This is a genomic window from Variovorax sp. Soil_C_19 (genome assembly GCF_057657255.1).
This window is the reverse complement of sequence record NZ_JBDGIV010000022.1, coordinates 1-52,903: the sequence shown is the minus strand read 5'-3', so window position 1 is coordinate 52,903 and position 52,903 is coordinate 1. Positions and strand designations below refer to the sequence as shown.

Annotated in this window: 64 protein-coding genes (1 of these 64 cut by a window edge); 16 read left to right on the top strand and 48 right to left on the bottom strand. The window is 68.0% G+C overall.

Going from position 1 to position 52,903, the window contains the following annotated elements:
- The 3 genes in view from AC3A6R_RS25775 to AC3A6R_RS25765 are tightly spaced (at most 47 nt apart) and all read right to left on the bottom strand, a layout consistent with a single transcriptional unit that may run on beyond the window.
- On the bottom strand, positions 1-913 hold the 5' portion of the coding sequence (locus tag AC3A6R_RS25775; RefSeq protein WP_487865980.1) for a YheT family hydrolase. Its footprint begins 101 nt before the window's first position; 913 of the gene's 1,014 nt are visible here — the first part of the coding sequence; the start codon lies at positions 911-913; its stop codon lies off the left edge, out of view.
- Between the two features lie 12 nt (positions 914-925).
- Entirely contained in the window at positions 926-1,378 is a 453-nt protein-coding gene (locus AC3A6R_RS25770; RefSeq protein ID WP_487862501.1) for a YybH family protein, read from the bottom strand.
- 47 nt (positions 1,379-1,425) lie between these two features.
- A complete protein-coding gene (locus AC3A6R_RS25765; RefSeq protein WP_487865979.1) occupies positions 1,426-2,193 on the bottom strand; it encodes a Rossmann-fold NAD(P)-binding domain-containing protein in 768 nt (255 codons plus the stop codon).
- A 47-nt stretch (positions 2,194-2,240) separates the two neighbouring features.
- Between AC3A6R_RS25765 and AC3A6R_RS25760 the strand changes: the two genes are divergently transcribed.
- The 3 genes from AC3A6R_RS25760 to AC3A6R_RS25750 are packed head-to-tail and all read left to right on the top strand — an operon-like array spanning position 2,241 to position 4,336.
- On the top strand, positions 2,241-2,840 hold the full coding sequence (locus AC3A6R_RS25760; RefSeq protein WP_487862552.1) for a LemA family protein: 600 nt from the start codon (positions 2,241-2,243) through the stop codon (positions 2,838-2,840).
- Between the two features lie 12 nt (positions 2,841-2,852).
- On the top strand, positions 2,853-3,788 hold the full coding sequence (locus AC3A6R_RS25755) for a TPM domain-containing protein (protein ID WP_487865978.1): 936 nt from the start codon (positions 2,853-2,855) through the stop codon (positions 3,786-3,788).
- Between the two features lie 2 nt (positions 3,789-3,790).
- Positions 3,791-4,336 (top strand): TPM domain-containing protein, encoded by a 546-nt coding sequence (locus AC3A6R_RS25750; RefSeq protein ID WP_487862498.1) that lies wholly within the window; start codon positions 3,791-3,793, stop codon positions 4,334-4,336.
- Positions 4,337-4,381: 45 nt separating this feature from the next.
- On the opposite strand, the gene pdeM is transcribed toward AC3A6R_RS25750, so the two are convergent.
- On the bottom strand, positions 4,382-5,074 hold the full coding sequence (gene pdeM, locus AC3A6R_RS25745; protein WP_487862497.1) for a ligase-associated DNA damage response endonuclease PdeM: 693 nt from the start codon (positions 5,072-5,074) through the stop codon (positions 4,382-4,384).
- A gap of 29 nt (positions 5,075-5,103) precedes the next feature.
- On the opposite strand from pdeM, the gene trxC reads away from it, so the two are divergent.
- Positions 5,104-5,553: a thioredoxin TrxC gene (gene trxC / locus AC3A6R_RS25740; RefSeq protein ID WP_487862496.1), complete on the top strand. Its 450-nt coding sequence runs from the start codon at positions 5,104-5,106 to the stop codon at positions 5,551-5,553.
- A 14-nt stretch (positions 5,554-5,567) separates the two neighbouring features.
- Here trxC and AC3A6R_RS25735 read toward each other — a convergent pair whose 3' ends face one another.
- The 17 genes from AC3A6R_RS25735 to AC3A6R_RS25655 form a co-directional block, all read right to left on the bottom strand.
- Positions 5,568-8,339, bottom strand: a complete 2,772-nt coding sequence (locus tag AC3A6R_RS25735; protein WP_487865977.1) for a ligase-associated DNA damage response DEXH box helicase — start codon at positions 8,337-8,339, stop codon at positions 5,568-5,570.
- A complete protein-coding gene (locus tag AC3A6R_RS25730; RefSeq protein WP_487865976.1) occupies positions 8,336-9,991 on the bottom strand; it encodes an ATP-dependent DNA ligase in 1,656 nt (551 codons plus the stop codon). Before AC3A6R_RS25730 ends, AC3A6R_RS25735 begins: the two co-directional genes overlap by 4 nt.
- Entirely contained in the window at positions 9,988-11,055 is a 1,068-nt protein-coding gene (locus tag AC3A6R_RS25725; protein ID WP_487865975.1) for a ligase-associated DNA damage response exonuclease, read from the bottom strand. Before AC3A6R_RS25725 ends, AC3A6R_RS25730 begins: the two co-directional genes overlap by 4 nt.
- Before the next feature lie 95 nt (positions 11,056-11,150).
- A complete protein-coding gene (locus AC3A6R_RS25720) occupies positions 11,151-12,314 on the bottom strand; it encodes a Gfo/Idh/MocA family protein (protein WP_487862492.1) in 1,164 nt (387 codons plus the stop codon).
- A 173-nt stretch (positions 12,315-12,487) separates the two neighbouring features.
- Positions 12,488-13,450, bottom strand: coding sequence for a substrate-binding domain-containing protein (locus tag AC3A6R_RS25715; protein WP_487865974.1), 963 nt, complete (start codon positions 13,448-13,450; stop codon positions 12,488-12,490).
- A gap of 58 nt (positions 13,451-13,508) precedes the next feature.
- Positions 13,509-14,534 (bottom strand): ABC transporter permease, encoded by a 1,026-nt coding sequence (locus tag AC3A6R_RS25710; RefSeq protein ID WP_487865973.1) that lies wholly within the window; start codon positions 14,532-14,534, stop codon positions 13,509-13,511.
- Entirely contained in the window at positions 14,497-16,035 is a 1,539-nt protein-coding gene (locus AC3A6R_RS25705) for a sugar ABC transporter ATP-binding protein (RefSeq protein WP_487865972.1), read from the bottom strand. Before AC3A6R_RS25705 ends, AC3A6R_RS25710 begins: the two co-directional genes overlap by 38 nt.
- On the bottom strand, positions 16,032-17,201 hold the full coding sequence (locus tag AC3A6R_RS25700; RefSeq protein WP_487862551.1) for an ROK family protein: 1,170 nt from the start codon (positions 17,199-17,201) through the stop codon (positions 16,032-16,034). The genes AC3A6R_RS25705 and AC3A6R_RS25700 overlap by 4 nt, the downstream gene beginning before the upstream one ends.
- A 213-nt stretch (positions 17,202-17,414) precedes the next feature.
- On the bottom strand, positions 17,415-17,834 hold the full coding sequence (locus tag AC3A6R_RS25695) for a F0F1 ATP synthase subunit epsilon (protein WP_487862488.1): 420 nt from the start codon (positions 17,832-17,834) through the stop codon (positions 17,415-17,417).
- 18 nt (positions 17,835-17,852) lie between these two features.
- Positions 17,853-19,253 carry a F0F1 ATP synthase subunit beta gene (gene atpD, locus AC3A6R_RS25690; protein WP_487862487.1) on the bottom strand — a complete coding sequence of 467 codons (1,401 nt, stop codon included), beginning with the start codon at positions 19,251-19,253 and terminating at the stop codon, positions 17,853-17,855.
- Positions 19,254-19,377: 124 nt separating this feature from the next.
- Positions 19,378-20,253, bottom strand: coding sequence for a F0F1 ATP synthase subunit gamma (atpG, locus tag AC3A6R_RS25685; RefSeq protein WP_487862486.1), 876 nt, complete (start codon positions 20,251-20,253; stop codon positions 19,378-19,380).
- 120 nt (positions 20,254-20,373) lie between these two features.
- Positions 20,374-21,927: a F0F1 ATP synthase subunit alpha gene (gene atpA / locus AC3A6R_RS25680; protein ID WP_487862485.1), complete on the bottom strand. Its 1,554-nt coding sequence runs from the start codon at positions 21,925-21,927 to the stop codon at positions 20,374-20,376.
- Positions 21,928-21,976: 49 nt separating this feature from the next.
- Entirely contained in the window at positions 21,977-22,507 is a 531-nt protein-coding gene (locus AC3A6R_RS25675) for a F0F1 ATP synthase subunit delta (protein ID WP_487865971.1), read from the bottom strand.
- Positions 22,508-22,514: 7 nt separating this feature from the next.
- The gene (locus AC3A6R_RS25670; RefSeq protein WP_487862483.1) at positions 22,515-22,985 is read right to left on the bottom strand and encodes a F0F1 ATP synthase subunit B; all 471 of its coding nucleotides are present in this window, start codon (positions 22,983-22,985) and stop codon (positions 22,515-22,517) included.
- Positions 22,986-23,018: 33 nt separating this feature from the next.
- Positions 23,019-23,276 carry a F0F1 ATP synthase subunit C gene (atpE, locus tag AC3A6R_RS25665; protein ID WP_487862482.1) on the bottom strand — a complete coding sequence of 86 codons (258 nt, stop codon included), beginning with the start codon at positions 23,274-23,276 and terminating at the stop codon, positions 23,019-23,021.
- 49 nt (positions 23,277-23,325) lie between these two features.
- Positions 23,326-24,204 carry a F0F1 ATP synthase subunit A gene (gene atpB, locus AC3A6R_RS25660; RefSeq protein WP_487862481.1) on the bottom strand — a complete coding sequence of 293 codons (879 nt, stop codon included), beginning with the start codon at positions 24,202-24,204 and terminating at the stop codon, positions 23,326-23,328.
- Between the two features lie 24 nt (positions 24,205-24,228).
- Positions 24,229-24,702 carry an ATP synthase subunit I gene (locus AC3A6R_RS25655; protein WP_487865970.1) on the bottom strand — a complete coding sequence of 158 codons (474 nt, stop codon included), beginning with the start codon at positions 24,700-24,702 and terminating at the stop codon, positions 24,229-24,231.
- 171 nt (positions 24,703-24,873) lie between these two features.
- On the opposite strand from AC3A6R_RS25655, the gene AC3A6R_RS25650 reads away from it, so the two are divergent.
- The 9 genes from AC3A6R_RS25650 (at position 24,874) to AC3A6R_RS25610 (ending at position 32,685) form a co-directional block, all read left to right on the top strand.
- A complete protein-coding gene (locus AC3A6R_RS25650; protein ID WP_487862479.1) occupies positions 24,874-25,782 on the top strand; it encodes a D-amino acid aminotransferase in 909 nt (302 codons plus the stop codon).
- Positions 25,779-26,090, top strand: a complete 312-nt coding sequence (locus AC3A6R_RS25645) for a YbeD family protein (protein WP_487865969.1) — start codon at positions 25,779-25,781, stop codon at positions 26,088-26,090. Before AC3A6R_RS25650 ends, AC3A6R_RS25645 begins: the two co-directional genes overlap by 4 nt.
- A gap of 4 nt (positions 26,091-26,094) precedes the next feature.
- Positions 26,095-26,811, top strand: a complete 717-nt coding sequence (gene lipB / locus AC3A6R_RS25640) for a lipoyl(octanoyl) transferase LipB (protein WP_487865968.1) — start codon at positions 26,095-26,097, stop codon at positions 26,809-26,811.
- A 7-nt stretch (positions 26,812-26,818) separates the two neighbouring features.
- Complete coding sequence (lipA, locus tag AC3A6R_RS25635; RefSeq protein WP_487865967.1) at positions 26,819-27,820, top strand: lipoyl synthase; 1,002 nt, start codon at positions 26,819-26,821, stop codon at positions 27,818-27,820.
- A gap of 133 nt (positions 27,821-27,953) precedes the next feature.
- On the top strand, positions 27,954-29,483 hold the full coding sequence (locus AC3A6R_RS25630) for a class I adenylate-forming enzyme family protein (RefSeq protein WP_487865989.1): 1,530 nt from the start codon (positions 27,954-27,956) through the stop codon (positions 29,481-29,483).
- On the top strand, positions 29,467-30,591 hold the full coding sequence (locus AC3A6R_RS25625) for an SLC13 family permease (RefSeq protein WP_487865966.1): 1,125 nt from the start codon (positions 29,467-29,469) through the stop codon (positions 30,589-30,591). Before AC3A6R_RS25630 ends, AC3A6R_RS25625 begins: the two co-directional genes overlap by 17 nt.
- A 23-nt stretch (positions 30,592-30,614) precedes the next feature.
- Complete coding sequence (locus tag AC3A6R_RS25620) at positions 30,615-31,310, top strand: helix-turn-helix transcriptional regulator (RefSeq protein ID WP_487865965.1); 696 nt, start codon at positions 30,615-30,617, stop codon at positions 31,308-31,310.
- A 127-nt stretch (positions 31,311-31,437) separates the two neighbouring features.
- Complete coding sequence (locus tag AC3A6R_RS25615) at positions 31,438-32,289, top strand: DMT family transporter (RefSeq protein WP_487865964.1); 852 nt, start codon at positions 31,438-31,440, stop codon at positions 32,287-32,289.
- Between the two features lie 75 nt (positions 32,290-32,364).
- Entirely contained in the window at positions 32,365-32,685 is a 321-nt protein-coding gene (locus tag AC3A6R_RS25610) for a hypothetical protein (RefSeq protein ID WP_487862472.1), read from the top strand.
- Positions 32,686-32,701: 16 nt separating this feature from the next.
- Here the strand turns inward: AC3A6R_RS25610 and AC3A6R_RS25605 are convergent, their stop codons facing one another.
- The 10 genes from AC3A6R_RS25605 to AC3A6R_RS25560 form a co-directional block, all read right to left on the bottom strand.
- Positions 32,702-33,745, bottom strand: coding sequence for an NADP-dependent oxidoreductase (locus AC3A6R_RS25605; protein ID WP_487865963.1), 1,044 nt, complete (start codon positions 33,743-33,745; stop codon positions 32,702-32,704).
- Positions 33,746-33,837: 92 nt separating this feature from the next.
- On the bottom strand, positions 33,838-35,250 hold the full coding sequence (locus tag AC3A6R_RS25600; protein ID WP_487865962.1) for a HAMP domain-containing sensor histidine kinase: 1,413 nt from the start codon (positions 35,248-35,250) through the stop codon (positions 33,838-33,840).
- On the bottom strand, positions 35,247-35,942 hold the full coding sequence (locus AC3A6R_RS25595) for a response regulator transcription factor (protein WP_487862549.1): 696 nt from the start codon (positions 35,940-35,942) through the stop codon (positions 35,247-35,249). The genes AC3A6R_RS25600 and AC3A6R_RS25595 overlap by 4 nt, the downstream gene beginning before the upstream one ends.
- 109 nt (positions 35,943-36,051) lie before the next feature.
- Positions 36,052-36,546, bottom strand: coding sequence for a DUF4260 domain-containing protein (locus AC3A6R_RS25590; RefSeq protein ID WP_487865961.1), 495 nt, complete (start codon positions 36,544-36,546; stop codon positions 36,052-36,054).
- Positions 36,539-36,997, bottom strand: a complete 459-nt coding sequence (locus tag AC3A6R_RS25585) for a Spy/CpxP family protein refolding chaperone (RefSeq protein WP_487865960.1) — start codon at positions 36,995-36,997, stop codon at positions 36,539-36,541. The genes AC3A6R_RS25590 and AC3A6R_RS25585 overlap by 8 nt, the downstream gene beginning before the upstream one ends.
- Positions 36,998-37,044: 47 nt before the next feature.
- A complete protein-coding gene (locus tag AC3A6R_RS25580) occupies positions 37,045-37,425 on the bottom strand; it encodes a DUF4148 domain-containing protein (RefSeq protein ID WP_487862467.1) in 381 nt (126 codons plus the stop codon).
- A 125-nt stretch (positions 37,426-37,550) separates the two neighbouring features.
- A complete protein-coding gene (gene ptsP / locus AC3A6R_RS25575; RefSeq protein WP_487865959.1) occupies positions 37,551-39,344 on the bottom strand; it encodes a phosphoenolpyruvate--protein phosphotransferase in 1,794 nt (597 codons plus the stop codon).
- Between the two features lie 9 nt (positions 39,345-39,353).
- The gene (locus AC3A6R_RS25570; protein ID WP_487862465.1) at positions 39,354-39,623 is read right to left on the bottom strand and encodes an HPr family phosphocarrier protein; all 270 of its coding nucleotides are present in this window, start codon (positions 39,621-39,623) and stop codon (positions 39,354-39,356) included.
- Positions 39,592-40,050 (bottom strand): PTS sugar transporter subunit IIA, encoded by a 459-nt coding sequence (locus AC3A6R_RS25565; RefSeq protein ID WP_487862464.1) that lies wholly within the window; start codon positions 40,048-40,050, stop codon positions 39,592-39,594. The genes AC3A6R_RS25570 and AC3A6R_RS25565 overlap by 32 nt, the downstream gene beginning before the upstream one ends.
- 84 nt (positions 40,051-40,134) lie before the next feature.
- Positions 40,135-40,671, bottom strand: coding sequence for a hypothetical protein (locus AC3A6R_RS25560; RefSeq protein WP_487865958.1), 537 nt, complete (start codon positions 40,669-40,671; stop codon positions 40,135-40,137).
- A 106-nt stretch (positions 40,672-40,777) separates the two neighbouring features.
- Between AC3A6R_RS25560 and AC3A6R_RS25555 the strand changes: the two genes are divergently transcribed.
- Positions 40,778-41,275, top strand: coding sequence for a TlpA disulfide reductase family protein (locus AC3A6R_RS25555; protein WP_487862462.1), 498 nt, complete (start codon positions 40,778-40,780; stop codon positions 41,273-41,275).
- Positions 41,276-41,352: 77 nt separating this feature from the next.
- Here the strand turns inward: AC3A6R_RS25555 and AC3A6R_RS25550 are convergent, their stop codons facing one another.
- On the bottom strand, positions 41,353-42,294 hold the full coding sequence (locus tag AC3A6R_RS25550; protein ID WP_487865957.1) for a hypothetical protein: 942 nt from the start codon (positions 42,292-42,294) through the stop codon (positions 41,353-41,355).
- A gap of 185 nt (positions 42,295-42,479) precedes the next feature.
- Positions 42,480-42,926 carry a c-type cytochrome gene (locus tag AC3A6R_RS25545; protein ID WP_487865956.1) on the bottom strand — a complete coding sequence of 149 codons (447 nt, stop codon included), beginning with the start codon at positions 42,924-42,926 and terminating at the stop codon, positions 42,480-42,482.
- A gap of 158 nt (positions 42,927-43,084) precedes the next feature.
- On the opposite strand from AC3A6R_RS25545, the gene AC3A6R_RS25540 reads away from it, so the two are divergent.
- Positions 43,085-43,792, top strand: a complete 708-nt coding sequence (locus tag AC3A6R_RS25540) for a cytochrome b/b6 domain-containing protein (protein WP_487865955.1) — start codon at positions 43,085-43,087, stop codon at positions 43,790-43,792.
- Positions 43,789-44,379 carry a GNAT family N-acetyltransferase gene (locus AC3A6R_RS25535; RefSeq protein ID WP_487862458.1) on the top strand — a complete coding sequence of 197 codons (591 nt, stop codon included), beginning with the start codon at positions 43,789-43,791 and terminating at the stop codon, positions 44,377-44,379. The genes AC3A6R_RS25540 and AC3A6R_RS25535 overlap by 4 nt, the downstream gene beginning before the upstream one ends.
- Here AC3A6R_RS25535 and AC3A6R_RS25530 read toward each other — a convergent pair.
- The 15 genes from AC3A6R_RS25530 to AC3A6R_RS25460 form a co-directional block, all read right to left on the bottom strand.
- Positions 44,376-44,882 carry a redoxin family protein gene (locus tag AC3A6R_RS25530; protein WP_487862457.1) on the bottom strand — a complete coding sequence of 169 codons (507 nt, stop codon included), beginning with the start codon at positions 44,880-44,882 and terminating at the stop codon, positions 44,376-44,378. The two genes, AC3A6R_RS25535 and AC3A6R_RS25530, sit on opposite strands and share 4 nt — an antisense overlap.
- 72 nt (positions 44,883-44,954) lie before the next feature.
- A complete protein-coding gene (rpsQ, locus tag AC3A6R_RS25525) occupies positions 44,955-45,224 on the bottom strand; it encodes a 30S ribosomal protein S17 (RefSeq protein WP_487862456.1) in 270 nt (89 codons plus the stop codon).
- Between the two features lie 9 nt (positions 45,225-45,233).
- On the bottom strand, positions 45,234-45,443 hold the full coding sequence (gene rpmC, locus AC3A6R_RS25520) for a 50S ribosomal protein L29 (RefSeq protein ID WP_487862548.1): 210 nt from the start codon (positions 45,441-45,443) through the stop codon (positions 45,234-45,236).
- 55 nt (positions 45,444-45,498) lie between these two features.
- Positions 45,499-45,915, bottom strand: a complete 417-nt coding sequence (gene rplP, locus AC3A6R_RS25515) for a 50S ribosomal protein L16 (protein WP_021012789.1) — start codon at positions 45,913-45,915, stop codon at positions 45,499-45,501.
- Positions 45,916-45,967: 52 nt separating this feature from the next.
- The gene (gene rpsC, locus AC3A6R_RS25510) at positions 45,968-46,882 is read right to left on the bottom strand and encodes a 30S ribosomal protein S3 (RefSeq protein ID WP_280814123.1); all 915 of its coding nucleotides are present in this window, start codon (positions 46,880-46,882) and stop codon (positions 45,968-45,970) included.
- A gap of 17 nt (positions 46,883-46,899) precedes the next feature.
- Positions 46,900-47,232 (bottom strand): 50S ribosomal protein L22, encoded by a 333-nt coding sequence (gene rplV / locus AC3A6R_RS25505; RefSeq protein WP_007838134.1) that lies wholly within the window; start codon positions 47,230-47,232, stop codon positions 46,900-46,902.
- A 9-nt stretch (positions 47,233-47,241) separates the two neighbouring features.
- Complete coding sequence (gene rpsS / locus AC3A6R_RS25500; protein WP_007838132.1) at positions 47,242-47,520, bottom strand: 30S ribosomal protein S19; 279 nt, start codon at positions 47,518-47,520, stop codon at positions 47,242-47,244.
- Between the two features lie 10 nt (positions 47,521-47,530).
- Positions 47,531-48,355, bottom strand: coding sequence for a 50S ribosomal protein L2 (gene rplB, locus AC3A6R_RS25495; protein WP_055807934.1), 825 nt, complete (start codon positions 48,353-48,355; stop codon positions 47,531-47,533).
- A gap of 2 nt (positions 48,356-48,357) precedes the next feature.
- Entirely contained in the window at positions 48,358-48,693 is a 336-nt protein-coding gene (gene rplW / locus AC3A6R_RS25490; RefSeq protein WP_487862455.1) for a 50S ribosomal protein L23, read from the bottom strand.
- Positions 48,690-49,310, bottom strand: coding sequence for a 50S ribosomal protein L4 (gene rplD, locus AC3A6R_RS25485; RefSeq protein WP_487862454.1), 621 nt, complete (start codon positions 49,308-49,310; stop codon positions 48,690-48,692). The genes rplW and rplD overlap by 4 nt, the downstream gene beginning before the upstream one ends.
- Positions 49,310-49,990, bottom strand: coding sequence for a 50S ribosomal protein L3 (rplC, locus tag AC3A6R_RS25480; RefSeq protein WP_487862453.1), 681 nt, complete (start codon positions 49,988-49,990; stop codon positions 49,310-49,312). Before rplC ends, rplD begins: the two co-directional genes overlap by 1 nt.
- Positions 49,991-50,201: 211 nt before the next feature.
- Positions 50,202-50,669 (bottom strand): hypothetical protein, encoded by a 468-nt coding sequence (locus AC3A6R_RS25475; RefSeq protein ID WP_487865954.1) that lies wholly within the window; start codon positions 50,667-50,669, stop codon positions 50,202-50,204.
- A gap of 77 nt (positions 50,670-50,746) precedes the next feature.
- Complete coding sequence (locus tag AC3A6R_RS25470; RefSeq protein ID WP_487865953.1) at positions 50,747-52,348, bottom strand: hypothetical protein; 1,602 nt, start codon at positions 52,346-52,348, stop codon at positions 50,747-50,749.
- 147 nt (positions 52,349-52,495) lie between these two features.
- Positions 52,496-52,810 (bottom strand): 30S ribosomal protein S10, encoded by a 315-nt coding sequence (gene rpsJ / locus AC3A6R_RS25465; protein ID WP_007838118.1) that lies wholly within the window; start codon positions 52,808-52,810, stop codon positions 52,496-52,498.
- Between the two features lie 21 nt (positions 52,811-52,831).
- Positions 52,832-52,903: EF-Tu C-terminal domain-related protein (locus AC3A6R_RS25460; RefSeq protein WP_487861899.1), on the bottom strand; the 72-nt coding region annotated here is incomplete at its 5' end.

Here is a 52,903-nt window from a genome sequence, read left to right as displayed (position 1 = left end):
GAAAGCCCACATGCCCTCCATGCGCCGGCTGCCACAGCGTGACCTGCGGCGCGACGTCGGCGGGGCCCGGCAGGCTCTCGGCTGGAATGAACGGGTCGTTGCGTGCGTTCACCACCAGCGCGGGCACGCGGACCGCGCGCAAGAGCGGCTTGGACGAGCCCCGCGCCCAGTAGTCGTCGGTGCCGCGAAAGCCGTGCAGCGGCGCGGTGAAGACGTCGTCGAATTCATAAAGACTGCGCGCCGCCAGCAGTCGCTCGCGGTCGAACAGACCCGGAAACTGCGCCAGCTTGGCCAGCGCCTTGGGCTTCATGGTCGCGAGGAACATGCGCGTGTAGACCAGGCGGTTGAAGCCGCGGCCGATCGCCTGGCCACCGGCCGCGAGGTCGAGCGGCGCGCACACCGAAGCCACGGCGGCCACGACGGAGCGCGCGCTCTCGCCCGCCTCGCAGGCCCAGCGCAGCAGCGCGTTGCCGCCGAGCGAGACGCCCGCGGCCAGCACCGGGCCGCCGCCCTGGCGCACATGCTGGTCGCGCAGGCGGCGCAGGATCCAGTCGATCTCCTCGTGGTCGCCAGAATGGTAGGCGCGCGGCGCGAGGTTGAGTTCGCCGCTGCAGCCCCTGAAATGCGGCACCGCGAACGCCATGCCGCGCTTGCTTGCGAAGGCGGCGAAGGCCTCGGCATAGTGGCTGCGCGACGATCCCTCGAGCCCGTGGAACAGCACCAGCAGTGGTCGCGCGCCGGGCTGCGACGCGAGCGGCTCGGCAAAATCCACGTCGATGAAGTCGCCGTCGGGCGTGGCCCAGCGTTCGCGGCGGTAGGCCGGGGGCCGCCCATGGAAACGCCGGGCATAGAGCGCCGGCCAGATGGTCTGCAGGTTGCCGCCGGGCAGCCAGCGCGGGGCCGCGTAGTCCACCGGAATCCTCCGTCAGTGCAGCGTCTGGGGCGACTCGCTCGCGTCGTTCGGTTCGCGCGCGCTGCCGGGGCTCGCATGGTGCGCCACGAGGCGCCAGCCCTCGGCGGCCTTGTGATAGACGTTGGTGGCGAGCACGAAGGCGTGCCGGGGGCCTTCGGCCGTGAGCACCTCGATGCGTTCGAGCACGTTGTGCACCGCGCTCCCGAGCGACTCGATCTTGCGCACGCGCGCCGGCGTGGCATGAATGGCGCCATTCGCGAACATCTGCTCGAAAGCCGCGCGGATCGCCGTCGCGCCGACCAGCCGGGGACCGCCCGGATGGACGCAGAACACCTCGTCCTCGTCGGCCCAGCAGGCCATCAGCGCATCGATGTCGCCGCGCTGCAGCGCCTCGTAGAAGGCGGCTTCGACGTCGTCGGCGGTGCCGCCGACGGCCGCGGCCGCACGGAGTGGTGTTTTGGGCATGGCGTGATTTTGCCGCGCCGCCCGTGACGGCGGTGCTGCACCCCTTCTCATTCCCCCACGGGCAGACCCAGCCAACGCGCGGCCACGGCCTGCATGTCGCCCTGCGCGGCCTGCCACACCAGTTCGGGCGACGCGACATGCACGCCCGGCGGTGCGATGCGCAGCGCGAGCTCGACGAGGGCGGCCACCTTCGACGCGCGCACCGGCTGCTCGCTGCTCGGCACCATGTAGCGCAGCGTCGACAGCATCCATGCGGCCAGCCGCTCGGCAGGGTTGGCGAGGCGCGCGTCGGCGGGCTTGCGCGCCGAGCGCACGATGATCACGCGCTGGAAGCCGCAGGCCACGACCGCATGCTCGTCGAGGTTCGCCAGGCCGCGCTTGAGCGCCTCGGGCAGGCGGCCCTGGTCGTGCGGCTGCACGATGGCCAGCGTGCGCACGCCACTCGCACGCAGCCAAAGCGCCAGCGCGGGCAGGTCGCCGGGCTGCGGTGCCCAGAAGGCGCGCTCGCGGTCGTGGTAGAGGCGCGGCGGATCGAAGGCGACGACGGCGGTATCGGCCGGCGCCAGCGGCCATTGCGCGAACGGCACGGCCGGGTCGGCCATGCAGGTCTCGACGCCGCGCATGCCGTCGCGCACCGGCTCGCTGGCCAGAAGCCGCACGCGCGCGAAGCGCTTGTTGCCGGCAAAAAGATGCAACAACTCCTGACCCAGCGCACCGGTGGCCCCGGCGATCAGCACGGTGCCCATGGGCGCCTTCGCTGCGGGCGGCAGTGCGCGGTTCGCGGCCTGCAGGGCCTGGAGGGGATCGAGGGACATGGCCGGCTATGCTACCTTCCGGCTCTTCTGCGGAGGTAATGCAAATGATGTTCGTGAAACGCTGGTTCCTGATTCTTGCCGCTGTGCTCTCGCTCAGCGGTTGCGGCTACAACCAGTTCCAGTCGCTGGACGAAGCCAGCAAATCGGCCTGGAGCGAGGTGCTCAACCAGTACCAGCGGCGCGCCGACCTGGTGCCCAACATCGTCGCCACCGTGAAGGGCGAGGCCAGTTTCGAGCAGGACACGCTGACCCAGGTGATCGAGGCGCGCGCCAAGGCCACGTCGATCCAGGTCACGCCCGAAACGCTCAACAACCCCGAGGCGTTCAACAAGTTCCAGCAGGCGCAGGGCGAGCTGTCGTCGGCGCTGTCGCGGCTCATGGTGGTGTCGGAGCGCTACCCCGAACTCAAGGCCAACCAGGCCTTCCGCGACCTGCGCGTGACGCTCGAGGGCACCGAGAACCGCATTACCGTGGCGCGCAACCGCTACATCCAGACGGTGCAGGAGTACAACGTGCTGGCGCGCAGCTTCCCGACCAACCTCACTGCGATGGTCTTCAGCTACGACCCGAAGCCCAACTTCTCGGTACAGAACGAAGCGCAGATCTCGACGCCGCCGACGGTCGATTTCTCGGCGCCGAAGAAGTAACACGGCCGGTCGATGGGCTTCGCCCTGACGATTCGCCACGCGCTGGCCGCCGTCCTGCTGGGGGCGGCCGCGTGGACCGGTCTCGTGGCCACGGCCGCGGCGCAAGACTTGCTGCCCGTGCCCGCGCTCACCGCGCGCGTGATCGACCAGACCGCGACGCTGGGTGAAGCCGAGCGCGCCGAACTCGACGCCAAGCTCGCCGCCTTCGAACAGCGCAAGGGCTCGCAGATGGTGGTGCTGATGGTGCCCACCACCGCGCCCGAGGACATCGCGAGCTATGCCAACCGCGTCGGCAATGCCTGGAAGATCGGCCGCCGCGACGTCGGCGACGGCATCCTGGTGATCGTGGCCAAGGACGACCGCCGCATGCGCATCGAAGTGGCCAAGACGCTCGAGGGTGCGGTGCCCGACCTGGCGGCGATCCGCATCATCGACGAGGAGATGAAGCCGCGCTTTCGCAACAACGACTTCGCGGGCGGCGTGAATGCGGCCGTGGCCCGCCTGATCGGCCTGGTCGACGGCGAGGCGCTGCCCGAGCCGTCGCAGGGAGGCGGTGCGGGCACGGGCGATGGCGACATCGACTGGGAAAACCTTGCGATCTTCCTGTTCATCGGCGTATTCGTCGCGGCGCCGATCCTGCGTTCGATGGCGGGCAAGAAGCTCGGCTCGGTGGTGATGGGCGGCGGCATCGGCGTGGTCGCATTCCTCATCACCACCAGCGTGGTCATCGCGGTGCTGGCGGCCATGGCCGCCTTCATGGTGTCGCTGTTCTCCGCCGTGGCCGCATCGAGCCCGCGGCTCGGCAGTCGCAGCGGCGCGAGCACCGGCGGGTTCGGCGGCTGGGGCGGCGGTGGTGGCGGCGGCTGGAGCAGTGGTGGCGGCGGCGGTGGCTTCAGCTCCGGCGGTGGCGGCGATTTCGGCGGCGGCGGCGCCTCGGGGGATTGGTAGGCATGGCAGCAGCAGCAACGACGACGACGACCCCAGGCTTCTTCGGCAAGCTGGGCCGCATCTGGCGCCATCGGTGGATGGACGAGTCCGACGTGCGGCGCGTGCTCCCCCCCGACGCCCTGGAGCGGCTGGGCGCGCGCGTGGCCGCGAGCGAGCGCCGCCACAGCGGCGAGATCCGCATCTGCATCGAGGCGGGACTGCCCTGGTCGTACCTGCGGCGCCACGCCGCGCCGCGCGAACGCGCCGTGACGCTGTTCGGCAAGCTGCGCGTGTGGGACACCGCGAACAACAACGGCGTGCTGATCTATCTGCTGCTGGCCGAGCACGCGATCGAGATCGTGGCCGACCGCGGCATCAGCGCGCAGGTCGATGCGGCCGAATGGGCCGCCATGGCCCGGCGCATGGGCGCGGCCTTCCGCGAAGGCCGCTTCGAGGACGGGCTCACGCAGGCGCTGGGCGAGGTCTCGGCGCTGCTGGTGGCGCACTTTCCGCTGGCCGACGACCAGCCCGACAGCAACGAACTGCCGGACGAACCCGTGGTGCTCTGATTTTTGTCTTTCTCCCTCCCCCGCCGGGGGAAGGAGCCGGATTCGTTAGCCCTCGCCCGGCAGCGCCCACACCGCGTCGCCACCCACCGCATGGAAGCGCCGCCCCGGCGCCCGCTCCACCAGCCAGCCGCCCGTGAACTCGCCGAAGGCCGGCAGCACCGCCTGGCCCGCCTCGCTCACGAAACACGGCAGTCGCACGCTGTCGCGCCCCGGCCCGTAGAGCCGGCACACCGGGTGCAGGTGGCCTGCCAGCACGAAATGGCCCGCATGCGGCTGCGGATGGTGGCAACAGGCGAACGGGCCGAGCAGCCAGGGCTCGTCGACCACGTCGATGGCGAGGGCCGCGGGCGGATCGCCAGCGCGGCTGTCGTGGTTGCCGCGCACCAGCGTCATGCCGACCTGCGCATGCATCGCGCGCCAGTCGGCCAGCGCCGCGAGCACCTCGCGCGTGCGCGCCTGCGCCGCGTGCAGGAAGTCGCCCAAAAACACGATGCGCTGCGGCGCGAGGCGCGCGATCAGCGCGTCGAGCCGGGCCAGGTTCTGCCGCGTGGTGCCGCCGGGCACGGGCTGGCCGAGGGCGCGGTAGGTCGCGGCCTTGCCGAGGTGCAGGTCGGCCACGAACAGCACGCGCGCGTCCGGCCACCAGACGGCGCGCTCGGGCAGCAGGTGCAACGACGCGCCCGCCCATTCGACGGCGAGCGCGGCGGCGGGGGCATGCGGGGAACTCACGGCTTGCATTTTCGCCCGGCGGACCCCAGTTCGTCGGTATGACCGGATCGCAACCCCTGCACATCGTCTGCCCACACTGCCACACCACCAACCGCGTGCGCGCGGACCAGTTGGGCAGTGCCCCTGACTGCGGCAGCTGCCATCGGCCGCTGTTCGCGGGCCATTCGACGGCCCTGCCCGACGAGAGAACCTTCGACCGGCACATCGCGCGCAGCGAGATCCCGGTGCTGGTCGACTTCTGGGCGCCCTGGTGCGGCCCCTGCCGGCAGATGGCGCCGGCCTACGAGCAGGCGGCGGCGCAGCTCGAGCCGCAGGTGCGGCTCGCCAAGGTCGACACCGAGGCGGTGCCGGCGCTGGGCACGCGCTTCAACATCCGCAGCATCCCGACGCTCGCGCTGTTTCGCGGCGGCCGCGAGGTGGCGCGGCAGGCTGGGGCCATGGGCGCAGCGGACATCGTGCGCTGGGTGAAGACGCACGGCGCCGGCTGACGCGGCAAGGTTGCTCACAGCGGCGGCAAGGGCCGGGAGCGCTGTGACGGCGGCCTGCGCGCGCGGCGCGGCGCCGCCGGCGCTTTGCCCGGGCCTTCCTGCCCGAAGGCGAGCGTGCCCTTCACGCGCTCCACGCCGCCGGCCGTGACCACCCCGCCCGCGGCTTTCTCGAGCTGCTCGACCATGCGCGCGATGCGGTCGGCCACGTTCTCGTTCGAGAGCTTCTCGCGGAACAGCTCGACCATGAGCGGGAATGCAAATGGCGTCGGCCGCTCGAGCGGCTGGAGCACCAGCCGCTGGCCCGCCATGCGCGCGAGGCTCGCGCCGAGGCGTCCGATCTCGAGCTCCTGCGCGAGCAGTTCCTGCTCGGCCTGCAGCAGCAGCCGGTTGGCCGGGTCGTACTTGCGGAACACCTCCCAGAAGAGCGATGACGAGGCCTGGAGCTGCCGGCTGCTGCGCTTCTCGCCCGGGTAGCCCTGGAACACCAGGCCGGAGACGCGCGCGATCTCCCGGAAACGGCGCTGCGCGAGTTCGCCCGCATTGAGCGAGGCCAGCACCTCGTGCAGCAGTTCGGCGTGCGCATCGTCGCCCTGCGGCAATGCCAGCACCTGCGGCAGCAACGCGGGCCAGTCGACCGGCACCGCGCTCAGCAATTCGAAGCCGTAGTCGTTCACCGCGATCGAGAAGGTGCGGGCCTCGTGCTGCGCGACGCGCCATGCGAGCAGGCTCGCGAGCCCCATGTGCACCTGCCGCCCCGCGAAGGGGTAGAGGAACAGGTGCGAGCCTTCGCGCGTGGTGAGCGTCTCGGCGAGCAGGGTCTGCGGGGTCGGCAGTGCCGACCATTGCTGCTGGATGTCGAGCAGCGGCCGCACGCATTGCAGCTCGGGCGAGCCGTAGCGTCCCTCGCCGGCCAGTGCGAGCTGCTGCACCACGGCGTCGGCCAGCGTCGACGAGAGCGGCATGCGCCCGCCGTTCCAGCGCGGCACCGCGGCGCGCCTGCCGGTGGCGCGCCGCACCCAGGCCGTCATGTCGTGGATGCGCACGAGTTCGAGCAGCCGCCCGCCGAAGAGGAAGCAGTCGCCCGGCTTCATGCGCGCGACAAAACTCTCCTCGACGCTGCCGATGCGGCCGCCACCGAGGTACTGCACCGCCATGCTCGCATCGCTCACGATGGTGCCGATGTTCATGCGGTGGCGCCGCGCGAGCCGCGTGTCGGGCACGCGCCACACACCCTCGGCATCGGGAATGGCACGCCGGTAGTCGGGGTAGGCCGCGAGCGAAGGCCCGCCCTGCGACACGAAGTCGAGGCACCAGGACCAGCTCTCGCGCGAGAGCCCGGCATAGGCCGCCGTGCCGCGCACCTCGTCGTAGAGATCGTCGGGGCGGAAGCCGCCGCCGAGCGCCACCGTGACCAGGTGTTGCACCAGCACGTCGAGCGGCTGCTGCGGCGTCTGGCGCGCCTCGATGTGGCCGGCGGCAATGGCCGCGCGCGCTGCGGCGCCTTCGACCATCTCGATGCTGTGCGTGGGCACCAGCGTGATCCGCGACGGGCGTCCCGGCGCGTGGCCCGAGCGGCCCGCGCGCTGCAGCAGCCGCGCCACGCCCTTGGGCGAGCCGATCTGCAGCACGCGCTCGACCGGCAGAAAGTCCACGCCGAGGTCGAGGCTCGAGGTGCAGACCACGGCCTTGAGTTCGCCGCTCTTGAGCCCGAGCTCGACCCATTCGCGCACCGCGCGGTCGAGCGAGCCATGGTGCAGCGCGATGGTGCCGGCCCATTCCGGCCGCGCCTCGAGCATGGCCTGATACCAGATCTCGGCCTGCGAACGCGTGTTGGTGAACACCAGCGTGGTGCTGCTCGTGGCGATCTCGTCGAGCACCTGCGGCAGCATCGTGAGGCCCAGGTGGCCGCCCCACGGGAAGCGCTCGGCGCGGCCCGGCAGCAGCGAATCGACGACGAGCTTCTTGGGCACCGCGCCTTGCACGAGCACGCCCTCTTCGCTCTTCGCGCCACCCAGCAGGGCATGCATGGCTTCCTGCAGGTTGCCGAGCGTGGCCGACATGCCCCAGACCGAGAGCCCGGCATTCCAGCGCCGAAGCCGCGCGAGCGCGAGCTGCACCTGCACGCCGCGCTTGTTGCCGAGCAGCTCGTGCCATTCGTCGACCACCACCATGCGCACATGGCCCAGCACCTCGCTGGCGTCGGCGCGTGCGAGCAGCAGCGACAGGCTCTCGGGCGTGGTGACGAGCGCCGTGGGCAGGCGCTCGTTCTGCGCGCTGCGCTCGGCCGACGAGGTGTCGCCGCTGCGCGCACCGGCGCTCCAGCGGTGGTGCGCCTCGGCGCCGAGCGCCTCGAGCGGCTGCTGCAGCGCGCGCAGCGTGTCAGCGGCGAGCGCGCGCATCGGCGTGATCCACAGCACCGTCAGCGGCGGGGCGATGGTCTTGCCGCTGCGCGACGGTAGTGCGGGCGCCGTCGAGAACGCCTGCAGTGCGCCGAGCCACACGGCGTAGGTCTTGCCCGCGCCCGTGGTGGCGTGCAGCAGGCCGGACCTTCCTTCGACGATGGCCTTCCACACCTCGCGCTGGAACTTGAACGGCTTCCAGCCGCGGCCTGCGAACCATGTGTCGAGCGCGGCCTTGACGTTCTTGCTCCTTCCCCCTTTGGGGGAAGGTTGGGATGGGGGCTCGCGGCCTTCGAGCGACGGCTGACGCCGGATGCGCCGCCTGCCCCCACCCCTGCCCTCCCCCAAAGGGGGAGGGAGAGAGTCGGGGTCCGATGCAGCGTTCATACCGGCAGCAGCGCCGCCAGCGTCTGCAGCGTGTCGGCCTCTTCCACCGGCTTGTCCTCGCGCCAGCGCAGCATGCGCGGAAAGCGCACCGCGATGCCGCTCTTGTGGCGCGTGCTGCGCGCGATGCCCTCGAAGCCGAGCTCGAACACCAGCGTGGGCGCCACGCTCTTCACCGGGCCGAAGCTTTCGACCGTGGTCTTGCGGATGATCGCGTCCACACGCCCCATCTCGGCGTCGGTGAGGCCCGAGTAGGCCTTGGCGAAGGGCACGAGCTTGCGCCCCTCCTGCCCGGGCGGGCCGTCCCACACCGCGAAGGTGTAGTCGCTGTAGAGGCTCGCACGCCGGCCGTGGCCGCGCTGCGCATAGATCAGCACCGCGTCGACGCTGAGCGGATCGATCTTCCACTTCCACCAGACGCCCACGTCCTTGGTGCGGCCAACGCCGTACTGCGCATGGCGGCGCTTGAGCATCATGCCTTCCACGCCCATGCTGCGCGCCGCCTCGCGCTGGCGCGCCAGGTCTTGCCAGTCGGCGCCGTCGAGCACGGGGCTCGGCAACAGCGAAGGATGCTGCAGCTGCGCGACGAGCTCGTCGAGCCGCGCGCGGCGCTCGGATTGCGGCAGCGCGCGCAGGTCGCGCCCTTCCCATTCGAGGATGTCGTAGGCCAGCAGCACCACCGGAACCTCGCGCAGCAGCTTGGCGCCGAGGGTCTTGCGCCCGATGCGCTTCTGCAGCTCGGCAAAGGGCTGCACGCGACCGTCGCGCCAGACGGCGATCTCGCCGTCGAGCACCGTGCCGTCGGGCAGCGCCTCGCCCAGCACGGCCAATTCGGGAAAGCGCTCGGTCACGAGTTCTTCGCCGCGCGACCACAGCCAGACCTCGCCCGCGCGCTTGACGAGCTGCGCGCGGATGCCGTCCCACTTCCACTCGACGATCCAGTCCGAAGGCGGGCCGAGCGTGGCGTCGAACTGGTCGAGCGGCAGATTGAAAGGATGCGCGAGAAAAAACGGATAGGGCTGGCCGCTGGTCTTCAGCACCTGCTCGGCATCGGACTCGGGCGCGATCAGCGCGCGATAGTCCGCCGCGCGCGGACGGCCGCCGATGTGGGTGTAGCCCATGAGCCGCTGCGCCACGCGCTTGGGATCGATGCCGCCCACGGCCGCGAGCGCCTGCGTGACCTGCAGCTTCGAGACGCCGACGCGGAAGGCGCCGGTGATGAGCTTGAAGTACACCAACCTCTCCTCGGCCGCGAGCCGGGCCCACTGCGCGCGCAGCCGCGAAGGCAGCGCGTCGGGCGCCGACTTGCCGGCCTCACGCAGCGGCAGCAGGTGGTCCTCCACCCACGCTGCCAGGCCGAGGTCGTGCGCCTCGGTGGGCAGCGGCAGCAGCAACGCGATGGTTTCGGCCAGGTCGCCGACGGCGTCGTAGCTTTCGTCGAACAGCCACTCGGGCAGGCCCGCCGCCTCGCGCGCGAGCAGCCGCAGCAGCTTGGTCGGCACCAGCTGGCGCGGCTTGCCGCCCGCGAGGAAATACACGGCCCATGCCGCATCGGCGGGATCCGCTTCGCGCAGGTAGCGCTGCAGCGCGGCCTGCTTCGCGAGGTTCGAGGTGCTCGCGTCGAGCTCGCGGTAGAGCGCGGCGAAGTCCTTCATGGCTTTGCTCCTTCCCCCTCCGGGGGAAGGTCGGGATGGGGGCCGGCGGCGGCGGATACGTCCTGATCGTCCTCGTCGCCATACTCCGTCTTGAAGCCCTGCGCATCGAGCCCGTTCTCGCGCAGCCAGCGCACCATCACCTGCACGCTGCCGTGCGTGACGAACACGCGCTCGGCACCGGTGCCCGCGATGGCCTGCTGCAAGCCGGGCCAGTCGGCATGGTCGGACATCACGAAGCCGCGGTCCACGCCGCGCCGCCGCCGCGTGCCGCGCAGCTGCATCCAGCCGCTCGCGAACGCATCGGCGTGCTGGCCGAAGCGCTTCATCCACGGCGTGCCCTGTGCCGAGGGCGGCGCCAGCACGAGCGCACGCTTCAGCAAGACCGCATCCACGCCCGGATCGGTGACGCGCAGCGTCGCGGCCAAGGCCACGCCCGCCGCGCGGTACACCGCGTTGAGCGGCTCGACGGCGCCATGCACCACGATCGGCCCGATCGACGCGTCCACGCCGTGCAGGATGCGCTGCGCCTTGCCGAAGGCATAGCAGAAGAGCACCGATGCGCGTCCGGCCTCGGCGTTGGCGCGCCACCAGGCGTCGATCTCGGCAAAGAGCGCGGCCTGCGCGGGCCAGCGGTAGATCGGCAGGCCGAAGGTCGATTCGGTGATGAAGGTGTCGCAAGGCACCGGCTCGAAGGGCGCGCAGGTGCCGTCGGGCTCGGTCTTGTAGTCGCCCGACGCCACCCACACGCGCCCGCCGTGTTCGAGCCGCACCTGCGCCGACCCCAGCACATGGCCCGCGGGATGCAGCGACACGCGCACCCCGTGGTGCACGATGGCCTCGCCATACGGCAGCGTCTGCAGCGCGATGTCGGCGCCGAGCCGCGTGCGCAGCGTGCCGGCGCTGTCGGCGTGGGCCAGGTAGTGCACATGGCCGATGCGCGCATGGTCCGAATGCGCATGCGTGATGACGGCGCGTGCCACCGGCCGCCAGGGGTCGATGTAGAAATCGCCGGGCGGGCAATACAGCCCCTCGGGCCGGGCGACGACGAGATCTTCAGCGGGCATGGCACGCCATCGTAGGCGCCGCAGGGCTGTCTTGCCGCCGAAGCTCGGCCGCGATGCGGTGTGGGTCGGCGCCTACTTGGCGTCGGCGGCTGGGGTTACCAGGCGGTCCACTTCGCGTCGCTGGCCGCCGAGGCGACCGTGCGCTCGATGAAGCGCACGCCGCGCGCGCCGTCTTCCACGCGCGGATAGTCGGCCGCCAGGGCATCGAACGGCTGGCCGGCGAGGCGCGCGCGGATGTCGGCCGCCACGCCGGCATAGATGTTGGCGAAGGCCTCGATGAAGCCTTCGGGATGGCCGGCCGGCAGCCGGCTCGCGCGCTGCGCCGATTCGCAGAGCCAGGGCGCGCCGCGCGTGAGGATGCGCTTTGGCCCGTCGTGCGGCAGGTGCACGAGCTGGCTCGGCTGCTCCTGCCGCCAGGCGAGCGTGCCGAGCGTGCCCGAGATGCGCAGGCGCAGGTCGTTCTCGAGGCCGGTGTTGATCTGCGAGGCGATCAGCACGCCGCGCGCGCCGCCCCGGAAGCGCAGCAACAGGCTGCCGTCGTCGTCGAGCATGCGGCCCGGCACCAGCGCACCGAGGTCGGCGCAGAGGCTCTCGATCTCGAGGCCGGTGACGCTTGAGACGAGGTTCTCGGCATGCGAGCCGATGTCCCCGATGGCGCCCGCGGCGCCGCTCTTCGCGGGGTCGGTGCGCCAGTCGGCCTGCTTGTTGCCGCTGCCTTCGAGCTGGCTCGCGAGCCAACCCTGGTTGTATTCGACGACGATCTTGCGGATCTCACCGAGTTGGCCTGAGCGCACCATCTCGCGCGCCTGGCGCACCATCGGGTAGCCGGTGTAGTTGTAGGTCACGCCGAAGACCGTGCCCTGCTTCGCCACGCTCGCCACCAGCGCATCGGCCTGCGCGCGCGTGTGCACGAGCGGCTTGTCGCACACCACGTGGAAGCCGGCCTCGACGAAGGCCTGCGCCACTGGAAAGTGCACGTGGTTCGGCGTGACGATCGAGACGAAATCGATGCGCTCGTCCGGGGGCCGCGCCAGCTCGTCGGCTAGAAGCGCCTGCCAGTCGCCGTGGTTGCGGTCGTCGGCAAGGCCGAGGTCGGCACCCGACGCGCGCGCCTTCTCGGGGCTCGACGACAGCGCGCCCGCGACGAGCGTGATCTGGCCGTCGAGCGCCATGGCCTTGCGGTGCACTGCGCCGATGAAGGCGTCGCGGCCGCCGCCGACCATGGCAGCGCGGAGCTTGCGAAGGGGTGTGTCGCTCATCAATCTTCTCGATCTTGCTGGCTTGGTCGTTGTTCCCTCTCCCTCTGGGAGAGGGTTAGGGTGAGGGCATCGGCGCTGGCGCGCGCACGGCGTTTGCCATCGCTGCCGCCCTCACCCCGACCCTCTCCCGGAGGGAGAGGGAGTGAAGCGATCGGCCATCGGGCCGATGGCATTCAGAACGGCGAGTTCGGGTGGTAGAAGTCCTTCGCGTTCTCCTTGGTGATCAGCACCGAGGGAATGATCGTCGTCGCGGGCAGCTTCTCGCCCTTCAGCCGCGCTTCAGCCGTGAGCTTGATCGCGTCGTAGATGAACTTGGGCGAGTAGCTCACGTCGGCGCCGATGCGCTTGTCCTTGCCGTCCATGATGGTCTTGACCATGCCCTTGGCGCCCGCGCCGCCGAACACGATCTTGATGTCGTCGCGCTTGGCCTGCTCGATGGCCTTGAGCACGCCCACGGCCATGTCGTCGTCGGCGGCCCAGATGGCGTCGATCTGCTTGAAGCGCGTGAGGTAGTCCTGCGTGACCTTGAAGGCGTCGTCGCGGTTCCAGTTGGCGTACTTGGCGTCGAGCAGCTTGATGTCCGGATGGTTCTTGAGCACTGCGTTGAAGGCGTCCATGCGCTCGTTGTCGAGCGTGGTGGCAATGCCGCGCAGCGCGACCACGTTGCCCTTGCCGCCGAGTTGCTTGGCGATGTACTCGGCCGGAATGCGGCCAAAGGCGGTGTTGTCGCCGGCCACGTAGGCGTCCTGCGCGCTCGTGTCGGTCAGGCCGCGGTCGACCACGGTCACGTAGGCGCCCTTGGCCTTGACCTGCGCCACTGGCTTGGTCAGCGCGGCCGATTCGAACGGAAACACCACCAGCGCGTTGATCTTGGTGACGGTCGAGAGATCTTGCAACTGGTTGGCCTGCTCGGGCGCGTTGGCCGCGGTCTTGATCGTGATCTTCAGGTCCTTGTGCTGCTTCTCGAGGTCCTTCTTCGCCTGGTTGGCCCAGTAGTTGATGCCGCCCATGAAGCTGTGCGTGGCTGCGGGGATCGAAACGCCGAGGTTGACCTTCTCGGCGGCGAGTGCGGGCAGGCTGGCGAACGCCGTAGCGGCAACTGCCGTGAGTGCGAGGCGTCGGGTGAAAGTCGTCATGCTGGATGTCTCCTCTTGGTGGGTGGAATGGAACGGGAAAGGAACGAACTCACGAGAACTAGCGGCGTCCGCGCTGCAGGAACGCGACGATGATGATCACGAAGCCCTGCACCGCGGCGTTGAGGTACACGCTGATGATGCTGGTGAGGTTCAGGATGTTGCTGATGACCGAGAGCAGGATGGCGCCCACGACAGTGCCCGTGATGCTGCCCGCGCCGCCCTTGAGCGCGGTGCCGCCGACGATCACCGCGGCGATCGCCTCGAGCTCCCAGAGCAGGCCCGTGGTGGGCGACGCCGAACCGAGGCGCGGCACATAGAGCAATGTGGCGATGCCCACGCACACGCCGAGCAGCATGTAGGTCATGATCTTCACGCGGTCAACGTCGACGGCGGCATAACGCGCAACCTGTTCGTTCGAGCCGATGGCCTGCACGTAGCGTCCGTAGGCCGTGCGGTTGAGGATCACGCCGCCGACGATCGCCACGGCCACGAACACCCACACGGGCACCGGCACGCCCGCAAGGCTTGCGTAGTACACCGGCGCGTAGAGGTCGGACAGGTCGTTGTCGAGCGTGAGCGCGCCGCCATCCGCAAAAAATGTGAGGTAGGCGCGAAAGATGCCCAGCGTGCCCAACGTCACGATGAAGGGTTCGATGCGCCCCTTGGTGATGAGCAGCCCGTGCGCCAGCCCGAACAGCGCACCGAGCACCACTGCGAGCACCGCGCCCATCACCACCGCCATCAGCGGCGAGCCCGAGGCCGGACCGGCCCAGTTGATGAACATGATCACGCTGCCCGCGATGAGCGCGGCCATCGAACCCACCGACAGGTCGATGCCGCCCGAGATGATCACGAAGCACATGCCCACCGCGATGATGCCGATGAAGGCCGTGCGCGTGAGCACGTTCATCGCGTTGTCGACGGTGGCGAAGTCGCTGTTGAGCAGCGTGCCGGCGATGCACAGCAGCGCGAGCCCGATGACCGGACCGAGCCCGTGCAGGTGCTCGGTCCAGCGCGTCCGGCCCTGGCCGCGGTGCTGCCCGCCTTCAGGCTGCGGCGGAGGTGTCTGCTGTTCCGGTGGCATGAGCGATGAGCTCCTCTTCTGTCAGTTGGCCCGCGTCGAGCGTGGCGACCAGTCGGCCTGCGCGCATCACCGCAACGCGGTGGCACAGGCCGATCAGCTCCATCAGCTCCGACGAGACGACGATCACCGCGAGCCCTTCACGGGCCAATCGCTGGATCAGGAAATAGATGTCGCGCTTGGCGCCCACGTCGACGCCGCGCGTGGGCTCGTCGAGCACCACCACCTTCGGCTTCGGCTGCAGCACCTTGGCGAGCGCGAGTTTCTGCTGGTTGCCGCCCGAAAGCGACGAGGCGCGCACGTCGAGCGAGCCGGTACGGATGCCGTAGTCCTTCACGGCCTCGGCGAGCGCGCCGCGCTCGGCGTCGGGCTTGAGCCATGGCGTCGCGTAGCGCTCCAGCGCCATCAGCGTGAGGTTCTGGCGCAGGCCGAAATCCACGTGCAGGCCTTTGCCCTTGCGGTCTTCGCTCAGGTAGGTAAGGCCGTGCTTCGCCGCATCGCGCGGATTGCGCCAGCCCCTGCCGTGGGGCACCGGGCGGCCGAGCATCTCGACCTCGCCGCTCGCGGGCCGCAGGCCGAGCAACCCCTCGAACAGCTCGGTGCGGCCGGCGCCGACCAGGCCCGCGAAGCCGAGGATCTCGCCGGCGCGCACCTCGAAGCCGATGTCCTGTGCCCAGCCGGGCACGCTGAAGCCGCGCACGCGCATCGCCGGCGCGCTGTGCGTGTGCACCGGGTCGCGCGGCGGGTACAGGTCGGCGAGCTCCCGGCCCACCATGAGGTTGGCCATCTTCTGGCGCGAGACCTCGGCCGTGGCCGCCTGCGCCACGAAGCGGCCGTCGCGCATCACGATCACCTCGTCGGTCACGCGCTCCACCTCGTCGAGCTTGTGCGAGATGTAGACGATGGTCACGCCGTCGGCGCGCAGCTGCGCAATGAGCTTGAAGAGGCGCTCGGTCTCGCCGGGCGTCAGCGTGGCGGTCGGCTCGTCCATGATCAGGAGCCGCGCGCGCCGCGCGATGGCCTTGGCGATCTCGACGAGCTGCTTCTCGGCCACGATGAGCCGGCGCACCTTGGTGCGCGGATCGATGGCCAGGCCGACGGCCGCGAGCGCGGCGGCGGCCTCGCGCTCCATGCCCGCGTCGTCGAGGAAAAGCCCCTTCTTCCTTTCGTGGCCGAGGAAGATGTTCTGCGCCACGCTGAGGTCTTCGGCGAGGTTGAACTCCTGATGGATCAGCACGATGCCGAGCGCTTCGGCATCGCGCGAGCCTGTAAAGCTGCGCGCCTCGCCGTTGACCCGCAACGTGCCGCCGCTCAGGCTTTCGTAGCCCGAGAGGATCTTCATCAGCGTGGACTTGCCCGCGCCGTTCTCGCCGAGCAGGCCGTAGACCTTGCCCGGCTGGAGCGCAAAGCTCACGCCGTGCAGCACCTGCACCGGGCCAAAGGCCTTCACCACGCCATCGAACTCGACGGCGACGCTGCCGTTCGTCGCACCCGCAGCGGTCATGGCGCCACCCCCCGGACCTTGAGCGTCTCGTGCATGGCGAGCACACCGGCGCCGATCAGCCCGCCCTGCGTGCCGAGCGGCGTGTACTGGATCTCCAGGTGCCGCGTCGACAGCGCGAGCGAGCGCTGGTACACGCTCTGCCGCACGGCCGCGAGAAACAGCGGCCCGATCCGCGTGATGCCGCCGCCGATGAACACATGCGACGGATTGAAGAAATTGACGACGGAAGCGAGCATCTGGCCGATCAGGTTGCCGGCACGCTGGATGATGCCGTTGGCCGCGGTGTCGCCGGCGCGGCTGGCCTGACCGACGTCGACCGCGTCGATGCGGCCGCGTTCGCGCAGGCATGCGGCGAGCATGTCGCTTTCGCCGGCTTCGGCCGCTTGCACCGCCATGCGCGTGATCGCGGGGCCGGCGGCCATCGCCTCGACGCAGCCGAGGTTGCCGCAATGGCAGCGCGGCCCTTCCTGGTCGACGCAGATGTGGCCCACGTCGCCGGCCGACCCGGCCGCGCCGCGGTACACCTCGCCATGGCAGACGATGCCGCAGCCGATGCCGGTGCCGATCTTGATCACGAGGAAGTTGCTGAGCGAGCGCTTGCGCTGCCAGAGTTCGCCGAGGGCCATCAGGTTCACGTCGTTGTCGACGAAGACGGGCGCCGCATAATCTTCGCGCAGGTAGTCGCGGATCGAGAAACTGTCCCAAGCCGGCATGAGCGGCGGGTTCACGAGCTGGCCGATGTCGAAGTTGACGGGGCCGGGCACGCCGATGCCGATGCCCAGCACGTCCTTGGCGCCCGCGTCGCAGCGGGCGAGCAGTTCGCGCATCAGCGTGCGCACGCGCGCCAGCACCACGGCCGGACCCTCGCGCACGTCGGCGGGCTCTTCGTGCTGCGCAAGCACCGTGAGGTCGGGCCGCAGCACGGCCACGTCGAGGCTGGTGGCGCCGATGTCGATGCCGACCAGCACGCCGAGCCCGGCATGCAGTTGCAGGTTCTCGGCACGCCGCCCACCCGACGAGCGCTGCAGGCCCGCTTCGGCGAGCAGGCCCTGGTCGACGAGGCCCGCGATCAGCGCGTTGGCCTTGCTCTTGGAGAAGCCGAGCTGCTCGGCCATGGCATGGCGCGAGCCGCCGGCCGACCAGAAGGTCGTTTCCAGCAGCCGCATTTCATCGGCGGTAATGCCACTCCAGCGTGCCACGCGTGATGTCTCCGGTGTTCTCTTGTCGTCTGGCGGCGAATACTAGGCGCGGCGCTTCAGCCAGACAAGGCTTAACTTCGATCTATTTCAGGCCAAAGCTGGTTTCGATCCGGGCCCCATGAGGCCAGACGCAAAAAAGCCGCCCGGAGGCGGCTTTTCATGTTCGAGCCGGTGACCGGCTTACTTCTTCTGGCGGTACTTGCGCAGTGCCGCGATCTGGGCGGCCATGACCGCCAGCTCGGATTGCGCCATCGCGATGTCGATGTCGCTCTTGGCATTCTTGAGCGCTTCCTCGGCGGCAGCACGGGCCTGGTTGGCCTTCTCGTCGTCGAGGTCCTTGCCGCGGATTGCGGTGTCGGACAGCACGGTAACCGTGCCGGGCTGCACTTCGAGGATGCCGCCAGCCACGAAGACGAATTCCTCGCCGCCGTCGGCCGTCTCGATGCGCACCGCACCGGGGCGGATGCGCGTGATCAGCGGGGTGTGGCGCGGGTAGATGCCGAGCTCGCCGGCTTCACCGGGCAGCGCGACGAACGTGGCCTCGCCCGAGAAGATCGACTCTTCCGCGCTGACCACGTCGACGTGAATGGTGTTTGCCATGTGCGTTCCTGCGTCGCCTTAGGCGACTTTCTTGGCCTTCTCGAAAGCCTCGTCGATCGTGCCGACCATGTAGAACGCTTGTTCCGGCAGGTGGTCGGCTTCGCCGTTCACGATCATCTTGAAGCCACGGATGGTTTCCGACAGCGGCACGTACTTGCCGGGCGAGCCCGTGAACACTTCGGCCACGTGGAACGGCTGCGACAGGAAACGCTGGATCTTGCGGGCACGGGCCACGGCCAGCTTGTCGTCGGGCGCAAGCTCGTCCATGCCGAGAATCGCGATGATGTCGCGCAGTTCCTTGTAGCGCTGCAGCGTGCCTTGCACGGCGCGGGCCACGTTGTAGTGCTCTTCGCCGACCACGTTCGGGTCGAGCTGGCGCGAGGTCGAATCGAGCGGGTCCACAGCGGGGTAGATACCGAGCGAGGCGATGTCGCGCGACAGCACCACGGTGGAGTCCAGGTGGGCGAAGGTGGTGGCGGGCGACGGGTCGGTCAAGTCGTCGGCCGGCACGTACACGGCCTGGATCGAGGTGATCGAGCCGACCTTGGTCGAGGTGATCCGCTCCTGCAGGCGGCCCATTTCCTCGGCCAGCGTCGGCTGGTAGCCCACGGCCGAAGGCATGCGGCCCAGCAGTGCCGACACTTCGGTACCGGCCAGCGTGTAGCGGTAGATGTTGTCCACGAAGAACAGCACGTCGCGGCCTTCGTCGCGGAACGACTCGGCGATCGTCAGGCCGGTCAGCGCCACGCGCAGGCGGTTGCCCGGGGGCTCGTTCATCTGGCCGTAGACCATGGCCACTTTCGACTCCTCGAGCTTCTCGAGGTTCACGACGCCGGAGTCGGCCATCTCGTGATAGAAGTCGTTGCCCTCGCGGGTACGTTCACCCACACCGGCGAACACCGACAGGCCCGAGTGTGCCTTGGCGATGTTGTTGATGAGTTCCATCATGTTCACGGTCTTGCCCACGCCGGCGCCGCCGAACAGGCCCACCTTGCCGCCCTTGGCGAACGGACACACGAGGTCGATCACCTTGATGCCGGTTTCCAGCAGGTCTTGCGAAGGCGAGAGTTCGTCGTACGCGGGCGCCTTGCGGTGGATCGAGGCGGTGAGTTCCTGGCCGACCGGGCCGCGCTCGTCGATGGGCGAGCCCAGCACGTCCATGATGCGGCCGAGCGTGGCCTTGCCGACCGGCACGGTGATGGGCGCGCCGGTGTTCTTGACCATGAGGCCGCGGCGCAGGCCGTCGGACGAGCCGAGCGCAATGGTGCGCACCACGCCGTCGCCGAGCTGCTGCTGCACTTCAAGGGTCAGCGCGCTGCCCTCGAGCTTCAAGGCGTCGTACACCTTGGGCATCTGGTCACGCGGGAACTCCACGTCGACCACGGCGCCGATACATTGGACAATTTTTCCTTCAGCCATGGCGATTCCTTCTGGATCTCAATAATGTTGCGACAGGTTCTTGCAGAAGCGTCCTTGTGCCATTGCGGGCCGCTTTTGCAAGAATGCCGGCCAGGCCGGCACCCTTGATTTCAGATCGATGCGATCAGACCCCGGCCGCGGCAGCCGCGCCGGACACGATCTCGGAAAGCTCCTTCGTGATGCCGGCCTGGCGGGTCTTGTTGTAGACCAGCTTGAGTTCGCTGATCACGTTGCCTGCGTTGTCGGTCGCAGCCTTCATGGCCACCATGCGCGCAGAGTGCTCGGAAGCCATGTTCTCGGCCACGGCCTGGTAGACCAGCGACTCCACGTAGCGCACCAGCAGTTCGTCGATGACGCTCTCGGGATCGGGCTCGTAGATGTAGTCCCACGAGTGATGGCCTTCCTGCACCTGGAGCGAGTCCGCCGCCAGCGGCAGCAGGTGTTCGACCACCGGCTCCTGCTTGATGGTGTTGATGAACTTCGTGTAGCACAGGTACACGGCCGACAGCTTGCCCTCGGCGTACGCGTCGAGCAGGGTCTTGACCGGCCCGATGAGCTTGTCGAGGTGCGGCGTGTCGCCCAGATGGGTGACGTTCGCCACCACGCGTGCGCCGACGCGGTTCAGGAAGCCCAGGCCCTTGCCGCCGATGGCCACCGTCTCGATCGCAACGCCCGCGGCCTGCGCCTCGCGCAACTTGGTCGTCACGGCGCGCAACAGGTTGGTGTTCAGCCCGCCGCACAGGCCCTTGTCGCTCGTCACGATGATGAAGCCGATGGCCTTGGCCTCGTTCGTCTTCATGAACGTGTGAACGTACTCGGGATTCGCCTGGCCCAGGTTGGCCGCGATGTTGCGGATCTTCTCGCTGTAGGGGCGTGCCGCGCGCATGCGCTCCTGCGCCTTGCGCATCTTGGAGACCGAGACCATTTCCATGGCCTTGGTGATCTTCTTGGTGTTTTCCACCGATTTGATCTTGCCGCGAATCTCTTTACCTGCAGCCATCTTTTTAGCTCCTGAGCGTCTTCGCGGGGCAGCCGTGGAACCGGCTTTGCCGGGCCATTGGCTGCGCCCCCTCGAGGGGGAAACGGCCGAAGGCCGCTTCGGGGGTGAGCCAGTTCTTCATCAGGCGAACGACTTCTTGAACGCGGTGATCGCGCTCGTCAGTTCGGCCTCGGCATCCTTGTCGAGTGCCTTGGCTTGCTCGATCTTGTCGAGCAGGGCCGCGTGGCTGGTCTTCAGGAACTGGTGCAGGCCATGCTCGAAGGGCAGAACCTTCTTGATGTCCAGGTCGTCCATGAAACCCTTGTTCACGGCGAACAGCGTCGCGCCCATCAGCGAGATCGGCAGCGGGCTGTACTGGGCCTGCTTGAGCAGTTCGGTCACGCGGGCACCGCGGTCGAGCTGCTTGCGGGTGGCTTCGTCCAGGTCGGAAGCGAACTGCGCGAACGCAGCCAGCTCGCGGTACTGCGCGAGGTCGGTACGAATGCCGCCCGACAGGCTCTTGATGATCTTGGTCTGTGCCGCCGAACCCACGCGCGACACCGAGATACCGGCGTTGATGGCGGGGCGAATGCCTGCGTTGAACAGGCTGGTTTCCAGGAAGATCTGGCCGTCGGTGATCGAGATCACGTTCGTCGGCACGAACGCGGACACGTCGCCGGCCTGCGTCTCGATGATCGGCAGCGCGGTCAGCGAGCCGGTCTTGCCCTTGACTTCACCCTTGGTGAAGGCTTCGACGTAGTCGGCGTTCACGCGGGCTGCGCGCTCGAGCAGGCGGCTGTGGAGATAGAACACGTCGCCGGGATAGGCTTCGCGGCCCGGCGGGCGGCGCAGCAGCAGCGAAACCTGGCGGTAGGCCACGGCCTGCTTCGACAGGTCGTCATAGACGATCAGCGCGTCCTGGCCACGGTCGCGGAAGTACTCGCCCATCGTGCAGCCCGAATAGGCCGACACGTACTGCATGGCCGCCGATTCGGAGGCCGAGGCGGCCACCACGATCGTGTAGTCCATGGCACCGGCCTGCTCGAGCGAACGCACCACGTTCTTGATCGACGACGCCTTCTGGCCGATGGCGACGTAGATGCAGGTCACGCCCTGGCCCTTCTGGGCAATGATCGCGTCGATGGCCACGGCCGTCTTGCCAGTCTGGCGGTCGCCGATGATCAGCTCGCGCTGGCCACGGCCGATCGGCACCATCGAGTCGATGGACTTGAGGCCGGTCTGCAGCGGCTGGTCGACCGACTTGCGGGCGATCACGCCCGGGGCGACCTTCTCGATCACGTCGGTCATCTTGGCGTTGATCGGGCCCTTGCCGTCGATCGGCTGGCCCAGCGCGTTGACGACGCGGCCGATGAGTTCGGGGCCGACGGGCACTTCCAGGATGCGGCCGGTGCACTTGACCGTGTCGCCTTCGGAGATATGCTCGTACTCGCCCAGGATCACGGCGCCGACCGAGTCGCGCTCGAGGTTCAGCGCCAGGCCGAACGACGGCGTGCCGTCGGGGCTCGGGGGGAACTCGAGCATTTCGCCCTGCATCGCGTCGGACAGGCCGTGCACGCGCACGATGCCGTCGGTCACCGAGACCACGGAGCCTTCATTGCGGATGTTGGCGCTGACGCCCAGACCCTCGATGCGGCTCTTGATCAGTTCGGAAATTTCTGCGGGATTGAGTTGCATGACTCTTTCCTTCTTTCTGTAAATGGGGCCAACTGGCTGCCGCCCGCCCTCAGGCGGTCAGCGCCGCTTTCATTTGTTCGAGGCGCGCCTTGACCGAAGTGTCGAGCACTTCGTCGCCGACCACGGCGCGGATGCCGCCGATCAGCGAGGGGTCGAGTTCGACCCGTGTCGTGAGCTGGCGCCCAAAGCGCCGCTCCAGCGCCGCGCCCACTTCGGCCAGCGCTGCGTCGTCGATCGGGAAAGCGCTGTAGACCACGGCATCGGCAGCCCCGCTGCGCGCATTGCACAGGACACGGAACTGCAGCGCCACTTCGGGCAGCGTGGCGAGCCGGCCGTTGTCGATCACGGTGCGCAGAAAGTTCTTGCCCGCCTCCGGCAGCGGCTGCTTCAACATCCCGGTGACCAGCTCGAACACCTGCTCGGGCGGCACCTTCGGATTGGCAGCGAACTGCAGGAGCTGCGGATTGCCGGCAATGGCCGTCAGCGGGTCGAGCCAGCCGGCCGTGCCGTCGAGGTCTGCGACGCAGGCCTTGAACAGCGCTTCGGCGTAGGGACGGGCGATGGTCGCGAGTTCGGCCATGTCGTCCTCAGAGCTCGGTCTTCAGGCGGTTGAGCAGGTCGGCATGAACGCCGGCATTGACTTCCTTGCGGAGAATCTGCTCGGCACCCTTGACGGCCAGTGCGGCCACCTGCTCGCGCAGCGCCTCACGCGCACGCACGGATTGCTGCTCGGCCTCGTCGCGCGCGGCGGCCACGATCTTGTTGGCCTCCTCGGTGGCGCGGCTCTTGGCCTCTTCGATGATCTGCTGGGCACGGCGGTCGGCGTCGGCCAGGCGGCTGGTGGTCTCGTTGCGAGACGCCACCAGTTCCTGCTCGACGCGCTGGTTGGCGGAGGCCAGTTCGGCCTTGGCCTTCTCGGCGGCCGCCAGGCCCGCAGCGATCTTTTGTGCTCGTTCGTCCAGGGCCTTCGCAATCGGCGGCCACACGAACTTCATCGTGAACAGCACAAGCAGCAGGAAGACGATGGCCTGAACGAACAGGGTCGCGTTGATACTCACGGCAACACCTTTCTGGAGTGGCGTTGAACGGAATTACTTCGGCAGCGCGGCGATGAACGGGTTGGCGAAGGCGAACAACAGCGCGATGGCCACACCGATCAGGAATGCGGCGTCGATCAGACCGGCCAAGATGAACATCTTGGTCTGCAGGTCGTTCATGAGTTCGGGTTGGCGGGCCGATGCCTCGAGGAACTTGCCGCCCATCAGCGCGATACCGATGGAAGCACCGATCGCGCCGAGACCGACGATCAAACCACAAGCCAGAGCGACGAGACCGAGAACGTTTTCCATGATGACTCCTTAGGACAGATTGAAAGCAAACGAAAAGAAAAAGGGGAACTCAATGCGCTTCATGAGCCTGGCCGAGATAGATCAAGGTCAGCATCATGAAAATGAATGCCTGAAGCGTGATCACCAGGATGTGGAAGATCGCCCAGACGGTACCGGCAACGACGTGCCCGATCGGCAACATCACTCCCGAGAACGAGGCTGCCATCGCGCCACCCATGAGCGCGATCAGCATGAAAACGAGTTCACCCGCATACATGTTGCCGAACAACCGCATGCCGTGCGAGACGGTCTTTGCGAGGTATTCGATGACCTGCATCAGCAGGTTGATGGGCCAGAGCACCGGGTGGGCACCGAATGGCGCCGTGATGAGCTCATGGCCCCAGCCGCCCAGACCCTTGATCTTGACGCTGTAGAACAGGCACAGCAGCAGCACCGAGGTCGACAGGCCGAGCGTGGTGGAGAGGTCGGCCGTGGGCACGACGCGCATGTAGGCATGGTGCGGATCGTGACCGGCGGCCTCGTAGGCCTTGGCCCAGAGCGAAGGCAGCAGGTCGACCGGCAGCAGGTCCATGGCGTTCAGCAGGAAGATCCAGACGAACACCGTGAGCGCCAATGGCGCGATGAACTGCCGGCTCTTGGCATTGCGGATGTTGGCCTTGGCCTGGTTGTCGACCATCTCGACCAGGATCTCGACGGCCGCCTGGAAGCGCCCGGGCACGCCGGGCGTGGCCTTGCGCGCGGCGAGCCACAGCACGAAGCAACCCAACGCGCCCACGGTCAGCGCATAGAGCACGGAGTCGAGGTTGATGACGTTGAAGTCGACGATCGCCTTCTGGACGACGGGATTGAGGCTCCAGTCAACTTGCCAGTGCTGGAGGTGGTGAACGATGTATTCACTCGCGGTCGGGGCGTTTCCTTCGGCGGCCATCTTTCAGCGTCTCTTCTTAAACAGTCAAATCCGGTTCAACAACCCGGGCCGCACCAACAGCGCCACCCAGTACATCTTCATGGCGGCCACCACGCCAGCCACCAAGGCCAGCCAGTTGATGCCCTCGATCAGCCACGGCGCTGCGGCCAGCAAGGCCACGGTCAGTCCGATCTTGATCATCTCCCACACAAAAAACCTCAACATGGCCGCAGACTGCGCAACGGCAACACCCGCCCTGCGCACACCCCGGACGAACAACGCCGCCGGGATCGCCACCGCCATGGCCCCATAAAAACCCGAGACCGCCGCGCCGATGCGCTGCGTCCACATCCATGCCGCTCCAGCCACAAGCAATCCCACGGCCACCTGGGCCCCAATCACCCACCAGGGCGACAATTCGGGATTTTTCTCGCGAAGCCGCTGCGCCTCCTCGGCGGTCAGTGGCTTGAAGTCGGAGACTTCGGCATCGATCTCGGAGACGGGAGCGTTGGTTGTCATTGGAATGCCGCTCGCGCTGTCAGCCGGGAATTTAACAAAGCCATTGATTATAAGTAGAAACCCAGGCGCCTCGGCCACTTCAGGCCTCACGTTTGAAAAAGGGTCGCTGCATGCCACCCGGAAGCCAACCCGGCCACAGCGCCGCCAGGGGGACCGGCCGATAATTCCGGCATGCATCCCCTCACCGCCGCTCTCCCCTCCACCACCTGCTACCTCGACGGCGAATACACCGCCCTGAAGGACGCGAAGGTCAGCGTTCTCGACCGCGGCTTCATCTTCGGCGACGGCATCTACGAAGTCGTCCCGGTCTACCACGGCCAGCCCTTCTGCTTCGAAGAACACATGGCGCGGCTCGACCGCTCGCTGGCCGAACTGCAGATCGCCAACCCGCTCTCGCTGGCCGAATGGCGCGACATCGTGATGCGGCTGGTCGCGCCGGGCGGCGAGGCGCCGCAATCCGTGTACTTCCAGGTGACGCGCGGCGTGGCGCCGCGCGAACATGGCATGACCCGCGGCATTCGCCCCACGGTGTTCGTGATGGTGAATCCGCTGCCGCCCGTGGCCGATGCGGTGCGCGCCAAGGGCGTGGCCTGCGTGAGCGCGGCCGACTTCCGCTGGCAGAAGGCCCACATCAAGAGCACCAGCCTCCTGGGCGCGGTGCTGGCGCGTCAGATCAGCGTCGAGGCCGGCGCCGCCGAAACCGTCATGTTCCGCGACGAATGGCTCAGCGAAGCCTCGTCGAGCAACGTCTGGATCGTGAAGGACGGCAGCCTGCTGGGGCCGCCCAAGGACAACCTGGTGCTGACCGGCATCCGCTACGGCCTGCTCGAGCGCCTGTGCGCCGAGCACGGCATTCCGTTCGCGCTGCGCCGCATCGCGCGCGACGAGGTGTTCGCCGCCGACGAGTTGCTGCTGTCGTCGGCCACCAAGGAAGTGCTGCCGGTCTCCACGCTCGACGGCCAGCCCATTGGAAATGGCCGCCCCGGCCCCATCTACCAAGCCTTGTATGCAGCCTATCAAGAGGCCAAGCAGCGCAACGCCCGACAGCAGCACCCAACACAAGGAGCGACCACCGCATGAACGACATCAGCAGCACCGACACCGGCACCACGGCCGCTCCCGACCCGCGCAAGGAGTCGCTGATCGAGTACCCGTCGCAGTTCCCGATCAAGGTCATGGGCGCCAAGGCCGACGGCTTCGTGCATGCCGTGACCCAGATCGCCGAACGCTTCGACCCGGCTTTCGACGCCACCACGGTCGAGTTGCGCAACAGCAAGGCCGGCAACTACCTGGGCGTCACGATCACCGTGACCGCCACCAGCCGCGAGCAGCTCGACGACCTGTACCGCGCGCTGTCGAGCCATCCGATGGTAAAGGTCGTCCTTTGACGCGATGACCGCCGGGACCGCAGAACGCGCGGCGGACGCGGCCGGCGTGGCCATCGAGGTGCAATGGCTCGGCCGCGCCGACTACGCGGCCACCTACGAGGCCATGCGCCGGTTCACGCACGAGCGCCACCCCGCAACGCCCGACGCGCTCTGGCTCTGCGAGCACGCGCCCGTCTTCACGCAGGGGATCGCGGGCCGGCAGGACCACATCCTCGCGCCCGGCGACATCCCCGTGGTGCAGACCGACCGCGGCGGGCAGGTGACCTTCCATGGCCCGGGCCAGGTGGTCGCCTATCCGCTGATCGACCTGCGGCGCGCGGGCTACTACGTGAAGGAATACGTCTACCGCATCGAGGAATCCGTGCTGCGCACGCTGGCGCATTTCGGCGTGACCGGGCACCGCATCGCGGGCGCACCGGGCATCTACGTGCGGCTCGACGACCCGTTCTCGCATGCGGCGCTGACCGGCCCGCGGCCCGCGGCCGAACCATTCCGCGGCCTCGGCAAGATCGCCGCGCTGGGCATCAAGGTAAGCCGCCACGCCACCTACCACGGGGTGGCGCTCAACGTCGACATGGACCTCGAACCCTTCTCGCGCATCAACCCTTGCGGCTACGCCGGGCTGCAAACGGTCGATCTTTCTACAATCGGGGTCCAAACCACATGGGAAGACGCTGCCCGGGTGCTGAGCCAGAAGCTCGCCACCTACCTGGCACGTTGACACGCCAATGAGCACCACCACCGAAGCCGTTCCCGCACCCGTCGTGCGAGAGGCGCAAAGCGCCGAAAACTACAACCCGATGGCCAAGCAGAAGGCCGCGGCCAAGCTCTCGCGGATTCCCGTCAAGGTGGTCCAGGGCGGCGAAGTGCTCAAGAAGCCCGAGTGGATCCGCGTGAAGGCCGGCAGCCCCACCACGCGCTTCTACGAGATCAAGCAGATCCTGCGCGAGAGCAACCTGCACACGGTCTGCGAAGAAGCCTCGTGCCCGAACATCGGCGAATGCTTCGGCAAGGGCACGGCCACCTTCATGATCATGGGCGACAAGTGCACGCGCCGCTGCCCGTTCTGCGACGTGGGCCACGGCCGCCCCGATCCGCTCGACAAGGACGAGCCGCTCAACCTCGCCAAGACCATCGCCAAGCTGCGCCTGAAGTACGTGGTGATCACCAGCGTCGACCGCGACGACCTGCGCGACGGCGGCAGCCAGCATTTCGTCGACTGCATCCGCAACGTGCGCGAGCTCTCGCCGGCGACGCAGATCGAGATCCTGGTGCCCGACTTCCGCGGCCGCGACGACCGCGCGCTCGAGATCCTCAAGCTCGCGCCACCCGACGTGATGAACCACAACCTCGAGACCGCGCCGCGCCTCTACAAGGAAGCACGCCCGGGCAGCGACTACCAGTTCAGCCTGAACCTGCTCAAGAAGTTCAAGGCGCTGCACCCGAAGGTGCCTACCAAGAGCGGCATCATGGTGGGCCTGGGCGAGACCGACGAAGAGATCCTGCAGGTGATGCGCGACATGCGCGCGCACGACATCGACATGCTGACCATCGGCCAGTACCTGTCGCCGTCGGGCTCGCACCTGCCGGTGCGCCGCTATGTGCACCCCGACACCTTCAAGATGTTCGAGGAAGAGGCCTACAAGATGGGCTTCTCGCACGCGGCGGTGGGCGCCATGGTGCGCTCGAGCTACCACGCCGATCAGCAGGCGCACGCGGCCGGCGTCTGAGCCCTTGTTGCGACGGGCCGCCGCAGGGCGCCCGTCGCGCGCGGCTCACCGGCCGCCGTCCTTCTTCGCTATCCTGCCGGCTGGCCAAGATGAAGGACTGATTCTCTCCATGCACACCGCTGTTCAAGCCCTGATGGAACGCGACTTCGGCACCATTGCCGACCTGATTCGCCTCCATGCCCGACATTCCCCCGACCACGCCGCGCTGGCCGATGCGCAGCACACGCTGAGCTACGGCGCGCTCGACGCGCTGATGGACCGCATCGCGGCCGGCCTGCAGCGCGGCGGCCTCACGGCCGGCGACGCGATCGCCGTCTGCGCCCTCTCGTCGGTGCACTACGCGGCCGTGTTCCTCGGTGCGCTGCGCGCGGGCGTCGCGGTCGCGCCGCTGGCGCCCGGCTCCACGCCCGCCAGCCTGGCGCGCATGATCGCCGACGCCGACGCGCGCATTCTCTTCACCGACGCCTCGGCCGCCGAGGTCGTCGGCCCCGCGCAGCCGGACGGCATTTTGCGCGTGGCGCTCGACGGCTCGCAGGCGGGGTGCAACCTCGAGGACTGGCTCCCGCCGGCCGGCACGACGCTCCGCGCCGCCGAGGTGCAGCCCTCGACGCCATTCAACATCATCTATTCGTCGGGCACGACGGGCGAGCCCAAGGGCATCGTCCAGGGGCACGGCATGCGCTGGGCCCATGTGCAGCGCGGCGCCCAGTACGAATACGGGAGCGACACCGTCACGCTGCTGTCGACGCCGCTCTACTCCAACACCACGCTGGTGGTGTTCTTCCCGACCATCGCCTTCGGCGGCTGCGTGATGCTGATGCCCAAGTTCGACGCGCTCGGCTACCTGCAGCTCGCCGAGAAACACCGCGTGACGCACACCATGCTCGTGCCGGTGCAATACCAGCGCCTGATGGCGCACCCGCGCTTCGGCGAGCACGACCTGTCGTCGTTCCGCTTCAAGTTCAGTACCAGCGCGCCTTTCAATGCGGCGCTCAAGGCCGACGTGCTCGCGCGCTGGCCCGGCGGGCTGATCGAGTTCTACGGCATGACCGAAGGCGGCGGCACCTGCATCCTCGAGGCGCACCTGCACCCGACCAAGCTGCACACGGTGGGGCAGCCGGCAACGGGCAGCGACATCCGCCTGATCGACGAGGACGGCAACGAGCTGCCGCGCAACGACCCCGAGGCCGCAGGCGAGGTGGTGGGCCACTCGGCCGGCATGATGACCGGCTACCACCGCCAGCCCGAGAAGACGCGCGAGGCCGAATGGTTCGACGCCACGGGCAAGCGTTTCATCCGCACCGGCGACGTGGGCCGCTTCGACGCCGACGGCTTCCTGACGCTGTTCGACCGCAAGAAGGACATGATCATCAGCGGCGGTTTCAACATCTACCCGAGCGACCTCGAGGCCGTGCTGCGCGGCCATGCCGCCGTGGCCGACGTCGCGGTGGTCGGCGTGCCGTCCGAACAGTGGGGCGAGACACCGGTGGCTTTCGTGGTGCGCCGCGAGGGCGACGGCACCGCGGCGAGCGAACTGCTGCAATGGACCAACGCCCAGCTCGGCAAGACGCAGCGCCTCGCGGACCTGCGCCTGATCGACGAACTGCCGCGCAGCGCGATCGGCAAGGTGCTCAAGCGCGAGCTGCGTGAGCTTGCGCGCTGATGCGAGCGACGGGCCGCCCCGCGAGGGCGGCGGCCACGGGTTGCTGTGGGTGCTGGCCGCGGTGGCCGTGGCTTTCGCGGTGCTTCGGCCACGCGCACCGATGGACTGGCTCGCGCTCGTCGACTGGCAGACCATCGGAGCGCTCGCGGGCCTGCTCGCGATCACCCAGGGCGTGGAAAAGAGCGGCATGCTCCAGGCCGCCGCGCAGCGCCTGCTGGCCCGCACGCACGACCAGCGCAGCCTCGCGCTCTGGCTGACCGGCGGCGCGGCGCTGCTGTCGGCGCTGGTGACCAACGACGTGAGCCTGTTCCTGCTGGTGCCGCTCACGCGCGTGCTCGCGACCCAGGCGCACCTGCCGCTCGCGCGGCTCGTGGTGCTCGAGGCGCTGGCCGTCAATGCGGGCTCGGCGCTCACGCCGATCGGCAATCCGCAGAACCTCTACCTCTGGCACCGGTCCGGCGAAAGCTTCGTGGCCTTCATGGGCATGATGCTGCCGACGGTCGCGGTGATGCTGTTCTGGCTGTTCGTGGCGGTGTGGCTGCTCGTGCCGCGCACGCCGGTCGCGCTCCGGCCCCAGGCCGAGGCCGCGCCGCTGCAGCCGAAGCTGCTGGGCCTCGCGGCGCTGCTGTTCGTCGGTTTCGTCGTTGCGCTCGAACGCCGCTGGCTGCTGCCGGGGCTGGGCGTGGTGCTGGCTTCGTTCCTGGTGTTCCATCCGCGCGTGCTGCGCGACGTCGACTGGGCACTGCTCGCGATCATCGCGCTGATGTTCGTGGACCTGCGGCAGCTCGCCGAGCTGCCGGTCATGGACGCGCTGCTGAACCACTGGCCGATCACGGAAGGCTGGTGCGCCTATCTGGCGGCCATCGCCGCCTCGCAGCTCATCAGCAACGTGCCCGCTGCGATCCTGCTCGATGGCCATGTGCGCGACCTGCCCGCGCTCGCGGCGGGCGTGAGTGTGGGCGGTTTCGGCTTCGTGCTCGGCTCGCTGGCCAACCTGATCGCGCTGCGGCTTGCGAAGGTGCCGCACGGGCTGCGCGAGTTCCACCGCATCAGCATCCCGTTTCTTCTGGTGGTGGGGATTTCGGCGCTGCTGCTGCGGCTGGCGTGACAATCGGTCGCCTGCCTGCCGCCATGCACACGCCCACCCCGCCCCAACTTTCCGTGCGCCACTACGGCCCGTCGCGCGGCAGCCATGCGCACGACCATTTCCAGGTGCTGATCGGCCTCGAGGGCCTGCTGCAGATCGAAGTCGAGGGCCACGGCGCGGGCATCGGTGTGGGCGCCGCGCAGGTGATCGCGCCCGGCGACCGGCACGACTTCGAGGCGCGCGGCGGCGGCAGCGCGTGCCTGGTGCTCGACACGCCGAACGCGCATTGGGCGCACTGCGCCGGACGGGCACCGTCCGACCCGGCGCAGCTGCATGCGCTCGCGCGCTATCTCGCGCATTGCCTGCGCAAGCAGCCGCAGCCGTTTTCGCGGGCTCTGCTGCACGGGCCGGCGCTGCTGCTCGAAACCTGGCGCCCCGATGCACCGGTCGCCGCTGCGCGCCGCCGCCGCATCGACTGGGCCGCGCTCGCGGCCTGGGCCGGGGCGCGACTGCACGAGCCGCTCACCGTGGCCGACCTGGCGCGCGTGGCCTGCCTGAGCCCGAGCCACCTGGCGCAACGCTGCCGCGAGGAGCAGCACACGAGCCTGATGCACTGGCTGCGATCGCTGCGGCTGGCGCAGGCGCGCGAACTGCGGCGCGAGGGGCTGAGCGTGGCCGAGACGGCGCGCCGCACGGGCTACCGATCCCCGTCGGCACTGACGGCCGCACTGCGCCGTTGACTTTGCCTTCCTCCCTCCCCCGCTGGGGGAGGGCAGGGGTGGGGGCACGGCGGGAAGGAGCAAGACCGTCGTTGCACGACGATGTGCAGTCATTTCGCGACGACCGCATGGCGTAGCCTCGGCGTTCATGTCCGCCACCTTTTACGCCCTGCTCGCCATCGCGCTCTGGGCCACGCTCGCTTCGCTCGGCACCGCGCTGTCGCACCTGCCGCCGTTCCTGCTGACCGGGCTCGCACTGATCATCGGCAGCATGCCGAGCTGGCCGCTGGTGCTGCGCGACCGGGCCGCCTGGCGCGTGCCGCCGCGCACGCTGGCGCTGGGCGTCTACGGCCTTTTCGGCTTCCACTTCCTGCTGTTCATCGCGCTGCGGCATGCGCCGCCGGTCGAGGCTAACCTCGTCAACTACCTGTGGCCGCTGTTCATGGTGGTGCTTGCGCCGGTGCTGCTGCCGGGCGTGTCGCTGCGGCTGCTGCACGTGGCGGCGGCATTGCTCGGCTTCGCGGGCGCGGCGGTAGCGATCCTCGGCACGCGCGGCGGCGCGGGCGGCGGCGCCGAGGCGCTCCACGGCTACTGGGGCTTCGTGCCGGCACTGGGTTCGGCCTTCATCTGGGCCAGCTACTCGCTCTGGACAAAGCGCGTGCCGGCGTTTCCGACCTCGGCCATCGGCCTGTTCGGGCTGGTCTCGGGCGCACTCTCGCTGGCCTGCCATGCGGTGCTCGAGGCGCCGGTGGCACTGTCGGGCCACGACTGGCTGCTGCTCGCGCTGTGCGGGCTCGGTCCGCTCGGCGCAGCCTTCTTCGTCTGGGACATGGCGCTCAAGCGCGGCGATCCGCGGCGCATCGGCATCCTGAGCTACCTCACGCCGCTGGGCTCGACGGCGCTGCTGCTGCTCGTGACGGGCCGACCGCTGACCGGGAGCATCGCCCTGGCCGCGGTGCTCATCATCTCGGCGGCGGTGATGGGCACGCGCGCGCGCTGACTGAATGGCTCTCGTCCGACGAAGCCGCGCGTTTTTATGACTAGAGTGGAGGCTCAGGAAAAAAGGAGCTCCCCCATGGACAAGAACAAGAACGAGGATTTCGAGATCACGCCCAAACTGGTGTTCGACCTGAACCTGGCGCTCTACCTCGACCTCGTGGCCGCACTCGAAGGCGCGGGTGCCGTCACCTACCGCCAGATGGCGGCCCGGGTGCTCAACATCAGCATGGACGCGCGCGCCGACGGCGAAACCGGGCTGGCCACCGCACTCGAAGGCGTCGCCAACGGCTTTGCGGGCCAGGGCGGCGGCCTGTCGGTCGAACTGCTGAAGGCCGCGCGCAGCCTGCGCGAGGACGACGCCATGGGCGACATCCCGATGCGCCCAGGCGAAGGCTGAGAAGCCCGCGGGCGCGTCAGTCTGCCGCCACCTGCAGCACCAGCTTGCCGAAGTTCTCGCCGCTGAAAAGCCGGTTCAGCGCTTCCGGGAAGGTGTCGAGCCCGACCACCACGTCTTCCTTGCTCGTCATGCGGCCGTCCTTCAGGTAGCCCGCGAGCTCGGCCACGGCAAGGTGGTAGCGGTCGGCATAGTCGAACACCACGATGCCTTCCATGCGCGCGCGGTTCACCAGCAGGCTCAGGTAGTTGCGCGGGCCGGCCGAAGGCATGCTGTTGGCGTTGTTGTACTGGCTGATCGCGCCGCAGATGATCACGCGGGCCTTGCGCGCGAGCCGCGCGAGTACCGCGTCGAGGATCTCGCCGCCGACGTTGTCGAAGTAGATGTCCACGCCTTTCGGGCAATGCGCCTTGAGCCCCTCGCGGACCGCGCCGGGCCCGGCCTTGTAGTCGATGCAGGCATCGAAACCCAGCTCTTTCACGACCCAGTCGCACTTGGCGGCGCCGCCCGCGATGCCGACCACGCGGCAGCCCTTGATCTTGGCGAGCTGGCCCACGGTCTGGCCCACGGCACCGGCAGCGCCCGAAATGACCACCGTCTCGCCGGCCTTGGGCTGGCCCACCTCCATCAGGCCGAAGTAGCCGGTCATGCCGGGCATGCCGAGCACGTTGAGCCACTGGTGAAGGGTGCCCATGCCGAGGTCGATCTTCGAGAGGCCGCTGCGCTGGATGTCTTCTTGCGCGACGAGCGAATATTCCTGCACGCCGAGCGTGCCGTAGACGGTGTCGCCCACCGCGAACTGCGGGTTTTTCGACGCCACGACGCGGCCGACGCCGCCGGCGCGCATGACCTCGTCGATGGCCACCGGCGCGATGTAGCTCCGGGCATCGTTGAGCCAGCCGCGCATCGCCGGATCGAGCGAGAGCGACAGAGTCCGCACCAGCACCCCGCCCTCGGCAGGCTCGCCGACCGACTCGGTGGTGAAGCGCCAGTGCTCGCGCGTGGCGGCCCCCTCGGGGCGCTTGGCGAGGCGAACCTGGTGGTTGACGAGAGGGCTGCTCATGGGAGTCTCCTTGTTCGATGGCGCTGCAGGGAGGCGCATCGTAGCCCTGCGGCGCGCAGCGCCTGGTAGCGCAGGCGACAGCGCGATCGCGCCTACAGCCGCACGATGATCCGGAGCCCGGGCTGCGCGTTGCGCACCGTCATGCTGCCGCCGTGCGCCTCGGCGATCAGCCGGCACAGGTACATGCCGAGCCCGACGCCGCCGGTCGCCCGCGCACGCGCGCCGTCGGTGCGGTAGAAGGGCTCGGTCAGCCGTTCGAGCTGCGCCTCCTCGACGCCCGGGCCGTGGTCGCGCACCTCGATCTCGACGCCCTGCAACGCGGGTCCGTCGAGCACCGCGCGCAGCGCCACGCTGGGCGCGCGCGGCGCATCGGTGCTGTAGCGCAGTGCGTTGTCGAGCAGGTTGCGCAACAGCAGCCGGATGCGCGTGCGGTCGACCGAGTGCGGCGGCAGGCCTTCGGCCAGGTCGAGGTGCAGCTTGTGCGCGCCCGGCATTTCGGCCACGGTGTCGCGCACCAGGCCCGCAAGGTCGACCGGCTCGCGCAGCAGCGCCACATGCGGGCTCGCGAGCCGCTCGCTCTCGAGCAGGTCGCTGATCAGGTCGCGCATTTCGTTGAGGTCGCGCAGCAGCGCCTCGCGCTCGGCCGCGCCCTCGGCCGTGGCCGGCAGCAGCTCGGCATTCAGCCGGGCACGCGTGAGCGGCGAGCGCAACTCGTGGCTCAATGCGAGCAGCAGCCCGCGCTTGGCGTCGAGCATGGCCTGGATGTCGTTGGCCATGGTGTTGATGCGCTCAGCCAGGTCGCCGAGGTCGTCGTTGCGGCGCACCGGAATCGGTGCGGTGAACTCGCCGCGGCCGAAGCGCTGTGCACCTTCGCGGATGTCGATCAGCGGGCGCAGCAGCCGGTTCACATAGGCATAGCCGAGCACCACGAGCAGCAGCAGCATGCCGAGCGTGGCCCAGCCTGCAGCGCGCGGCGCGTTCTGCCAGAGCCGGGGCGACCAGCCGAAGATCACGCGATGGCCGTCGGCGGTCGGGCGGATGAACCATTTCTCGCCCGACGGCTCGTCGTCGTCGCGGCCGTGCATCCAGCCGGCGCGGCCGTTGCCTCCATCGTTGTCATGCGGGTGGGAATCCCAGTTGACCGCGGGCCCGACGATGCGGATCGTGATCGGCAGCCGCGCCACCAGGGCCTGCGCGCGCGCCACCTCGGGCGGTGTGCCGATCTCGGCCACGAGCCGGTCGGCATAGTCGACCAGCATCGGCTTCGCCGCCTCGGCCCAGCCGGTCGAGAACGCTCTTTTCATGCCGCCCATGAAGACCGCCGCCATGACGAGCGCGAGCAGCATGAACATCATCACGATCCGGATGCGCAGCGACCGGCGCCAGCGGCGCTTGCCCTGCACCTTCTCGTGCCACTGCGCATGCCACTCCCGGTGCAGTTCCTCGCCGCGGCAGGCAATGCCGTGCCAGGCCTCGCGCAGCCCGCGCCGGCGCTCGGCCTTCATGCAGGCTCGCTGCTGCGCGCCACGGCCAGCGCATAGCCGGCATTGCGCAGTGTCTTGATGCAGTCCAGCGGCTCGAGCTTCTTGCGCAGACGGCTCACCACGATGTCGACCGCGCGCGTGTAGAGCTCGGCTTCGTGGCCGCGCAGCCGGTTCAGGATGTCGTCGCGGCTGAACACCTTGCCGGGTTCGGCCGTGAGCAGCGCCAGCAGCTCGAATTCGGTGCCGGTGAGCTCGACGCGCTCGCCCTGCCGCGTCACCTGCCGCCGGTCGAGATCGAGCGTCAGGCCGTCGAACACGCGCAGCTGCGTGCCGGCCGGCGCGGGCGCCGCCGCGCGCTGGCGCCGCAGGATGGTCTGCACCCGCGCCACCAGCTCGCGCGGCTCGAAGGGCTTGGGCACGTAGTCGTCGGCACCGAGCTCGAGGCCCACCACGCGGTCCATCACCTCGCCGCGCGCCGTGAGCATGACGATCGGAATGTCGCTCTCCTTGCGGATCTCGCGGCACAGTTCGAAGCCGTCCATCTCGGGCAGCATCACGTCGAGGATGGCTGCGTCGTAGCTTTCGGCGCGCAACCTCGCGAGCCCTTCGCTCGGCCGCACCGCACTCTCGAGCGTGCAGCCGAAGCGTGCGAAGTAGGTCGCAAGCGGCGCGGCGAGGTGCTCGTCGTCGTCGATCAGCAGGATGCGCGGCATGGCGGGATTGTGCCTTCTGGCGAACAGTTGACTGACGATCAGGCCTGCGGGCATGTCGGCACCCCCGCCGGTGTCGGTGGTGTCCGTGTGGCGTGCCATCGCGGCATCCTCACCACGGGTCGGGCCTTCCGAGGCGGCCCAGGTGTGTCGAGCCGAAGCCCGCGGCATAGCGCAGGCCGAAACCGAGCGCACGGTCGATCCCGATGTGGGCGCACCAGATGAGCCCGCCGGCCACGGCCCAGGGGGCGGCTGCCAGCACGCCGAAGGCAAGCAGCCCCACCGCGCCCAAATAGGAATGCGTGGTGTTGTAGAGCGCAGCGCCGATGCGCGGGCCCGCCCAATAGCCCAGCAGCGCGAGGTCGGGCGCCAGCAGCCACAGCGCGAACACACCCCAGCCGGAGCCGAACTGCGCATAGGCGGCCAATGCTGCGCCGAGCACCATGACGCCTTCGAGCCGCAGCAGCGTGCGCACGCCGCCGGCCACCGCCGCATCCTGCGCCCCCGCCGAAGCGGCGCTGCCAGCATGGGCCGAACGACTCGGACGAAGCGTTAGGCCGGGCGCCGACGCAAGTCGCGCGAAGACCGGCGCGGCGAGCCTAGCCATGGTGCTTCCAGCGGCGGCCGCCACGCGCCATGAAGTCACGCACCTTCTGCTGCTGCGCGGGATTCAGGTAGTCGAAGAAATCGGCCGAGGCGGCAATGACTTCAGGACTTCCGCTGCGCAGCGCCGCAGTCTTCTCTTCGACCAGCCGGGCGGCACCCGCCTGGTCGAGCTTGTCGCCGGCGAACAGGGCTCGAAACTGCGAACGCGGATCCTCGCCGCCGCGCATCGCCTCGCGCTGCGCCTGCAGCTTTTCGGCGAGCACCGTGAGCTTCTGCTTCTGTGCCGTATCGAGCTCCAGCTTGCCGCCGATGCGCTCGACCATCTTGGCGCGGAACTCCGCGCTGTCGCCGCTGCCCCAGCCATGGCGGTGGCTGGCACAGCCCGCGATGCTGCCTGCGACGACCGCGAGGCCGGCGAAACCGAAAAGGGTGCGCTTGATCCAGTGTTTCATGATGTTCCTTGATGGGCCCGGGGCCGGCTGCCCCGCGGGGCCGGGTTTCAGAGCCTGCTGCTGCCGGCGGCCGAGGCGCGTGCGTCGAACGGGTTCTGCAGGGTCGAGATGACCTTGCTGTTCACGCGCGAACCGGACGTCACGTTCTGGTCGGGCTGGGCTGCCGTGCGGATGGCCTCGGCCACGACGCTGGCACGGTCCTTCGAGACCGCCACGGTCTCGGGGCCGCGCGAGCCGCGCACGACGTTCTGGTTGGGCGCGGAAGCGGTGCGCACGGCCTCGGCATTGACGTCGGCGCGGCTCATGGCCGAAACGGCGGGATGCACGCCTTCATAGGTTTCGGCCTTGGCGCCGGCCGCAGCGAGCATGGCGAAGGATGCGACGGCAACGAGTTGCGGGAACTGCGAATACTGGGAGAGGGATTTCATGTCAGGTCTTTCTTTCGGTGGTGAAGAGGAGACCTGATGGTGCTTGCCGCGGCGCGGCAAGTCCTTTCGCCGCGGTTTCGGCGTGTTTCGTTTCTTTTCAGTGCGCGCGGCCGGCGCGCGCGCCGTCAGCCCGCCAGGGCCGCGGCCGGGTCGTCCGATTCGAGCACGCCCTGCGCCCAGGCTTCGAGCTTGGTGGTGTCGGCACGCAGCACTTCCTGCTTGACCGCGAGGATGCGCGAGGGATGCATCGAGAAGCTGCGCAACCCAAGGCCCAGCAGCAGGCGCGTGAAGGCCACATCGCCCGCCATTTCGCCACACACCGCCACGCCCTTGCCTTGGCGGCGGCATTCGGCAATGGTGTCGGCCACGAGCTTCAGCACGGCGGGATGCGCCGGGTCGTAGAGATGCGCCACGGCTTCGTCGGCACGGTCGATGGCCAGCGTGTACTGGATCAGGTCGTTCGTGCCGATCGAGAGGAAGTCGAAGTACTTCAGGAAGGTCTTGAGCATGAGCGCCGCCGCCGGAATCTCGATCATCGCGCCGAGCTTCACCTGGCCGTGCACGGCGCCGCGGTTGTCGAGCTCGGCGCGCGCGAAATCGATCAGCGACAGCGTCTGGCGGATCTCGCTGACGTGCGCGAGCATCGGGATCAGCAGGTGGATCTCGCCGTGCGCGGCCGCACGCAGGATGGCGCGCAGCTGGGTGAGGAACATCGCGGGATCGGCCAGGCTCCAGCGGATCGCGCGCAGGCCGAGCGCGGGGTTCAGGTGTTCCTGCTTGAAGCTGCCCTTGCCGTCGAGCGGCTTGTCGGCGCCCACGTCGATGGTGCGGATCGTCACCGGCATGCCCTGCATGCCCTCGACCGCGCGCTTGTAGGCCTGGTACTGCTCTTCCTCGTCGGGCAGACGGGTCTGGCGCTGCGACTCGCGGCCCATGAACAGGAACTCGCTGCGAAACAGCCCCACGCCCACGGCGCCGGCCTTCATGGCGCCGACGGTGTCCTCGGGCAGCTCGATGTTGGCGAGCAGGTCGACGCGCTGGCCGTCGAGCGTGACCGCGGGCTTGTGGCGCAGGCGCGCGAGCCGGCCGCGCTCGAGATCGCCCTGGCGCTGCTTGAAGCCGTATTCGGCCAGGATGATCGGCGAAGGGTCGACGATCATCACCCCCGCATCGCCGTCGATGATCACCCAGTCGTCCTGGCGCACTAGCTGACTGGCCGAGCGCGCGCCCACCACGGCCGGAATGTCCATGCTGCGCGCGATGATCGCCGTGTGCGAGGTGCGCCCGCCGACGTCGGTGACGAAGCCGGCGAACACGCTCTTCTTGAACTGGAGCATGTCGGCGGGCGAGAGATCGTGCGCGATCAGCACCAGCGGCACGTCGAAGCCGTCGCCGGCCGTCGGGTCGTCGTCTTCTTCGGAGGCCGGGCGCTTGCGGCGCGGCGGGCTCGGCGCGAGCACCGCGGCCGTGCCCTTCATGCGATGCAGCAGCCGCTCGACGACCTGTTCGAGGTCGGCCTTGCGCTCGCGCAGGTACTCGTCCTCCATCTCGTCGAACTGGCGCGCGATGATCTCGAGCTGCGTGGTCAGCGCCCATTCAGCGTTGTAGAGCCGGTCGGTGATCCAGTGCTTCACGCCACCGGTGAGCGCCTCGTCCTGCAGCAGCAGCTGGTGCACCTCGAGCAGCGCCGCGAGCTCGTGCGGCGCATCGTTGGGGCCCATCTGCGACACGCTGGTCTGCAGTTTGGCGAGCTCCTCGGCCACCTGGTTGCGCGCGCTGCGCACCCGGTCGATCTCGGTTTCTATCTGCTCGGGCTTGATGAAATAGTGCGCCACGTCGATGCGGCTGGACACCACCAGCACCGCACGCCCGATGGCGATGCCACGCGCAACAGGAAGGCCGTGGATCGAGATCGTCATGCCGGGACCTTATTCACCCTCGCCGAACTTGTCGTCGATCAGCTGGAGGAGGGCCTGCATGGCCTCTTCCTCCTGCGGACCGTTGGTCTCCAGCTCCACCGTGGCGCCGATCCCCGCGGCCAGCATCATCACGCCCATGATGCTCTTGGCGTTGATGCGGCGATCGCCGCGCGAGAGCCACACTTCGCAGGGAAAGCTGCCGGCGAGTTTGGTGAGCTTGGCAGATGCACGCGCGTGCAAGCCCAACTTATTGCTGATGGTCACGGATTTCTTGATCACTGTGCTTTCTCTTGGCCTGATTCTGGGGAGCCGCCACCGCCACCTGCATGACGCCCGCGGTGCCGCCCGCGATGGCGCGCTGCACCAGCGAGTCGAGCGGCTCATGGCGGTAGGTCACGGCGCGCAGCAGCATCGGCAGGTTGACCCCCGCGATCAGCCGCGAACGCACGCCGTCCACAAGCTTCTGCGCCACGTTGCAGGGCGTGGCGCCGAACACGTCCGCGAGCACCAGCACCTGCGAACGCGGCGCGTGGAGCTGCTGCGCGAGCGTGATGCGCGCGGCAGCCAGCGTTTCCTCGGGCGACACGTTGGGCAGCACGTCGAGCGCGACGATGTGCTGCTCGCAATCGGGGAACACATGCAGCGCGCACCGCCGCAGCGCCTGCGCGAACGGTGAGTGGGCAATGATGAGGATGCTGCTGTTCATGCGGGACGGTGGAGGACGCGCTGATTATGCGGGGCGCTCTGGCGGAAGTAGAGGGGGAACATCACGCAGCAGGCGTCCCGCGGTTCAGGGAAGGCGCAGACCCTCGAAAAAGGCTCCCGCCGCGTCTGACGCCGAAGGGCGGCCGAGCACGGTTGCCTGGTACAGCGCCACCCGCCCGTCTTTCTGCCGTTGCGCGAACCAGAGCACCTGGAGCGGCGCGGCGCCCGGCTGCGGCGGCGCAGCCTCGAGCCGCACGGGCGCCGGCGTGGTGGCCGCGTTCTTGAGCGTGGCCGGCGCTTCGCGCGCCTGGGCTTCGCCCAGCTGACTGCGCGTGGCGGCACGCCAGGCGATGAGCCAGGCTTCGGCCTGGGCCGGGTCGTTCGCGGACGCATGGGCCACGGCAAAGGTCGCGCCACCCGCTTCGCAACCCGCCATCGCGATGCGCACCGCTTCGGCGCCGAGGGGGAGGGCGCGCTCGGCCCGGTCGGGCTTGCAGGGCAGCAGCGCCACCAGGCCAGCCTCGGCGATCGGCACCTCGCGCCAGTTGAAGGTGGGGCTGCAGGCGGCCAGCACGGCGGCGGCGGCCAGCGCAGGCCAGGAACGGGAAACGGGCAATGGCATCGACCGCGATTATCCGGCCGGCCGCCCAGGTCGGGCGCAGCGGCCCCATGCCTGCACGATCGGCATGGCGGAACTAAAATCGCGCCGCCCTTCTCCATCGGACGCCATGAAAAAATACATCGCCGCCACCGCCGTCGCCCTTGCCGTGGTGGCTGGCGTGGGCGTGTACTTCGGCTCCGGCGCCACCGCCGCACCGGCATCGACCTTCGTGCTGCTCGACGGCAGCAAGAAAAGCACCGATGACCTGAAAGGCAAGGTCACGCTGGTCAACTTCTGGGCCACGAGCTGCGTGACCTGCGTGGCCGAGATGCCCAAGGTGATCGCGACTTACGACAAGTACAAGTCGCAGGGCTACGACACGCTGGCGGTGGCGATGAGCTACGACCCACCGAGCTACGTCGTCAACTTCGCCGAAACCCGCAAGCTGCCGTTCAAGGTGGCGATCGACAACACCGGCAGCGTGGCCCAGGCCTGGGGCGACGTGAAGCTCACGCCCACCACCTACCTGGTCAACAAGAAGGGGGAGATCGTCAAGCGCTATGTCGGCGAACCCGATTTCGCCGAACTCCACAAGCTGATCGAGAAGCTGCTCGCGGAGGCTTGAGGCAGCCGCGTTGGGGCGTGAAAAAGCCCGCCGGCTGGCGGGCTTTGTTTCGACGGATTCGTGCCCGGTGCGTTGGATCAGGGCGCAGCGGTCTTGGCGCTTTCCACCGCAGGCTTGTCGCCGACTGCCTTGGCGGATTCAGCGCCGGGCGCCTTCGCAGCACCGGTTTTCGGGGATTCGACCGGCTTCACGGGGGCGGCCTTCGGTGCCGCGTCCTTTGTGACTTCGGCCGGTTTCACAGCGACCGGCGTCGGTGCCACGGCAGGCGCGACCGTCACCTCCTTGGCCTTGTCGGCGGTCTTGGCGCTGGCTTCCTTCGCGGGCTCGGCCGGCTTCACTGCCGCAGCGGCCTTCGGGGCTGCTTCCTTTGCGACTTCGGATGGCTTCACAGCGACCGGCTTCGGCGCCGCGGCCGCTTCGCCCGTCATTTCCTTGGCCTTGTCGGCGCTCTTGGCGCTGGCCTCCTTCGCGGGCTCGGCCGGCTTCACGACGGCGGCCTTCGGGGCGGCTTCCTTTGCGACTTCGGCCGGCTTCACAACGACCGGCTTCGGCGCCGCGGCCGCTTCGCCCCTCATCTCCTTGGCCTTGTCGGCGCTCTTGGCGCTGGCTTCCTTCGCGGGCTCGGCCGGCTTTGCGGCCGCGGCCTTTGGTGCGGCTTCCTTCGCCACTTCGGCCGGCTTCACAGCAACCGGCTTTGGTGCCGCGGCGGCGGCGCCCATCGTCTCCGTGGCCTTGTCAGCGGGCTTGGCGCCGGCTTCCTTTTTGGCCTCGACCGGCTTCACAGCGGCGGCCTTGGGGGCCTCGGCGGCACCGGACGCTGCGTCCTTGGCCTTGTCCATGGACTTGGCACCAGCCTCTTTGGGCGCCTCGGCCGCCTTTGCGGCACCCGGCTTCGCAGCCGTTGCTACTGCGCCGGCTGGTTCCTTTACCTGGGCATCCTGGGCCGAAGCGGGCGTCACGAAGACGGCCATTGCCAAAGAAACGGCCACGGCCATGCGGGTGTAGGCAAACTCAGTCATTCAAATTCCTTCCTGTTGGTTGATCGCATCGGGAGCGGCATGCGCTCCCGATCGACAGCCAAGCATGGCGCCGATTGCGCGCCATCGTCGTCAGAAAAGGTGTATTTCGACTCTGATGTCTGCCATTGGCGGCGAATTGCGGGAATTTTCCGCGGCACACCTCACCGCCAGACCTTTGTTAGCGGTCACCGATTGCGGAAATCGTCGTGGCAGGCCTTGCAGCTCGCGGCCGCCGAGCCGAACTGCGCCTTCAACGCGTCGAGGTTGCCCGCCTTGGCGGCCACCGCCAGCTTGCCGGTTTCGGCGATCATCTTGTCCTGGAGCTCCTTGAACTTGGCGGCTTCCTTCCACACTTCGGGCTTGCTCTTGCCGCCCTCGGTGCCGGCGCCGAAGCCGGCCCACGGTAGCTTCGCCATCTCGGCCACGATCTCGGCGTTGGCGCTGGCGGCCGCGGCGTCATACGGGGCGCGGCCGTTGGCCATGGCACCGACGCGGCCAAAATGCTGTCCCATCACGAACAGCGCACTCTGGCGGTACTTGATGGCGTCTTCGGTCTTGGCAAACTGGGCCGCGGCCGGCAGCGACAGGGCGGCGCATGAAGCGGCCAGGGCATACAAAGCAAGTCGAATCATCGGGAGTCCTCGTTGTGGGTTCGACACCGTCGAGCGCGGCGCCGGGCCGAGTGTAGGGGCAGCACTGCCGCGCCGCATAGCAACAACCCGATGCATGCGGCGGCGCGGACTTTGCTAATCTGCGCCTTCCGCAGATTTCTGCGCAGCCTGCCTTTTCGATGACCGACTCCTCCGCGGCCGCCCCGTCCAGCGAGCCCGTTCCCACGCGCATCTGGGACCTGCCGACGCGCGTCTTCCACTGGGCGCTGGGCGTCGCAGTAATCGGCCTGATCGCCACCGGCCTCGGCGGGGTGATGGAGTGGCACTTCCGCCTCGGCTACGCGGTGCTCGCGCTGTTGCTGTTCCGCCTGCTCTGGGGCTTCGTCGGCGGGCGGTGGTCGCGCTTCGCGTCGTTCTTCTATGGCCCCGGGTCCGTCCTGGCCTACCTGCGCGGGCGGGCCCATCCCGACCATCTCATCGGGCACACGCCGCTGGGCGCGCTGTCAGTCTTTGCCGTGCTCGCGGTGCTCGCGTTGCAGGTCACCACGGGCCTCGTTGCCGACGACGAGATTGCCGCGGCGGGGCCGCTCACCCGCTTCGTCTCCGGCGAGGTCGTGAGCCTCGCCACGGGCTGGCACAAGGGTTTCGGAAAGACGATCGTGATGGTTCTGGTTGGCCTGCATGTGGTGGCCGTGCTTTTCTACGTGCTCGTGAAACGACACCGGCTGGTGCGGCCGATGCTCTCGGGCGACAAGCTGATCGCCGCCAATGCACCCACCGCCCGCGTGACGCCGAGTCGCGACGACACCGCCTCGCGTGGGCTCGCGCTAGCGCTGTTCGCCGTGTGCGCCGGCATCGCGTACTGGATTGCCACCCTGCGCCTATGAGCTTTTCGGTTTCACGCCCCCTGCCACTGTCGGACACGCCGGCCGTCGTGCTGCTGACGCCCGACGATCCCGTCGAGTTCGACGCCGCCCGCGCGCTCTTCCGCGACTATGCGGCTTCGCTGAAGATCGACCTGTGCTTCCAGAACTTCGAGGAGGAGCTGGCGACACTGCCCGGCGACTATGCCGAGCCGCGGGGCGCGCTGCTGCTCGCGCTGGTCGACGCGGCGCACATCAAGGAAGAAACCGGCCAGCGCGCGCCGACCCTGCGGCGCGCCAACGGTGCAGTGGCGCATGTGGCCGGCTGCTGCGCACTGCGGCCGCTCGACAACACCGACTACGCCAACGCCGCCGAGATGAAGCGCCTCTTCGTGCGGCCCGGCTTCCGCGGCCTGGGCGTGGGACGACAACTCGCCGAGGCGATCCTCGACGCGGCACGCGGGGCCGGCTATGGCTGCGTGCTGCTCGACACGCTCGACGACATGGAGTCGGCGCGCGCCCTCTACGAAGACCTGGGCTTCGTAGAGGTGCCGCCGTACTATCACAACCCCATTGCGGGGGCGCACTACCTGAAGGCGGATCTTTATTAGCCGCGCGCTTGCGCCAGCAACGTGTCGGCGTCGCTCACTTCGAACTTGCCGGGCGCCTCGACGTTGAGCGCGGCAACCTTGCCGTCCTTCACGAGCATCGAGTAGCGGTTGCTGCGCAGGCCCATGCCGCGGCCGGTCAGGTCGAGCGTGAGGCCGGTGGCCTTGGCGAACTCGGCACTGCCGTCGGCGAGCATGCGCACCTTGGTGCCGGTCTTCTGGTCGCGCGCCCAGGCGCCCATCACGAACGCGTCGTTCACGCTCACGCACCAGATCTCGTCCACGCCCGCGGCCTTGAAATCGTCGAAGTGCTGCACATAACCCGGCACGTGCTTGGCCGAGCAGGTGGGCGTGAAGGCACCGGGCAGCGCGAACAGCGCGATGGTCTTGCCGGCCGCGGCCCTGCTCACCTCTACCGGGTTGGGGCCGATGCTGCAGCCCTCGCCCTCCACTTCCGAATATTCCTGCAGGGTTGCCGAAGGAAGGGTGTCGCCGACTTTGATCATCTGAATGCTCCTGAAAAAGAAAAACGGCCCACATTGTGGGCCGTTTCGCGAGGGGCTGTTGCCAGCCGGGGATCAGACCAGAAGGGCCTTCTGGACCAGGCGGGTCACGACCCAGTTCTTGGTCTTCGAGATCGGGCGGCTTTCGGTGATCTCGATGGTGTCGCCCAGCTTGTACTCGCCATTTTCGTCATGGGCGTGGTACTTGCTCGTCTTCGCCACGATCTTGCCGTAGAGCTCGTGCTTCACACGGCGCTCGACCAGCACGGTCACGGTCTTGGCACGCTTGTCGCTGACCACCTTGCCGATCAAGGTGCGCTTGAGGGATTTTTTAGCTTCCGTCATGTTCACTCCTTACTTGGCGGCTTGGGTTTCTTGGCTCTTCTGAGCAAGAATGGTCTTGGCGCGAGCGATGTCGCGGCGCGTCACGCGCAGCGTCGCGGTGTTCGACAGCTGTTGCGTGGCTTTCTGCATGCGCAGACCGAAATGGGCCTTCTGCAGGTCCTTGATCTCGGCTTTCAGGCCTGCAACGTCCTTCTCGCGAAGGGTTGCAGCCTTGGTCACCTTGGCGGGCGCCGCGGTGTCTTTTTTCTTACGTGTTGCCATGGATGTTCTCCTCTCAGGCGCCGAGCTGGCGAGCGACGAACGTCGTGCGCAGCGGAAGCTTGGCGGCAGCCAGGCGGAACGCTTCGCGGGCGAGTTCTTCGGGCACGCCGACGATCTCGAACACGATCTTGCCAGGCTGGATCTCGGCGACGTAGTACTCCGGATTGCCCTTGCCGTTACCCATCCGGACTTCGGCGGGCTTGGTCGAGATCGGTTTGTCCGGGAACACGCGGATCCAGATACGGCCACCGCGCTTCACGTGACGCGAGATCGCGCGACGAGCGGCTTCGATCTGGCGCGCCGTGAGGCGGCCGCGATCGGTGCATTTGAGACCGAAGTCACCGAAGGCAACCGAGTTGCCCCGGGTTGCGATGCCGGTGTTGCGGCCCTTTTGTTCCTTGCGGAACTTTCTTCGTGCAGGTTGCAGCATGTTTTGTTACTCCGTGAGGGCCCCAGGTGCTTGCGCACCCGGGAGCGACCGATTACTCGGTCTTGGCACCGTCCGCTGCTGCAGCGGGCGCGGCTTTTCGGACGCGCTTAACGGCGGGTTTCGAGTCTGCACCGGCTGCGCCAGTTGCTTCTGCGGGCTTGTCGCTGCCATCGGCCGGCGCGGTGTTGCCACCGATCGGGCCACGGGCACCGGCACGCGGGCCGGGACCACGACGGTCCGAACCCGGACGGTCGCCACCCGGGCGGCCATCGCGGCGCGGACCGCGCGGACGACGTTCTTCTTCGGGACGCGGCGTTTCGACCGCCGGCAGGTCGTTACGACCCAGCGTGTCGCCCTTGTAGACCCAGACCTTGACGCCAATGACGCCGTAGGTGGTCTTGGCTTCCGAGGTGCCGTAGTCGATGTCGGCGCGCAGCGTATGGAGCGGCACGCGACCTTCGCGGTACCACTCGGTGCGGGCGATCTCGATGCCGTTCAGGCGGCCAGCCGACATGATCTTGATGCCTTGGGCACCCAGACGCATGGCGTTCTGCATGGCGCGCTTCATGGCGCGGCGGAACATGATCCGCTTCTCGAGCTGCTGCGTGATGCTGTCGGCGATCAGCTGCGCATCGATTTCGGGCTTGCGCACTTCTTCGATGTTGACGGCCACCGGCACGCCGAGCTGCTTGCCCAGTTCGCGCTTGAGGTTCTCGATGTCTTCGCCCTTCTTGCCGATCACGACGCCCGGACGAGCCGAGTAGATCGTGATGCGTGCGTTCTTGGCGGGACGCTCGATCATGACGCGCGACACCGAAGCGTTCTTCAGCTTCTTCTTGAGGTATTCGCGCACCTTGATGTCTTCGGCCAGCATGCCCGCGAAATCGCGGTCGCTTGCGTACCAGCGGCTGGACCAGTTACGGGTCACCGCAAGGCGGAAGCCGGTCGGATGGATTTTCTGTCCCATATTTCTTCCAGGCGTTCTTAGTTGCCAACCGTCACGTACACATGGCACGTGGGCTTGCTGATGCGGTTACCGCGACCCTTGGCGCGCGCCGTGAAGCGCTTGAGCGTGGCGCCCTGCTCGACGTAGATGGTCTTGACCTTCAGTTCGTCGATGTCGGCACCGTCGTTGTGCTCGGCGTTGGCGATGGCCGACTCGAGCACCTTCTTGATGATCACAGCGGCCTTCTTCTGCGTGAATTGCAGAACGTTGAGCGCTTGATCGACCTTCTTGCCGCGGATCAGGTCAGCGACCAGACGGCCCTTGTCGACCGAGAGGCGGACACCGCGGAGGACTGCACGTGTTTCAGACATGGTCGTTCCTTACTTCTTCTGGACTTTCTTGTCCGCGGGGTGCCCCTTGAACGTGCGCGTGAGCGCAAATTCGCCGAGCTTGTGGCCGACCATCTGGTCGGTGATGTACACGGGCACGTGCTGCTTGCCGTTGTGTACGGCAATGGTCAGGCCGATGAATTCGGGCAAAACCATCGAGCGACGCGACCAGGTCTTGATCGGCTTCTTGTCCTTGGTCGTCACGGCCTTGTCGGCCTTGGCCACGAGGTGGTGGTCGACGAACGGACCCTTTTTGAGAGAGCGAGTCATTGGCTATCCCTTACTTCTTGCGACGCGACACGATGAAGACCTGCGTGCGCTTGTTGTTACGGGTGCGATAGCCCTTGGTCAGGTTGCCCCATGGGTCGACAGGATGGCGGCCTTCGCCAGTCTTGCCCTCGCCGCCACCATGCGGATGGTCGACCGGGTTCATCACCACGCCGCGAACGGTCGGGCGAATACCCATGTGACGCTTCACACCGGCCTTGCCGAGTTGGCGCAGGCTGTGCTCTTCGTTGGCCACTTCGCCGATGGTCGCGCGGCATTCGATGTGGATGCGACGCACCTCACCCGAACGCATGCGGACCTGGGCGTAGACGCCTTCCCGAGCCAGCAGCGTGGCCGACGTGCCGGCCGAACGTGCGATCTGCGCGCCCTTACCGGGTTGCAGCTCGATGCAGTGGATCGTCGAACCCACCGGAATGTTGCGGATCGGCAGCGTGTTGCCGGCGCGGATCGGGGCTTCCGAACCGCTCAGCAGCGTTGCACCGGCTTCCAGACCGCGCGGGGCGATGATGTAGCGGCGCTCGCCGTCGGCGTAGCAGACCAGGGCAATGTGGGCGGTGCGGTTCGGGTCGTATTCGATGCGTTCGACCTTGGCCGGGATGCCGTCCTTGTTGCGCACGAAGTCGACAACGCGATAGTGATGCTTGTGACCACCGCCGCGATGGCGAATCGTGATGTGACCGTTGTTGTTGCGACCGGCAGCCTGGAACTGCGGCTCGAGCAACGGCGCGTGAGGGGCACCCTTGTACAGGTGGTCCCGCGAGATCTTCACCGCGCCGCGTTGGCCCGGCGAAGTGGGTTTCATCTTGATGACGGCCATGATTAAGCGCCTTCCCCGACGAGGTTGAGCTCTTGACCTGGCTTCAGGATCACATAGGCCTTGCGAACGTTGTCGCGGCGGCCGATGGACTTGCCAAAGCGCTTGGTCTTGCCCTTGGTGTTGAGCACCGACACGCCCTGGACTTCGACCTTGAACATCAGTTCAACTGCGGCCTTGATCTCGGGCTTGGTGGCGTCTTGCAGCACCTTGAAAGTGACAGCGTTCGACTTCTCGCCGACCATCGTGGCCTTTTCGGACACGATCGGGGCGACCAGCACCGCCATCAGGCGGCCTTCTTCGAACGTACGTTCAGCAGCGGTAGGGTTCACGCGGCTCATGCGAACATCTCCTTGAGCTTGTCGACGGCACCCTTGGTGACCAGCACCTTCTTGTAGTGAACCAGCGACACCGGATCGGCGTAACGGGGTTCGACCACGAGGATGTTGACCAGATTGCGCGAGGCAAGGTACAGGTTTTCGTCGACTTCTTCGGCGATCACGAGCACGGACTCGAGATTCATTGCCTTGAAACGGGCGGCCAGCGGCTTGGTCTTGGGCGAATCCACAGTCAGCGAATCCACCACGGCCAGACGGCCTTCGCGAGCCAGCTGCGAGAAGATGGAGGCCATGCCGGCGCGGTACATCTTCTTGTTGATCTTCTGCGAGAAATTCTCGTCAGGCATGTTCGGGAAGATCCGGCCACCCCCGCGCCACAGCGGCGAGGACGTCATACCGGCACGGGCGCGGCCCGTTCCCTTTTGCTTGAAAGGCTTCTTCGTCGAGTGCTTGACCTGCTCGCGGTCCTTCTGAGCACGCGTGCCCTGGCGGGCGTTGGCCTGGAATGCAACGACGATCTGGTGGACCAGGTCTTCGTTGTAATCACGGCCGAACACGGTCTCGGGGGCGTCGAACTTCGACGCGGCCTGGCCCTGTTCGTTCAGGAGTTCGAGTTGCATTACTTCGCTCCTTCGGCCGCTTGCGGCTTGGCCTTGATGGCGGGACGCACGGTGACGAAGCCGCCCTTTGCGCCCGGGATCGCGCCCTTGATGAGCAACAGTTGACGTGCTTCGTCGATGCGGAACAGGTCGAGGTTCTGCGTCGTGCGGGTGACGTCGCCGAGGTGGCCCGTCATGCGCTTGCCGGGGAACACGCGACCGGGGTCCTGCGCCATGCCGATCGAGCCGGGCACGTTGTGCGAACGGCTGTTGCCGTGCGACGCGCGTTGCGAGCTCATGTTGTGGCGCTTGATGGTGCCGGCGAAGCCCTTGCCGATCGAGGTGCCCTGCACGTCGACCTTCTGGCCAACGGCGAACACGCTGCTCGCGGCGATCACGGCGCCAGGCTTGTGCTGGTCGGCGGTATCGGCGGGAACGCGGAATTCGCGGATGATTTCACCAGCTTCGACACCCGCCTTGGCGAGGTGGCCGGCTTGCGGCTTGGTCACGCGCGAAGCCTTGCGCGAACCGAACGTCACTTGCAGCGCGACGTAGCCGTCGGCCTCTTGCGACTTGATCTGGGTCACACGGTTGTTGGACACATCCACCACCGTGACAGGAACTGCGTCCCCGTCATCGGTGAAGAGACGCATCATCCCCACCTTGCGGCCCAGCAACCCGAGGGAGTTGCTCAGACTCATTTGTTTTCTCCAAAAAATGGATCCTCTTTCGCCGCTGTCACTTCAATTGGCAACAGCGTTTAGCCGGTCGACCGATGGTTTCGCGGCTTGCGAAAGAAGGTTGATAAATCTCCACCCTCCACTGTGCAGGCGTTTTCGCGCAGGCGCAATTTGGGCAGAGCCGGCGATTATAGCCCGGTCCGCCAGGTTGGCGCAAGCGACCGTTCGCTGCCTATTTGACAGGCAGTGTGATGATGCGCTCGCCGTCGGGCGTGGTTTTCATCTCTCCCGTGGACTTCAGCGCGGGCGCCGACCCGCCGGTCTGGATCGGGATGGAAATCACGCTCGAGACGCCACCCTGGCTGATGAACACGTTGAGGTAGACCAGTCCTTGGCGTTCGCTCGCGACGCGCACGGTGGCCGTGCTTCGGCCTTGCGGCAGCGTCAGCGTCGCGCTCCCTTGCAGGCTGAGGCCCGAGTCGGGGGTCAACTGGACCGTGGCGCCGTCCGGTGCGGTCACACCGTCGAACTGCAGGACCACGGGCGTGGGCTGGCCGGGCTGCGGCGTGGCACCGACCTGGTACTGGACAACGACGCCGGAGCCGCCGGGCTTCTGGCCGGCGGTGCCCGGCGGCACCGCGCCCTGCTGCCCGCCTTTCGGCGACGAGGGCCCGCCGCTGGCCAGGACCGTTGCCGGCACGGCCGCCGCCAGTACCAGGCACACAATGGCCAAGGACGGATTGGAACGGAAGTTCATGGCGGCCTTTCGTCTTGCTGCTATTGGATGGAGACGTTGAAGCATCTCTGCGTTCCGGGATTGCCGAGGTCGGACACGGCCAGGACGTAGTCGCCGCCGGACAGGGAGACCGTGCTGTCATTCCGGGCGACCGACCCGCCGCGGAAGATCTCGAAGGAGGCTGCAGAGCCCGGCGGGCCGCTGACGGTGACCACGTAGCTGCGACTATCGGGCGCCGTGAAGCGGACGTAGGAGTAATTACCGAGCTTGTTGCCCAGGCCGGCCTGGCTGGAGACGCAGGCCCGAACCGGCGGCGCGCCCACGATGGTGCGCCTGTACAGCGGGATCGTGTCGGGAATCCCGCCGCTATTGCTTTCCGCCTCGCCATAGGGATCGTTCGTCGCGGCGATGTTCTGCCCGGCGAGCAGGGCGGCCAACGCCCCTGCGCTGCCCGGCGCCGTCGCATTGAAGGCGGCCGCGAAGCTGTGGATCGAAGTCACGGCGGCGCCGCTCCTGAACTGGAAGCCGGTCAGCGTGTCATGGATCGGCTTGAAGCCGACTTGCTGGTCGAGGTTCCAGAGGATCGACTGGATCGACGGTTCGCGGTACCAGCCCGGTATGCTGGTCGCACCGGCCGACAAGTCCATATTGAGCGATCCAATAGAGTCCGACTGCCCGGCACCCAGCGAATCGACGTAGTTCCGACGCGCCAGCGCAATGCCCGACCACGCATTGCCGAAGCCTTCGGAGAAAGCCAACCGGCGATCGAGCAATTCCTGCTGCGCATGGGAGCCGCCCATCGAATCGTCACGGCTGAAGGCCGACTGGTAGTAGTGCCCCCATTCGTGGGCGATCACCGAGCTGTCGTACTCGTCGGTGTCGGCGTCTTCCTTGCCGAGCACGTAGATTTCGCGTCCGCTGTCGCGGTTCCAGAAAAATGTCGTGCCGATTTGTCCCGCGGGCAGGTTGATCACGGGTCCCGTCTTCGCATTGTTGGGGCTCCAGAAGACCTTCAGCGGCGGGAATGCCGACGCGGGCGCGACCGACAAGACCTTTTGCATCGCGGTGTAGACGGTATCGAGGATCGCAAACGGTGCGGCCGCTCGCTCGCCGGTGTAGCCCGAACCGCCCCAGCCCGAGGGCGCATGCAGGTCGCGCACCTGGGCGGCCGCGCCGGAAGAGAAAGCACCGGTCTGCAGCGCGTAGAGGGCGCTCGAACGGGTGTTGTCCCGCACCGTGACGTCCCAACTGGCCCCAGGACCGCTGCGGATCAGCTGCGCGCGCACGCGCACCGAGATCATTGCGTTGGCTGGCACCGGGACCGCATAGGCACCGCTGTCGGTGGTGGTGGTGGTGGAGAGCACCGCCGAAGTGCCCGCATCGAGCACTTCCACCATGGCGCCGCGTACCGGCTTGGGAGCCGAAGCGGCGTACACCAGCGGACCGCTCTGGTTCGGTACGAATTCGTAGGTGGCGGTGCCGCTCAGGACCACCGAGCCCGGCGCCGGCGCCACCGGCAGTGGAAAGCCGATCAGTCCGCCCCCGCCGCCTCCCCCTCCCCCACCCCCACCCCCACCGCAGCCAGCGAGAAAAAGGACGGCGATGCAGGCCGCCACACATGCCAGAAAGCGCTTGTCGTTCATTGCTGGTCCGTCCTTGTTCCAGTCGCGGTCGATGCCCCCTTGAACAGCAGGCCGTTGGGCGAGGATGCCACATCCAGGAAAGCAAACAAAAAGCCCGCCTGCATTTCTGCAGGCGGGCTCGCGCTGGTTGACGCGGAGAAAGCCGGATTACTGCAGCTTGATCTCGACGTCGACGCCAGCCGGCAGGTCGAGCTTCATCAGCGCGTCCACGGTCTTGTCGGTCGGGTCGACGATGTCCATCAGGCGCTGGTGCGTGCGGATCTCGAGCTGGTCGCGCGACGTCTTGTTGACGTGCGGCGAACGCAGGATGTCGAAACGCTTCATGCGGGTCGGCAGGGGCACGGGGCCCTTGACGATCGCGCCAGTGCGCTTGGCGGTGTCGACGATTTCGGCTGCCGACTGGTCGATCAGCTTGTAGTCGAATGCCTTGAGGCGGATGCGGATTTTTTGCTTGGTGGCCATGGTGCTTCCTTTGCGTCCGGCTTAGATGTCGAGGATCTTTGCCACGACGCCCGAACCCACGGTGCGGCCGCCTTCACGGATGGCGAAGCGCAG

What these genes read in the sequence shown, in the direction of transcription:
- AC3A6R_RS25770 (WP_487862501.1), bottom strand. Translation starts at nt 1,378, where the DNA reads ATGCCCAAAACACCACTCCGTGCGGCCGCGGCCGTCGGCGGCACCGCC.
- AC3A6R_RS25765 (WP_487865979.1), bottom strand. Translation starts at nt 2,193, where the DNA reads ATGTCCCTCGATCCCCTCCAGGCCCTGCAGGCCGCGAACCGCGCACTG.
- AC3A6R_RS25760 (WP_487862552.1), top strand. Translation starts at nt 2,241, where the DNA reads ATGTTCGTGAAACGCTGGTTCCTGATTCTTGCCGCTGTGCTCTCGCTC.
- AC3A6R_RS25755 (WP_487865978.1), top strand. Translation starts at nt 2,853, where the DNA reads ATGGGCTTCGCCCTGACGATTCGCCACGCGCTGGCCGCCGTCCTGCTG.
- AC3A6R_RS25750 (WP_487862498.1), top strand. Translation starts at nt 3,791, where the DNA reads ATGGCAGCAGCAGCAACGACGACGACGACCCCAGGCTTCTTCGGCAAG.
- pdeM (WP_487862497.1), bottom strand. Translation starts at nt 5,074, where the DNA reads ATGCAAGCCGTGAGTTCCCCGCATGCCCCCGCCGCCGCGCTCGCCGTC.
- trxC (WP_487862496.1), top strand. Translation starts at nt 5,104, where the DNA reads ATGACCGGATCGCAACCCCTGCACATCGTCTGCCCACACTGCCACACC.
- AC3A6R_RS25735 (WP_487865977.1), bottom strand. Translation starts at nt 8,339, where the DNA reads ATGAACGCTGCATCGGACCCCGACTCTCTCCCTCCCCCTTTGGGGGAG.
- AC3A6R_RS25730 (WP_487865976.1), bottom strand. Translation starts at nt 9,991, where the DNA reads ATGAAGGACTTCGCCGCGCTCTACCGCGAGCTCGACGCGAGCACCTCG.
- AC3A6R_RS25725 (WP_487865975.1), bottom strand. Translation starts at nt 11,055, where the DNA reads ATGCCCGCTGAAGATCTCGTCGTCGCCCGGCCCGAGGGGCTGTATTGC.
- AC3A6R_RS25720 (WP_487862492.1), bottom strand. Translation starts at nt 12,314, where the DNA reads ATGAGCGACACACCCCTTCGCAAGCTCCGCGCTGCCATGGTCGGCGGC.
- AC3A6R_RS25715 (WP_487865974.1), bottom strand. Translation starts at nt 13,450, where the DNA reads ATGACGACTTTCACCCGACGCCTCGCACTCACGGCAGTTGCCGCTACG.
- AC3A6R_RS25710 (WP_487865973.1), bottom strand. Translation starts at nt 14,534, where the DNA reads ATGCCACCGGAACAGCAGACACCTCCGCCGCAGCCTGAAGGCGGGCAG.
- AC3A6R_RS25705 (WP_487865972.1), bottom strand. Translation starts at nt 16,035, where the DNA reads ATGACCGCTGCGGGTGCGACGAACGGCAGCGTCGCCGTCGAGTTCGAT.
- AC3A6R_RS25700 (WP_487862551.1), bottom strand. Translation starts at nt 17,201, where the DNA reads ATGCGGCTGCTGGAAACGACCTTCTGGTCGGCCGGCGGCTCGCGCCAT.
- AC3A6R_RS25695 (WP_487862488.1), bottom strand. Translation starts at nt 17,834, where the DNA reads ATGGCAAACACCATTCACGTCGACGTGGTCAGCGCGGAAGAGTCGATC.
- atpD (WP_487862487.1), bottom strand. Translation starts at nt 19,253, where the DNA reads ATGGCTGAAGGAAAAATTGTCCAATGTATCGGCGCCGTGGTCGACGTG.
- atpG (WP_487862486.1), bottom strand. Translation starts at nt 20,253, where the DNA reads ATGGCTGCAGGTAAAGAGATTCGCGGCAAGATCAAATCGGTGGAAAAC.
- atpA (WP_487862485.1), bottom strand. Translation starts at nt 21,927, where the DNA reads ATGCAACTCAATCCCGCAGAAATTTCCGAACTGATCAAGAGCCGCATC.
- AC3A6R_RS25675 (WP_487865971.1), bottom strand. Translation starts at nt 22,507, where the DNA reads ATGGCCGAACTCGCGACCATCGCCCGTCCCTACGCCGAAGCGCTGTTC.
- atpE (WP_487862482.1), bottom strand. Translation starts at nt 23,276, where the DNA reads ATGGAAAACGTTCTCGGTCTCGTCGCTCTGGCTTGTGGTTTGATCGTC.
- atpB (WP_487862481.1), bottom strand. Translation starts at nt 24,204, where the DNA reads ATGGCCGCCGAAGGAAACGCCCCGACCGCGAGTGAATACATCGTTCAC.
- AC3A6R_RS25655 (WP_487865970.1), bottom strand. Translation starts at nt 24,702, where the DNA reads ATGACAACCAACGCTCCCGTCTCCGAGATCGATGCCGAAGTCTCCGAC.
- AC3A6R_RS25650 (WP_487862479.1), top strand. Translation starts at nt 24,874, where the DNA reads ATGCATCCCCTCACCGCCGCTCTCCCCTCCACCACCTGCTACCTCGAC.
- AC3A6R_RS25645 (WP_487865969.1), top strand. Translation starts at nt 25,779, where the DNA reads ATGAACGACATCAGCAGCACCGACACCGGCACCACGGCCGCTCCCGAC.
- lipB (WP_487865968.1), top strand. Translation starts at nt 26,095, where the DNA reads ATGACCGCCGGGACCGCAGAACGCGCGGCGGACGCGGCCGGCGTGGCC.
- lipA (WP_487865967.1), top strand. Translation starts at nt 26,819, where the DNA reads ATGAGCACCACCACCGAAGCCGTTCCCGCACCCGTCGTGCGAGAGGCG.
- AC3A6R_RS25630 (WP_487865989.1), top strand. Translation starts at nt 27,954, where the DNA reads ATGGAACGCGACTTCGGCACCATTGCCGACCTGATTCGCCTCCATGCC.
- AC3A6R_RS25620 (WP_487865965.1), top strand. Translation starts at nt 30,615, where the DNA reads ATGCACACGCCCACCCCGCCCCAACTTTCCGTGCGCCACTACGGCCCG.
- AC3A6R_RS25615 (WP_487865964.1), top strand. Translation starts at nt 31,438, where the DNA reads ATGTCCGCCACCTTTTACGCCCTGCTCGCCATCGCGCTCTGGGCCACG.
- AC3A6R_RS25610 (WP_487862472.1), top strand. Translation starts at nt 32,365, where the DNA reads ATGGACAAGAACAAGAACGAGGATTTCGAGATCACGCCCAAACTGGTG.
- AC3A6R_RS25605 (WP_487865963.1), bottom strand. Translation starts at nt 33,745, where the DNA reads ATGAGCAGCCCTCTCGTCAACCACCAGGTTCGCCTCGCCAAGCGCCCC.
- AC3A6R_RS25600 (WP_487865962.1), bottom strand. Translation starts at nt 35,250, where the DNA reads ATGAAGGCCGAGCGCCGGCGCGGGCTGCGCGAGGCCTGGCACGGCATT.
- AC3A6R_RS25595 (WP_487862549.1), bottom strand. Translation starts at nt 35,942, where the DNA reads ATGCCGCGCATCCTGCTGATCGACGACGACGAGCACCTCGCCGCGCCG.
- AC3A6R_RS25590 (WP_487865961.1), bottom strand. Translation starts at nt 36,546, where the DNA reads ATGGCTAGGCTCGCCGCGCCGGTCTTCGCGCGACTTGCGTCGGCGCCC.
- AC3A6R_RS25585 (WP_487865960.1), bottom strand. Translation starts at nt 36,997, where the DNA reads ATGAAACACTGGATCAAGCGCACCCTTTTCGGTTTCGCCGGCCTCGCG.
- AC3A6R_RS25580 (WP_487862467.1), bottom strand. Translation starts at nt 37,425, where the DNA reads ATGAAATCCCTCTCCCAGTATTCGCAGTTCCCGCAACTCGTTGCCGTC.
- ptsP (WP_487865959.1), bottom strand. Translation starts at nt 39,344, where the DNA reads ATGACGATCTCGATCCACGGCCTTCCTGTTGCGCGTGGCATCGCCATC.
- AC3A6R_RS25565 (WP_487862464.1), bottom strand. Translation starts at nt 40,050, where the DNA reads ATGAACAGCAGCATCCTCATCATTGCCCACTCACCGTTCGCGCAGGCG.
- AC3A6R_RS25560 (WP_487865958.1), bottom strand. Translation starts at nt 40,671, where the DNA reads ATGCCATTGCCCGTTTCCCGTTCCTGGCCTGCGCTGGCCGCCGCCGCC.
- AC3A6R_RS25555 (WP_487862462.1), top strand. Translation starts at nt 40,778, where the DNA reads ATGAAAAAATACATCGCCGCCACCGCCGTCGCCCTTGCCGTGGTGGCT.
- AC3A6R_RS25550 (WP_487865957.1), bottom strand. Translation starts at nt 42,294, where the DNA reads ATGACTGAGTTTGCCTACACCCGCATGGCCGTGGCCGTTTCTTTGGCA.
- AC3A6R_RS25545 (WP_487865956.1), bottom strand. Translation starts at nt 42,926, where the DNA reads ATGATTCGACTTGCTTTGTATGCCCTGGCCGCTTCATGCGCCGCCCTG.
- AC3A6R_RS25540 (WP_487865955.1), top strand. Translation starts at nt 43,085, where the DNA reads ATGACCGACTCCTCCGCGGCCGCCCCGTCCAGCGAGCCCGTTCCCACG.
- AC3A6R_RS25535 (WP_487862458.1), top strand. Translation starts at nt 43,789, where the DNA reads ATGAGCTTTTCGGTTTCACGCCCCCTGCCACTGTCGGACACGCCGGCC.
- AC3A6R_RS25530 (WP_487862457.1), bottom strand. Translation starts at nt 44,882, where the DNA reads ATGATCAAAGTCGGCGACACCCTTCCTTCGGCAACCCTGCAGGAATAT.
- rpsQ (WP_487862456.1), bottom strand. Translation starts at nt 45,224, where the DNA reads ATGACGGAAGCTAAAAAATCCCTCAAGCGCACCTTGATCGGCAAGGTG.
- rplP (WP_021012789.1), bottom strand. Translation starts at nt 45,915, where the DNA reads ATGCTGCAACCTGCACGAAGAAAGTTCCGCAAGGAACAAAAGGGCCGC.
- rpsC (WP_280814123.1), bottom strand. Translation starts at nt 46,882, where the DNA reads ATGGGACAGAAAATCCATCCGACCGGCTTCCGCCTTGCGGTGACCCGT.
- rplV (WP_007838134.1), bottom strand. Translation starts at nt 47,232, where the DNA reads ATGTCTGAAACACGTGCAGTCCTCCGCGGTGTCCGCCTCTCGGTCGAC.
- rpsS (WP_007838132.1), bottom strand. Translation starts at nt 47,520, where the DNA reads ATGACTCGCTCTCTCAAAAAGGGTCCGTTCGTCGACCACCACCTCGTG.
- rplB (WP_055807934.1), bottom strand. Translation starts at nt 48,355, where the DNA reads ATGGCCGTCATCAAGATGAAACCCACTTCGCCGGGCCAACGCGGCGCG.
- rplW (WP_487862455.1), bottom strand. Translation starts at nt 48,693, where the DNA reads ATGAGCCGCGTGAACCCTACCGCTGCTGAACGTACGTTCGAAGAAGGC.
- rplD (WP_487862454.1), bottom strand. Translation starts at nt 49,310, where the DNA reads ATGCAACTCGAACTCCTGAACGAACAGGGCCAGGCCGCGTCGAAGTTC.
- rplC (WP_487862453.1), bottom strand. Translation starts at nt 49,990, where the DNA reads ATGAGTCTGAGCAACTCCCTCGGGTTGCTGGGCCGCAAGGTGGGGATG.
- AC3A6R_RS25470 (WP_487865953.1), bottom strand. Translation starts at nt 52,348, where the DNA reads ATGAACGACAAGCGCTTTCTGGCATGTGTGGCGGCCTGCATCGCCGTC.
- rpsJ (WP_007838118.1), bottom strand. Translation starts at nt 52,810, where the DNA reads ATGGCCACCAAGCAAAAAATCCGCATCCGCCTCAAGGCATTCGACTAC.